The organism is Candidatus Bandiella woodruffii, from assembly GCF_034359465.1.
GTDB lineage: Bacteria > Pseudomonadota > Alphaproteobacteria > Rickettsiales > Midichloriaceae > NDG2.
On the sequence record NZ_CP110820.1, the window covers coordinates 562,484 to 607,500 of the forward strand.

The window sequence follows — 45,017 nt, forward strand, 5'->3', positions numbered from 1 at the left end:
ACATATAACGTTTCAAGAGATGGAACCGTTGACCAATTTAGCAATCATCATAGCGATTACAGGCGCTGAAAAACCACAACATCTTGATGAATTAAGGCAAAGCATATTGCTCTCAAACAAAGAATACAAAGAGTTGGTGTGTTTATCTGCTTTTGATCATACCCAGAAATTTCGTGATTTTCACCACTATAAATATTGGTATGAGTATGGGCAAGAATTATACTTGAAGTTTTTATTTGTGGTAAACAACATAAAAGAATTACCCAACTACATGCTGTACCGTGATGAGGTACTAAACGAAAAAATAGAGAAATTTCCACTCACTGGAACGGACTTAAAAAAGTTGGGTTATAGTGGTGAAAAAATAGGAGAATTGCTAAATATTGCGAAAATATATTGGCACGAACATAAAAATAAAGTGACCAAAAACGATCTGTTAGATCATATAGTCAAAACAATATAATTTAATATCTTGGGAGTGTTGCCATAAGATAGATAAGATGCTAAAATGAATATAGCGAGCAACAAAGAAAATAGAAATATGAATACAGAGTGTAAAAAATGCAGTAGCAGTAAATACGTTAAGAATGGTAATATTAGGGGTATGCAAAGGTATAAATGCAAAGAGTGTGGATGTAATTTTACAAGCACTAAATTAAGAGGCTGTTCGCCAGAGATGAAGGCTCTGGCAGTGTTATTGTACAGCATGGGAAAAAGTAGCTTTAGATGGCTAGGGAAATTATTTAAAGTAGCTCATACTAGCGTATATAAGTGGATAATACTGTATGCTAAAAAGATACCAAGACCAACAGTGCCGGAAGAATTGAGAGAAGTTGAAATAGATGAGATGTGGCATTTTGTAGATTCAAAAAAAACAAATTATGGATATGGAAAGCCTATAGTAGGGAGCTCAAGAGAGTTGTTGCCTGGGTGGTTGGTAAGCGTAACGTTACAACCTTTAGAAAATTGTGGAAAATCATAAGTAGAGATAATTGCACTTATTACACAGACGATTGGTCTGTTTATTCAGAGGTTATACCTCGCCATCAACATGTTGTTGGCAAACAACATACACTCTCAATTGAGTCCAATAACTCAAACACAAGGCACAGAATTGCAAGAATGACCAGAAAAACAAAGGTAGTTTCAAAATCTGAAGAAGTTGTCGATCTTACGATTAAGCTCTGGGTACATTTTGAGGATAACAATAATTTCCTAAGTGAGCAGGGCAATTTTATATCTATCTTTGGCTAACACTCTGGAGAAGAAAAACTAACGCTTAAAACAAGGGGTTGACCTTCATCAATACCTTGCCTCACATATAAGAAAATGGGAGTGTTGCCATAAGATAGATAAGATGCTAAAATGAATATAGCGAGCAACAAAGAAAATAGAAATATGAATACAGTAAAAAGATACCAAGACCAACAGTGCCGGAAGAATTGAGAGAAGTTGAAATAGATGAGATGTGGCATTTTGTAGATTCAAAAAAAACAAATTATGGATATGGAAAGCCTATAGTAGGGAGCTCAAGAGAGTTGTTGCCTGGGTGGTTGGTAAGCGTAACGTTACAACCTTTAGAAAATTGTGGAAAATCATAAGTAGAGATAATTGCACTTATTACACAGACGATTGGTCTGTTTATTCAGAGGTTATACCTCGCCATCAACATGTTGTTGGCAAACAACATACACTCTCAATTGAGTCCAATAACTCAAACACAAGGCACAGAATTGCAAGAATGACCAGAAAAACAAAGGTAGTTTCAAAATCTGAAGAAGTTGTCGATCTTACGATTAAGCTCTGGCTACATTTTGAGGATAACAATAATTTCCTAGATAGTGTCGTCATGAGATTTGTGGTATAATATGAAAGAAAAGATAAATCAGGAGTAAAAATGGATTTAGGGCTACATAGGCATGATATAACAGATAATATGTGGGATTTGATAAAGGATCATTTGCCAGGAAGGGAAGGTACGTGGGGAGGTTTGGCACATAATAACAGAAGATTCATTAACGCAGTATTTTGGATATTAAGAACAGGTTCTCCCTGGAGAGATTTGCCTTCAGAATATGGAGGATGGAAAAATACACATAAAAGATTTTGCAGATGGAGAGACAAAAGGATATGGGAGGCTTTATTGGAGATATTTGTGAAAGAACCTGATATGGAATGGTTAATGATAGACGCAAGTCATAGTAAAGTGCATCCACATGCTTCAGGTGCAAAAGGCGGCAATCAAGATATGAGTCGTACAAAAGGGGGCTCAATACAAAGATTCACCTTGCCGTGGATTCACATGGTATGCCACTCAAAGTTATGGGAGTGTTGCCATAAGATAGATAAGATGCTAAAATGAATATAGCGAGCAACAAAGAAAATAGAAATATGAATACAGAGTGTAAAAAATGCAGTAGCAGTAAATACGTTAAGAATGGTAACATTAGGGGTATGCAAAGGTATAAATGCAAAGAGTGTGGATGTAATTTTACAAGCACTAAATTAAGAGGCTGTTCGCCAGAGATGAAGGCTCTGGCAGTGTTATTGTACAGCATGGGAAAAAGTAGCTTTAGATGGCTAGGGAAATTATTTAAAGTAGCTCATACTAGCGTATATAAGTGGATAATACTGTATGCTAAAAAGATACCAAGACCAACAGTGCCGGAAGAATTGAGAGAAGTTGAAATAGATGAGATGTGGCATTTTGTAGATTCAAAAAAAACAAATTATGGATATGGAAAGCCTATAGTAGGGAGCTCAAGAGAGTTGTTGCCTGGGTGGTTGGTAAGCGTAACGTTACAACCTTTAGAAAATTGTGGAAAATCATAAGTAGAGATAATTGCAGTTATTACACAGACGATTGGTCTGTTTATTCAGAGGTTATACCTCGCCATCAACATGTTGTTGGCAAACAACATACACTCTCAATTGAGTCCAATAACTCAAACACAAGGCACAGAATTGCAAGAATGACCAGAAAAACAAAGGTAGTTTCAAAATCTGAAGAAGTTGTCGATCTTACGATTAAGCTCTGGCTACATTTTGAGGATAACAATAATTTCCTAAGTGAGCAGGGCAATTTTATATCTATCTTTGGCTAACACTCTGAAAGTTATTATCACAAAAGGCTCAGAAGCTGATTGCAAGCAGGCTGTTAATCTTATTGAAGAGATGAAAGCTGAGTACTTACTAGCCGACAGAGGGTACGATGTTAATTACATAATTGACCATGCCCAAGAATTGGGCATGAGAGTTGTTATTCCTCCTAAAAAGAACAGAATCACCCAGAGAAAATACGATAAAGATTTATACAAAATAAGGCATATTGTAGAAAACACCTTTCTTCATCTTAAAAGATGGAGGGGAATTGCAACCAGATATGCTAAAAATTCAGCTTCTTTCCTTGCCGCAATTCAGATTAGATGTTTATCTCTTTGGCTTAAAATCTCATGACGACATTATCTAAGTGAGCAGGGCAATTTTATATCTATCTTTGGCTAACACTCTGAAGAAAATTATACTTCGCTAACTTCAAAAATTTGTGTCGCCATATTTTTGACTTCGCATTTTGTCATGTATTTTGCACGATTATTATTCTTATCGCTAAACTTCTCGCTCTTTTTAAAATTAACTCTAGACTTCGATTTCTATGAGTAGATTGCCACTCATCACTGTTTCCCCTTCTTTTATATTGATGCTTTTTACAACACCCTCTACTGGGCTTATTAAAATGTTTTCCATTTTCATAGCTTCCAACACCACTAGCGATTGAGATTTGGTAACTTTTTCTCCAATAGACACTTTGATCTCTTTTATCAACCCAGTGATACTGGCTACCAAGTTGTTTTGTTGAACGTTCACCTTTGTTTTTTTCATGAACTTATATAATTCAGCGATTCTTGGCGAAAGCAACCTAGTTGTTATCGTGGAGCCCATGAACTGGATGTCGTAAGCATCTCTTACCCTTTCAACCTGCAAGCTATACTGTTTTTCGTTGATTGCGCATTGGAAAAGCCTCCTTCCAGCCTCCCAGTTGCTGCTGATATAAAACTTCCTATTCTCAAATGTGATTTTATAGCCATTGTCGAGAGTTCTAACAGTAACTGGGTAACTAACTTCATCCAATTTTGCTACCCATCTTGTTCCAATAGCTCTTGACATTCCTCTGTGTTGGCCAGTAACATTCGCCATTCTCTTTATATTCTTTAAAAAAATGAATATTGTGGCACATAAAATTACAGAACTTTTCTCGTTGTTTAACTCAGCCCCAGAAAATCCTTCTTTATACTCTTCTTCAATAAAGTTGGTTGAAATATTACCTTCGGCAAATTTATCGTTACTTAGGATGGCTTGCAAAAAGCTTATGTTATGCGATACCCCACGTATTATATATTCTCCTAAAGCATTCTTCATCAACTCAATAGTCTTCCCTCTGCTTTGTGAATGAGTGCATAATTTTGCTATCATCGCATCGTAAAACATGCTGACTTCACCTCCTTCGTATATACCGGAGTCCAACCGTATATCTGCCCCACTTTTTGGCTCTTTGTAGCCGATAATCCTTCCAGTAGACGGCAGGAATCCACAAGTTGCGTCTTCTGCATAAATGCGCGACTCCATAGCCCAACCGTTTAGTACTATGTCTTTTTGTTTGAAGGGCAATTTACCACCCTCTGCTATACGAATCATCTGCTCAACTATATCAATCCCAGTAATTAGCTCAGTTACAGCATGTTCAACTTGCAACCTTGTGTTCATTTCCAGAAAATAAAACTTACCGTCTTGATCCACTATGTATTCCATTGTTCCCGCAGAAAAATACTTTACCTTTTTAGCAAGCGCAATAGACTGTGCATACATTTTTTTTCTGATGCTTGGCGTTATGAAAGGACTTGGTGCTTCTTCAATCACCTTTTGGTTATGCCTTTGTATGGAACATTCTCTTTCTCCTAAACATACGTAATTACCATGTTTATCGGCGATAACTTGTATTTCAATATGTCTTGGTTTGATAATTAATTTTTCGATAAAAGTCCTGGGGTCGGAAAAATTATTTTGTGCTTCGTTTTTGGTTGAGCGATACGCTTGCTGCATTTCTTCATCACCTCGCACAACTCTCATCCCCTTTCCTCCGCCACCTGCAGCGGCCTTCAGCATTATTGGATAGCCTATACTTTTTGCAATTTTGATGGCATGTTTTTCTGCTGTTATCGCTCCTATATAACCAGGTATAACATTTACTCCGGCAGATTGAGCAATTTTTTTCGCCTCTATTTTATCCCCCATTTTTTTTATCGCACTTGCGGATGGACCAATAAAATTTATCCCAGATTTATCCATGAGCTGTGCGAATTCATAGTTCTCAGATAAAAACCCATACCCTGGGTGAACTGCGTCAGCTCCTGATATTTTAATTGCGTTTAAAATGGCATTAACGTTTAAGTAACTTTGAGTAGCAGGTGATGAGCCAATATAAACAGCTTCATCCGCATGTTTTATGTGAAGAGAGTTATTGTCAGCATCTGAGTATACTGCAACTGTTTTGATCCCCATTTTCTTCGCAGTTTTGATAATTCTGCAAGCTATTTCACTACGGTTGGCAATGAGGATCTTTCTTATTTTATTCACTAGATAATCTATATAGGTTTCAAGTTCACTGGCGAGAAAATATCATAATTGAAATGAAAAATCAATTTTATGCATCAATATTTCAAAACTATTAGATAAATAATAGTACTTCACTAACTTTAAGAATTGGCATTGTCATATTTCTGGTTTCGCATTTTGCAACGTACTTCTTTTTACGCTTCTGATCTTAATTTGACTTAAGGTACAAAACGGCGTAGCACACCTTTTTACATATCTTCATAAAGGATATGATTGCTAAGGACGTCGTTAACCTTGCTGCCAACTCCATTTTCATTAAGTTCATTAGATAATGTCGTCATGAGATTTTAAGCCAAAGAGATAAACATCTAATCTGAATTGCGGCAAGGAAAGAAGCTGAATTTTTAGCATATCTGGTTGCAATTCCCCTCCATCTTTTAAGATGAAGAAAGGTGTTTTCTACAATATGCCTTATTTTATATAAATCTTTATTGTATTTTCTCTGGGTGATTCTGTTCTTTTTAGGAGGAATAACAACTCTCATGCCCAATTCTTGGGCATGGTCAATTATGTAATTAACATCGTACCCTCTGTCGGCTAGTAAGTACTCAGCTTTCATCTCTTCAATAAGATTAACAGCCTGCTTGCAATCAGCTTCTGAGCCTTTTGTGATAATAACTTTGAGTGGCATACCATGTGAATCCAAGGCAAGGTGAATCTTTGTATTGAGCCCCCTTTTGTACGACTCATATCTTGATTGCCGCCTTTTGCACCTGAAGCATGTGGATGCACTTTACTATGACTTGCGTCTATCATTAACCATTCCATATCAGGTTCTTTCACAAATATCTCCAATAAAGCCTCCCATATCCTTTTGTCTCTCCATCTGCAAAATCTTTTATGTGTATTTTTCCATCCTCCATATTCTGAAGGCAAATCTCTCCAGGGAGAACCTGTTCTTAATATCCAAAATACTGCGTTAATGAATCTTCTGTTATTATGTGCCAAACCTCCCCACGTACCCTCCCTTCCTGGCAAATGATCCTTTATCAAATCCCACATATTATCTGTTATATCATGCCTATGTAGCCCTAAATCCATTTTTACTCCTGATTTATCTTTTCTTTCATATTATACCACAAATCTCATGACGACATTATCTAACGAATTTTGAAAAAATATCTGCAATTTGTTCATTGCCAACATTAAGATCAAGCTTATGAAAGATGTATTCGGCATGAAAGACACCGTAGAACTTCTCTAAAGCACCTTTAATGATTTTTATGTTATCAGCTTGTCCAGATGTGTCGTTCTCATGAGAAAGCCCAGTGACATTATCAATTCCAGTATATCCATTGTAAAGATCAACAAGGGCTGGAACATACTTGTTTATGTGCGCCGGGCATGAGGTAAGAGCAAAGGGTTCAAGTCCCTTATGGGCTGAGATAGAGCGGTCCATTAGCTGAGGCAAGGTTAACTTCGTGAGGAGTTGGCTGAAGGAAGCTGACGGCAAAGTAAGGCTGAAACGAACAGAAACTTGGTAGTAGGCCGTTATAACTGGGCAACCTAGCATTAACTGGAATAGCCCGCCTCTATGCGGAAGTGTATAGCGGTAAACCAAGTTCAGCCTTATGGAGGTCTTGCATCTTACCCCGGGAGGCCTTTTATCTAGCTTGAGTATAAGCTACTTTGCTAGCAATAGTAGAGGACAGGATAAAAGGAGTCAGCAGAAGGCATAGTACTTAAGAGAATCGGTACCTCTCTTGAGGAAGGCCTGAATTAGATTTGTTAGGTACTGGAATTTTAATTTTGGAGTTATATGGTAGCAAAAGATAGCAATACCATCCACGGATCAAATAGTGAAGGCAGTACTGGAGCTGTTGATCATGAGGCGCATAGAGTAACTTCAGCAATTAGAATACCCCAGGACCTTGCAAAAGATGTAATTGGGGATGTAGTTAAAACTGCAAATCTCAAAAGTGCCTTTAAAGCAGTAAAACGCAATAAAGGTGCACCTGGTATCGATAAAAGAACTATCAATGAAGTACAAGAGTCCTTAGATGAGATTATCCAAGAGCTCCAATCTTCAGTTATCAACGGTAAATATACTCCTTCCTGTGTTAGAGGAGTACAAATACCCAAGCCTAATGGTAAAACCCGTTTGCTTGGCATACCTACAGTAATTGATAGAATGGTGCAGCAAGCTATAGTTCAAGTTTTATCACCTTTGTTTGATCCACACTTTTCGGACAATAGCTATGGATTTAGACCTAAGCGTTCTGCGCAAGGCGCTATGTCCAAAGCTAAAGAATTTGTAAAGTCTGGTAAATCATGGGTGGTGGATATGGACATAGAAGCTTTCTTTGATAACGTCAATCATGACATTTTAATGTCTCTAATTGCACGCTCTATCTCTGATAAGAAGCTCTTAAAGCTGATTAGATCGTTCTTAAACGCAGGCATGATGCAAAATGGCTTAATGAGCAAGAGAGACCTAGGGACCCCACAGGGTGGACCGCTCTCCCCTCTTCTAAGCAATATCTTGCTTCATGAACTTGATAGAGAGCTTCATTTACGTAAGCACTCTTTCGTCAGATACGCTGATGATTGTAACATTTATGTTACTTCTAAGAATGCTGCACAGAGAGTACTTACATCTATAACGAAGTTTCTTAACAGTAAGCTCAAACTTAAAGTTAATCTTACTAAAAGTGCTACTAGCTCTGTTCAAGACCGTAAATTCCTTGGATTTACATTGTTAACAGATGGCTCTGCTATTATTGCTAGAGAATCTATATCTCTCTTCAAAGATAAGGTTCGCCTTATCACCAAAAGAAGTAGAGGTGTTAAATTTGATACAATAATCAGAGAGTTAAATCAAGCTACGAGAGGCTGGTTTCACTATTTTAAGTGTTCCGACTTTCCAAAGCCTCTGTGGCATCTGGACGGTTGGATTAGAAGGCGTCTTCGTTCTTACAGGATAAAACAGCGTAAAAGAAAATTCTCGATCAAAACTTTTCTAACTGCTCATGGTGTATCTCAGCGATCTAGCTGGTCACTTGCTTGCTCTAGAAAAGGTTGGTGGAGAAAATCTCTATCTCATGCTGCTCACCAGGCTCTCAATTTAAAGTATTTTGAGAGGAACAACCTATTTTCCATGTATACATCTTTTGTTAAACACAAATCTGAAACCGCCGTATGCGACATCGCTTGTACGGTGGTGTGAGAGGGAGATTCAGCAATGGATCTCTCTACTCGATTTCAAAATCTGAAGAAGTTGTCGATCTTACGATTAAGCTCTGGCTACATTTTGAGGATAACAATAATTTCCTAAGTGAGCAGGGCAATTTTATATCTATCTTTGGCTAACACTCTGCACTCTGAAAGAGATTTGGTTTTTTGACTACATCCAGACAATAAAAACATAAAGAACACAAGGACAAATGTCAGAACTTTTTTTTGCATATTTTTTTTAAAAAACATTTTTCTGGATTATATAAAACATAAAGAAAAAATAAAAGCACTTTATTATAGTGAAGTATGTTTTTAATTGGATATTGTTATTCTGTACGCTCCTTTATTCTCATCTCATTGCTTGGGACTGCAGTCCTTGGTTGAGGTTTGCTTTTTAAGTATAGTGTGTCCCTTTTATCTATTTTAATCGGCTAAATTCAGAGTTCTTTTCAATAATATTTGCGAATCTAAACATGTTGGCTTCATCATAATGTTTATTGATCAACTGTAGTCCAAGCGGTAGTTGATTTTTTGAAGAGCCAACGGGAATGGATATGCATGGCAGGCCAGCTAAACTTGCTGGTATTGTAAACAGATCATTATAGTACATATCAATCGGGTTAGATTTTTCATGGATACCAAAAGCCGGGTTGGCAGAGATTGGGGTCAATATCGCATCAACTTTGGAAAAAGCTTGGAGGAAATCATTTGCTATCAATCTTCGTACTTTTTGTGCCTTTTGATAATACGCAGCAAAATTATCCGAAGACAGAACGTAGGTACCAGAAATAATCCTTCTTTTCACCTCTTTGCCAAAGTATTGACTCCGCGTTCTTTCTATCATTTCTTGGAAATTATCACCACCTTCTTCAGCTCTCAACCCATACCTCACACCATCGTAACGGGCTAAATTTGAAGAGGCTTCAGCAGGGTTTATTATATAATATGTTGGAAGAGCGTAATCTGTATGTGGTAAAGATATGCTTATCACATAAGCCCCAGCTTCTAAAAACCATTCTTTAGCCTTTTCCCAATATTTTGTTATACAAGGATTAATCCCATCTTTCTCATATTCCTTAGGGATTCCAATCTTCATACCTTTCACATCCTTTCCTATATGACTTAGGATGTCTGGGGAGGGTAAATTTTTTGAAGTTGAGTCTTTTGCATCAAAGCCACAAATAGCTTCAAGCAATAAGGCAGCATCAGATATATCATTGGCAAAGACTCCAGCTTGGTCCAAAGAACTTGCTAACGCTATAATACCATATCTTGAACATCTACCATATGTTGGCTTAACACCGACTGTCCCCGTAAAAGCTGCTGGCAATCTGACTGATCCTCCTGTGTCACTTCCTATGGCACCCAAACACATTTTTGCTGCGACTGCCGCAGCCGAGCCTCCGGAAGAACCACCTGCAACAAAATCCTCTTCTGAATCTAGTGCTTTATAGGGATTGATTACGCTGCCAAAATAACTATTTGTATTAGAAGAGCCCATGGCGAATTCGTCCATATTTGTCTTCCCTATCATGACCCCACCTTCTTTGAATAATCTGTCGGTAACGGTTGATTCATAAGTTGGTATAAAGTTCTCAAGCATTTTGGAGCAAGCTGTAGTTAGAACACCTTTTGTACAATAGTTATCCTTAACACCTATAGGCATGCACTCAATTTTCCCCATTAAACCAGCATTGATTCTTTCTTGAGATGCAGCGGCTTGTTTCTTGGCATACTCCTCAGTAATTTCACGGTATGCATTGTATTTACTATTGCACCGGTTAGCAGATTCCAAAAAAACATTTGTCAATTCAATTGTAGATAATTTTTTGTTAGCTAATAATTCTTTTAATTTGCGGTATGACAAACCCAAAAGCTCATGCATTTTGCGTACAGATAAATTTTTTCTTATTATATATGTGGCGAAAGTTTATCGATTTGTCGAGTTTTTTCTTCTAATTTTGTCGAAAAATAGTAATTAAAGAGGAATACTCATGCATAATAGAAAGAAAAAGTGGAAAAGAAGAAGAGAGCATGCTAGTAAAGACTTCCGTTTGGCATGTCATATGATAATAAGCCTGAGTTATTACCACCACTATACTCCAAACATAATACCTCTCGCACTTCCGAAGTATTTTGAGGCCAATTTTCCAAGTTATCGGAGTATACCTCTAGTAAATCAAGGGTTGGCGAATTTATAGACGACAGAGAACTTGGAAAAGAGCGAGGAATACGAGTGATGAGCATGAGGAGCGTACAAAAGTACGTGACGAAATACGAAGTCCGAAGCATGACGACGCCAATTTTTCAAGTTATCGGAGTACACTACATGATATCTAAAATAAACCTGGCTTCTTCACTCATCATGGATTTATCCCAATGTGGCTCCCACACCATATGAACATCAATCGATTTGAGTCCAATGATTACTTGCCTTATTTTTTGCTCGACTTCTTTGGGTAATATGCCAGCAACTGGGCAAGTTGGTGAGGTTAAAGTCATCTCTATGATAACTTTTTCATCCTTGACGTCCACAGAATAAATCAACCCTAAATCCCAAATATTAACTGGAATTTCTGGATCATATATTAATTTTAACACAGCAATTATTTGATCTTTTGTGCTTTTTATCTCTCTTATTATGTTGACTTGTTCTGCAGTGAGTTTTTTAAAGGGAGAGTTATCTGCGCTTACTTGTTGTATAAAATCTTTTAATTCCATCGCTTTTATTTATGTAAACATCTTATCAACTGTTTTTAATCCCATAATCAGCCTATCGGCATCATCCATATTGTTATATATACCTAATGAAATTCTTGCAGTTCCAGACACACCTAAAAAAGTCATCAATGGCTCTGCACAGTGATGCCCAGTCCTAATTGCAACCCCGCATTGGTCTAATACATCACCTATATCTGAATGGTGTGCACTTAGATGAACAACTGATATTATAGTGCTTTGGTCGCAATTACCTAATATTTTATAGTTTCCAAGTTCTGCAATTTTTGTTCTGATGTATTGAGCAAGCGTTACTTCTTCGTTCCAAAGGGCGGTTAAATCTATTGACTCTAAGTAGTCCAACACTGCTTTAAATGCGATTACCTCAGCGATTGCTGGGGTGCCTGCCTCGAATTTATTTGGGGGTTCTAAAAAAGTGCTCCGCTCAAATGCTACATGTTTGATCATGGAGCCACCTGTTTGATAAGGAGGAATTTTCTTAAGTAAGTCACTTTTACCATAGAGTATTCCAACGCCGTTTGGGCCATATAGCTTATGCGCCGAAAACACTAAAAAATCACAATCAAGATCAGCAACATCCACCTTCATATGCGCAATGGACTGACAGGCGTCAACAAGGACCCTTGCCCCCACTTTTTTTGCTAGTTGCACAATCTTTTTTATATCAACCACTGAACCAAGCACGTTTGACATCTGTGTAATTGCGATCAGTTTTGTTTTACTGGAAAGCAAATCATCTAATGCATTGAATAGTACTTCTCCGTCTTTTGTGATTGGAATGATCTTTAGCACGGCTTTCTTCTTTTGGCATACCTGCTGCCAAGGCACAATGTTGGCATGGTGCTCCATTGCGGATATCAAAATCTCATCGTTCTCATCAATAAATTCATTGCCGAAAGAGTGGGCGGCTAAATTAATTGCCTCCGTAGCATTTTTTGTAAAAATTATGGTTTTTGCGGAGTCTGCGTTGATAAATTTTGCAACACTTTTTCTGGTTTCTTCAAAATCTTCAGTTGCTCTGGCACTCAAACCATAAATCCCCCTATGAATATTGGCATATCCATGTGAGTAAAAATGATTAAGTGCATCAATCATTTGCTTGGGTTTTTGTGCGCTTGCTGCTGAATCAAAAAAAACTAATCCATCATTTTGGTTGAAAATGGGGAAATCTTTACGTACTGTACTCATAATTCAATTCTTTACGTCCAGATAGGTGTTCACTATAATTCTTAAAACACATAAAGCATACAGTATATATATCAGGCAATCAAACATTGTCAAAGAGTCATTTTTTTACTAGTATGTGTGCAAAACTTGATTATTCATAAACATAAAACATTATGCAACAGAAAAAAATAGATGAACAAATCAATAAAAAGATACAAGAAATAAGCTTAGGTGGTGGCCAAGACAAGGTGGATAGGCAGCATGGATTGGGCAAATTAACTGCCAGAGAGAGAATAGAAATATTAATGGACCCAGACTCTTTTGAAGAAATGGATGCATTCGTTGAACACAGATGTCAGAATTTTGGAATGCAAAAAAAGGTTTTTCCTGGCGACGGTCTGATAGTTGGGCATGGAACCATTAATGGGAGGCTGGTCTTTGTATATAGTCAAGATTTCACAATTATTGGTGGTTCTTTAGGAGAGATGCATGCACAAAAAATTAATAAAGTACAGGACTTGGCATTAAAATTAAAGGCGCCCATTATAGGTATTAACGACTCAGGAGGGGCGAGAATTCAGGAGGGTGTTGACTCTCTTAAGGGGTATGGTGAGATTTTTCAAAGAAATGTAGATGCATCAGGAGTGATCCCACAAATCACCGTGATTATGGGACCATGCGCTGGAGGCGCTGTTTATTCTCCGGCATTAACAGATTTTATCTTTATGGTTGACCAAACATCATATATGTATTTGACGGGTCCAGATGTTGTAAAAACTGCTACGCATGAAGACGTTACTCATGAACAACTTGGAGGAGCTCAAACCCACATGACCAAAAGTGGAGTCAGTGACTATGTTGCAGAAAATGACATAGAATGCTTACAAATGGTAAGAAAGCTTTTTGATTTTCTTCCATCTTCTAATGTTGCTGGGTTACCAATTTATAAAACACACGACCCGGCTGATAGAATAGAAATGTCATTAGAAACTCTTGTGCCAGAAGACAAGGCAAAGCCGTACGATATGAAGCAGCTAATTGAGAAGGTGGTAGATGAAGGCGACTTTTTTGAAATAAAAGAAGGGTTTGCAAAAAACATAATTGTTGGATTTGCAAGATTTGAAGGGCGTCCGGTCGGTGTTGTTGCTAACCAACCACTGAATATCGCAGGATGTTTGGATATAGATTCGTCAGTCAAGGCTGCGAGATTCATCAGGTTTTGTGATGCATTTGGCATTCCTATAGTGACATTTATTGATGTGCCTGGATTTTTACCTGGAACAGATCAAGAACATAAAGGAATCATAAAGCATGGTGCAAAATTACTATACGCATATGCTGAAGCTACTGTGCCAAAAATTAGTTTAATCGTAAGAAAAGCTTATGGTGGAGCTTATATTGTGATGAATTCTAAGCATCTGAGAGGAGATGTAAATCTATCATGGTCCAATACCGAAATTGCTGTAATGGGTGCCAAAGGTGCGGCACAAATCCTGTATAAGGGTCATGATGCATCTGCAGGTGGAAAAGATGAATGGATTGGTGAGTATGAGGAGAAGTTCGCCACACCTTTAGTTGCAGCCTCTAGGGGATATTTAGATGACATTATCAAACCGCACAGAACAAGATGGAGAATATGTAAGTACCTTTCTATGCTCGAGAATAAAAAGATAGATAAGCCTTGGAAAAAACACGATAACCTTCCTTTATAACATAATTTGGTTCAAAGGTTTGCGATATGATGGAAGATGATGAGACAAGATATGGACACAGACAAAGACTAAATGAAAGGTTCCTCAAATCTCCAATAAGGACTGTGCCAGACTATGAAGTGTTGGAAATGTTGTTATTTTATGTGATCCCGATTAAGGATACCAAGTCCATAGCTAAAAACTTGTTGAGGAAATTTGGCAGTTTGATAGAAGTGTTGGATGCTGATCAGACGCAACTCATAGAAATTAAGGGTGTTGGGCAATCAGTTATTATTTATTTTAAGTTATTGAAAGATTTGTTCAGCCGTTTGCACATTCCAAGTGATTTAGAAAAAAAGTTCTACATATTGAATAACTGGGGGTCGGTAATCAACTACTGCAATTTGACCATGGGGTTTCAAAAAACAGAAAGTTTTAAAATACTGTACTTAAATGCAAAAAACATATTGATTCATGAAGAGGTGATTGATTACGGTACAGTTGACAGAATTGCGATTCATCCGAGGGAAATAGTCAAGAGCGCGTTAACAGTAGGAGCTTCTGCGTTAATTTTAGTGCATAACCACCCAAGCGGTGATGTTTCACCTTCTAAACAAGATATTGAACTTACTAACACAATAGCAACAGCATTAAGGTCCATAAATGTTACAATACATGACCATATAATAGTCTCGCGCAACGATTATTATTCTTTTAAAACCAATAACTTAATTAAAACCTGATGAAACTATTAGTTGGGCTGGGCAATCCTGGCGTTAAATATCAAGATAATAGACATAATATTGGTTTCAAAGCAATTGAGGCTATTGCAAATCGATATGGTAATCCTAACTTTCAAGATAAGTTTGATGGGCAGGTGGCTAAAATTCGAATAGAAAACAAACAAAAGACGATGCCTTTTAATGGGCAGGTGATATTGTTTATGCCCATGACTTATATGAATAACTCTGGCATTCCTCTGAGCAAAGTAGTGAATTTTTACAAAATTCTTATCAATGATATTTATGTAATACATGATGATCTGGACCTTGAAGTGGGGCGCATTAAGATCAAACAAGGAGGGGGTAACTCAGGCCATAACGGGCTGTTTTCAATCGATAGTTATGTTGGCAAAATGTATAACAAGGTGAGGGTTGGGATAGGACGTCCAGAAATTAAAGCCATGGTATCCAATTATGTTCTGAGCGACTTCACAAACCATGAGTCCGAAGAAATGCAGGTGGTACTGAATTTTATCGCCGATAAATTGCCGGAGTTGCTAAACGGAGAGTTTGTAAATTTAATGAACCTTTTCGCACTACACATGCATAAGTTATGAATCTAACTAGGAGTTGAGAGCATTCTTAATTTATCAGAGGCACACTTGAAGAACAATCTGGAGAAATTATAGTTAAACTCCGCTCCAAAAATAAAAATTATGCTACAAAAGTAAAAATACAATAAAGATATAATAACGCCAACTATACTCCCATATATTACATTCAATTGTGAGAAGGTTCTTAAATAATACTTAAACAAGTAAGTGAATGCAATCCAGGCCAAAATAACACATATGGTACCAGGGATGGTATGGGAGAATTTTTGTTTTTTATTTGGTAGAAAAAAGTATAGGAATGAGATGAAAAAGCAACCGTAAAAAATAATTACAGCATCTCGGAAAAACCTCGTCTCGTTTTCAAAGACAATGTAGCAAGAGGAGTTTTTTAAACCAACGTATGTGGCAAAGTCTGATATTAATGATGGGAAAACACCAAACACAAACATCACGGATATGCTCATAAAAATAATGAGCATAAATTCTATTATACTTATAAACCTTCTAAACAAGTAAGATGGCGGCTTTGCAACCCTGTTGGCCTTGTTTAATATGGTGCGTATGGCTTCGAATATGGAAGAGGCAGTCCAAATCGCGCTTACAATAGCGAATGTTAGTAAACTATTAGGAGGTGCGTTGGTGATCTCTTTGATTCTTGGCTTTAAAACGGCAACTAAATCGTCAATTGTATTATCGAGTATAAAATCAATTATATATTCAAATAAATTCGTTGGACCAAATAGCGTTACAATAGCCATAAGAAAAAATAAGAATGGAAATACTGCAAGCATCAATAAAAATGCAAGATATCCTGCGTGTTCCGCACCATCATGCTCTGCAGTGTCTGCAATTGATTTATATATGCAAAGACAAAATTTCTTATAGCACTTCATTTGCAATCCAACTTAAGTCCAAGTTGTTTTGAAGATAACATAGTTTTAATGCATTTAACATCAAATTGGCAACAGTCAGGGGACCAATTCCTCCCGGGACTGGTGTGATGTGTGAAGATTTGGTCTTTACATTCTCAAAATCAACATCACCAGTTAGCTTGTCATCATACCTATTGATCCCAACATCCACAACAAAACAACCTTCCTTGATCCAATCTGTTTTAACTAATAATGGTACTCCGACTGCGGCTATTAATATATCTGCAGTTTGGCATTCTTGCTTTAAATTCACGGTTTTTGAATGGGTGAGTGTGACAGTACAACTTTCTTTGATTAAAATTGATGCCATGGGTCTGCCTACAATGACAGAGCGTCCTATAATTACCGCTTTTTTACCAGATAAATCGTTCCCCAGATATTTTTTGAGGACATGTAATATCCCCTGAGGGGTGCAGGGCAATATATTGGTATTCCAATGGTTTAGCAGACCTGTATTATAGATACCAAAGCCATCTATGTCTTTTTTGTAATCTATAAGTTCGAATACAATATTTGGGTTCAACCCAGTGGGTAGTGGCAATTGTACAAGAATTCCTGTGACTTCTTTGTCCTGATTCAAGCCTTTTATCACCGTGGATAACTCTTGATTGCTAATTTCATGCCTCAGTCGTATAAGTTGAGCACCTATGCCAACACGTTCTGCAGCTTCTAGCTTTGCTCTAACATAGATTTCACTTGCGGTGTTGTTGCCAACTAATACCGTGGCAATGTTTGGTTGGATGTTTAAATTGGTTTTGAGTTCCAGTACTTTGCTTTCAACTTTTTGCAAAATTTCTTTCGCTATCGTTTTTCCGTCTATTATATACGGCATATTTTTATTTACCTCCTGGCAACCCTTTAGTTGTGGAATGCTCGAAGTGCAGAGGAACTTCAGGTCTAATGATTGTATATGCACTATGGCATGCCCTGGCCCCTTCTGCAAAGCCAGTTAATATTAATTTTAGCTTACCTGGATAGTTGCATATATCTCCCACAGCGAATACCCCAGTTAGATTGGTTTGCATAGTTGATGGGTCCACCTCTATGTATTTGTTCTTAATCGACAAACCCCAATTGTTGATGCATCCGATGTTCATTGACATGCCAAAAAATGCCAGTAAGTATTCAGATTTAAGCGAGATTAACTCGTTATCCAAGTTCTTTACTATAATAGAGCTAAGCCTGCCATTTGCACCTTCAAGGGTTTCTAGCTGGTATGGTGTGATGATTTCTATTTTCTTTAAATCACGTAATTCGTTCATTTCTGCAACGGTTTTTGGAGCTGCTCTAAAATCTGGTCTTCTGTGTATTATATAGACTTTTTTGGCTATACCTTTCGCCAACACAATTGCCCAATCCAATGCAGAATCTCCACCTCCTGCGATGGTAACAACTTTGTCTTTAAAAAGATCGGTGTTTGCCACATGATAAAACACAGTGGTGTTCTCGTATTGATCTATGTTTTTTAATGGTGGCTTTCTCACATCAAAGGAGCCACCTCCAGCAGCTATAATTATAACTTTTGCACGGATTGTATTCTTATGTGACGTTAACAACCAATGCTCAGCCTCTTTTTTGATATCTAAGCATTGTTCATCTAAAAAATATTGAGGATTGAATGGGGCAGCTTGCTTCTTTAAGTTATCAACCAGTTCTTGTGCGTTAATGTTATGGAATCCCGGAATATCATATATGGGTTTTTGTGGGTATAAAGCGCTACATTGCCCGCCAACAAAACCTAAAGTTTCAACCACGCACACCTTCAAACCAAGCATCCCTGCCTGAAAAACAGTGAATAAACCTACAGGTCCAGCTCCTATAATCGCAATATCGTATATGTTCAAAATGCAAGAAGTGATTTGATAAAGTTAGCTACGAATATCATGGTTAAAGCACTTTTTCAATTAATTAATTAATTATAGTTGCGGGAGAACGTGGCTATAAAAAACCACCCAACTTAGAGTTAAAAATATTTCCAAATATTTCTAAAAAGTATTTGACATGATGAGAAATATCAATATCACTCGCACTATAATTTGTGTGTGTGAAATAATTATGACTGATTTTAATGTTACCTCTATATCTGCTAATTCAACAACATATGTTAATCCCATCTTAGTTGATGATGTTGTTTTGCCTCCTAAAAAAGATGATTCTGTAGATACTGCAGAAGTAAGTAAGTTGTATAACCTACCTTTTGTTGAACGTTTTTTTAAAGCTAATCAAAGTTACAATGAGTTAGTGGCAAAAGTGTCCAGAGGTGAATCAATCGAGAAAAAAGAGTTGTCCGCAATTGCTGGAGATCAGAATTTTTTTGATCATCTATTGCTTAAAGCAGCCTTTGCTCATAATGCAAATCTAGGAAATCTGGATGTGTTTTTAAATGCTAAGCAAAATAACGGAGGTTTTGCGGTTTTTGCAAAATATGGATTGTATTTACTAAGGGAGCTTGTGGGTAATTTTTACTCTCACTTTGAGCATGACCATTCTGCAGTTGATGCTGTCGCTGTAAAGGCGTGTGGGGTGCCAAAATTAATATTCCCTTATTGGGAGTGTTGCCATAAGATAGATAAGATGCTAAAATGAATATAGCGAGCAACAAAGAAAATAGAAATATGAATACAGAGTGTAAAAAATGCAGTAGCAGTAAATACGTTAAGAATGGTAATATTAGGGGTATGCAAAGGTATAAATGCAAAGAGTGTGGATGTAATTTTACAAGCACTAAATTAAGAGGCTGTTCGCCAGAGATGAAGGCTCTGGCAGTGTTATTGTACAGCATGGGAAAAAGTAGCTTTAGATGGCTAGGGAAATTATTTAAAGTAGCTCATACTAGCGTATATAAGTGGATAATACTGTATGCTAAAAAGATACCAAGACCAACAGTGCCGGAAGAATTGAGAGAAGTTGAAATAGATGAGATGTGGCATTTTGTAGATTCAAAAAAAACAAATTATGGATATGGAAAGCCTATAGTAGGGAGCTCAAGAGAGTTGTTGCCTGGGTGGTTGGTAAGCGTAACGTTACAACCTTTAGAAAATTGTGGAAAATCATAAGTAGAGATAATTGCACTTATTACACAGACGATTGGTCTGTTTATTCAGAGGTTATACCTCGCCATCAACATGTTGTTGGCAAACAACATACACTCTCAATTGAGTCCAATAACTCAAACACAAGGCACAGAATTGCAAGAATGACCAGAAAAACAAAGGTAGTTTCAAAATCTGAAGAAGTTGTCGATCTTACGATTAAGCTCTGGGTACATTTTGAGGATAACAATAATTTCCTAAGTGAGCAGGGCAATTTTATATCTATCTTTGGCTAACACTCTGTGCGATTTAACCCTTAATCTTTTTGAAAAATTTAAAAATAAGATTTTCGATATAGTTTTGGTTAAAATGAATCGCCCCGAAGATTTCCCAAATGGATTTGATGTATGGTCTGAACCACTCAAATGGGTTGGTGATGTCAACCTATTATCTTCTAATAAACCGATACCGCTAGTTCTCTCTCCACAACCTTGTGTTTATCGTAGAGCCGCTATAGATGCTCTTGAAAAAGCTGGACGTTCTTGGCGTTTAGTTTTTTCAAGTACAAGTTATACAAGTAGTGTTGCTGCTGTAAAAGCTGGTATGGGTATTACAGTCATGCCAAGCACTATGATTTCAGATGAGCTTATGGAGATAGAATCAAAATACATGCCTAATCTTCCTGATACGCATGTTTCTTTACTAAAACAAAAAGCAGATAATAACATCATTAATACATTAGAAGGTTTTATACTAAAAAAATTACGACACCTCACAGCTAAATAATTCGCCCTGTTCATGCCAGAGGCTGGGGATGTTTTGCATGGGGTCTGCGAGTTTCATATTGTGTGGTTAATGCCCTAAAAAATCTCTTTTTCAAGTTATCGGAGTATACGTAACGAAATGCCAAATCCGAAGTATGACGACGCCAATTTTTCAAGTTATTGGAGTATATATGATATCCTATAGAAGCAAAAAGTGAATATTATTCAAGAGGAACCATCATGTTATAGCTTTTTATTGACCTCAGCAAAATTTAAAGAACGTATAAAGTCCCTAAGTTCTTGCCTTGCAGTTACAACAGAGGGGTTCATTTGGATTTTACTGTTGCTCTTTTTAGTATCAAGCAACGTCAAACCGTGCAAGAACAATTCTTTAAATATCACCCTATCACCAAAGCCCGGAGCTATAGAAAATCCAAGTCTTTTGCCAAGATGAGTGATGGCGGTTTCTACATTTCTTTTGTTAATAACATCTATGGAGGAAAGTCTATTTCTTACTACAATCCAATTTATTTCTTCTTTCTTTCTTAAAGCCCTATGTTTTTTTTGTTCCCAAACCATTGCGCTATATATTCCAGGAATGGCATTTGCATAATTTTTAGGGTCAACTTTACCCAACAAATCAACATCAACAAAGCTATCATTAATTGGTGTGATAATTGTATTAGCTAAGTAATGAGCATGTCTGTTTAAAATATTGTCATTGCCCGGAGTGTCAATAACGATAAAATCGTATTCGGTATTGATTTTTGTTATCAAATTTTCCAATTCCTCTATATCTTTCTGGGTATACTCAATGCTATTATTTATATTATAGTCCTCGGCTATTTTAAAGTGCGCGGATTGCAACAGTGTTAGTTTCTCATTTTCAATGGTTTTCTTCCTATTGTCTATATACCTAGTAAGAGAAGCCTGTCGTAAATCTATGTCCAGTGTTGCCACTTTGAAGCCTAAATCCAAAAGTGCCACTATCAAATGCATTGCGGTAGTGGTTTTGCCAGACCCCCCTTTTTCATTTCCAAATAAAACAATATGTGCCATTTTTATTGATTAATGTTTTTTAAACGTTGAGTCAGATAAAACTTATTCACCACAACTTCCTCTCCACTTTGCATATCTTTGAGGATAAAGTTTTGATTCTGTAGCTCATTTTCCCCGTATATAACGCAATATTTTACACCCAACTTATCCGCTCTTTGCATTTTCTTCTTTAGTGCCATACTGTAATCCAGTTGGAGGTTAAATCCGTCTTTTCGTAGCTCATGAGATAATTTAAGGCTGTAATCTTCAGCAGCTTCCCCTATTGGAACTAAGTATACCAAATCTTTTTCTGCTATTTTTTTATCGGTATATTTTAACAACTCCATAATTCTTTCTATCCCACCTGCAAAACCAGCAGCAGGAGTTGGCAAACCACCCATTTGAGAAATTAGCCCGTCATATCTGCCACCTGCAATAACAGTTCCTTGGCTTCCAAGATTGCTTGTCGTAAATTCAAAAACAAAATCAGAATAATAGTCAAGCCCTCTCACCAATCTGTTAGAATGCTCAAATGTTATGCTTGATGCATTAAGGTGTGATAAGATTTGTTCAAACCGAAGTTTTGAGTCGTTTGCTATAAAATCGTAAAGTACAGGGGCTCCTCGTATAATATCTTGCTCTTTTTCATCTTTTGTATCCAAGATCCGTAGCGGATTAGTATCGAGCCTTTGTTGGCTAATTTCTGACAAATCTTGTTTATATTTTAACAAGTATTCTCTTAATGCAGTTTTGTAACTGTTTCTACATTCAACAGTACCAAGGGTATTAACAATCAGTGTTGTGCTATTACTGAGTTCAAGGCTTTCTAATATATCGTGCGCTAGCATAATTAATTCCACATCAACATTTAAATGAGATGACCCTATATATTCAAAGTTTATTTGATGGAACTGTCTCAACCTGCACTTTTGAGGACGTTCATGCCTAAATAACGGCCCGTAACTAAACAAACGTAAGGGTAATGACTGAAGCATTCCATTAGAGATGACGGCCCTAACAACCGCTGCAGTAAATTCAGGTCTTAGGGTGATGCTGCTCTTATCCCTATCTAAGAAAGTGTACGTCTCCTTGTTTACTATGTCAGACATCTCTCCTAAAGTACGATGGAACACCTCGCTATCTTCCATGATGGGAGTGGATATTTCTTTAAAAGAGTATATAACCGCAAACTTTTGTGCTAAAGAGGTAATGAAACGGAATAATTCCACATCCTGCCCGTATAAGTCTGCAGTTCCTCTAATTCTTTGTAACTTCATACCCCCAAATCTTACGGCTCTTTAAATGCTTTATGGAAACTATCTTTTATAGGAGAGTATAAATACTCAGCAAAGCTCCTAACCCCTTTCACTATAAACACTGTGACTGGCATCCCTGGTAGCAATTTTATTTGAGTGTTAACTTTATCAAGTTCCTCAGGAGACACCTCAATTCTTGCTTTATAATAACCAACCGGCATAAACCTTGGCTGTCCAGGCATCATCCCCACTTCCTTATCAAACTTATCTGCCGACACATATATCACCTTGCCCTCAATTCTCGGCACCAACCTTGCTTTATATGCGTTTAACTGTATTCTTGCTATACTTCCTACTTGAATACTCTCAACTTCATGAGCTGGAATGTATGCTTCAATGACCAAAGTATCGTCCTGTGGGATGATTTCCAATAGCATCTGGGTTTGTTGGATTGCAGCCCCAACGGTGTGTACCTGCAAATTTGTCACTACACCTGCGTATGGTGCGTTAACAACGCTTCTTTCGTGTGTGTCTTTTGTTTGCAAATACCGTGCTTCCATCTGAATCAATTCACCATGATTCCTCTTGTATTCTTCAGATAACCTGACGTTTTGATCATCCATAAACTGTGCTTCCTTCGCACTTGCCTCAGCAATTTTATGTTCCAGACTTGCAAGCCTTCCTCTCTGTTCTTGTAGCTGCATTTTTGTATGCGAGAACCTTTCTGATGTTTCCAGCTGCTTTTCATACAGTTCTTTTTTCTTAGCATATTCTTTCTCTAGCGTTCTTATATTTTCCTGCGTAGATTTTATTTCAGATTGGATTTGATTCAGTTGTGCTGTGCTACTCTTGATTTGATTTTCTATAAAGGCTTTGTAAGAGTTATAAGCATTTTTCTGCGCATTTATAAGAGTAGCAACTTTTTGATCTGATTGGTCTATGTATTTACTGTCAAAACTAAATTCCACTTCTGGTGCCTGCTCCAGACTTGAGTCATGAGATTGATTTTTATTCTGGTAGTGCGAAATAAGATTTAAAGAACCTACCAGCCTTTTATCAACTATTATAGCATGCCTTAATTGCCACAACACCTGCTCTAAATCAGCCTTGCTTCTAAATTGGTTGAATACTATCAGTGGCTGCCCCTTTTTAACTTGGTCCCCATCTTTTACTAATATTTGATCTACAATCCCCCCCTCAAGGTGCTGAATCTTTTTTCTATTCTCACTAAGTATAATAAACCCCTCAGCAATCGAAGCACTATCAAGAGGAGCAAGCCCACTCCAAACTCCGAAAAACCCTAAAGCTACTGCAACAGATATCAGACCAAATTTAATAGGGCGTGAAATCTGCTTAGATATATCTTTTTCATTCTCTTCGATATAGTTGGATTTTTCTAAGGTTATACCAAACAAAAAATCTTTTGCTTCGGTCAAAAACTTCTTGAACTCCTGAATGTCTATGATTTTATAGTTCTTATATTTTTCTAATAAGTTTTCTTCAAAATCAATAGGTTTTGCTTGTTTTGTATTTTCTATAAAATCGTTGTTTGCATCACCAACAGGCTTTTTTTTATCTGCCTTTTTATTCTCTGCAATCACTTCGATAGCATCTTTGTTGATCACTCTGGCATCGTTGTTTTGATTTTCTGTCATATATTTACTCTTTTTTAATTTATAGCTAAGTACTTCATATGTTAAGAGGCTGAGCTTTTTTTAATGCATCCATCACTTCCTTCTTAGGACCAAAAGACGCAACCATACCATCTTTCATCACCAATACTTTATCAACAATGCTTAGTACTGATGTTTTGTGAGATATAATAATTGTTGTAATTTCCTTTTCTTTTGCAACAGCAAGGGCTGTCATAAGTGCTTCTTCTCCTTGCGTATCCAAACTTGAATTAGGTTCGTCCAAAACTATGAACTTAGGGTCACCATAAAATGTCCTTGCAAGTCCGACTCTTTGTTTTTGTCCTCCAGATAACATGGAACCATCAATCCCTATATTGCTATCATATCCTAGAGGAAGCTGTAAAATCATATCATGCACCCCACTAAGCTGCGCTGCTATTACAACATCTTCAGCATTGGGTGATAATTCCATCCTAGCTATATTTTCTTTTACAGTTCCTGAAAAGAGCTCAACATCCTGTGGTAAATACCCTATATGTGGACCTAACTCTTCTTTTTTCCAGTCTGTTAAGCTTGCACCATCTATTCTGACTGCACCTATGCTGGGATTAAATATCCCAACCAGCAGTTTGGCCAAAGTTGTTTTTCCTGAACCACTTGGACCGATAATCGCTAATACTTCTCCTTTATTCAAAGAAAAGTTCACGCCTTTTAGTATATGTTTTGCTGCACCTTGAGGAGCAAAATACATATTTTCCACCTCAATCCTGCCCTCAGGTTCTGGTAGTGACATCCTTGTACTTTCATCACTATACCTACCGAATGATTTTTCAAGTCGTTCATAGGCTTTGCGACAAGTCACAAAACCTTTCCAAGATGTTATTGCAGCTTCAAATGGCGCTAGTGCTCTACCAACCAGAGAAGAACTAGCGATAATAGTACCAGATGTAATTTGTCCTTGGATTACCAGATATGCCCCAAGAGCTGTTACTGATATTTGTATCACCAACCTAAAGAACTTGGTTATTTCCATAAAGGTAGCTTGCCTTTTTGTCACCAAATTTTGCGTTTTTTGCACTTCTTGGTTCATTACTTGCCATGAGGCAATAACATTCTTCCTCATACCCATAACTTCAATAACCTCGGCATTCCTTGTTGCTTGGTCAACGTGTCGCATACTTTTGATGAAATTTTCATTATTCATTTCCATCATGGGTTTTGTCGCTCTATCTGCTATCAACCCAAAAACAACTAATACAGCACCAGCTATAACTGCTAAGAAGCCAATAGCTGTGTGTAAAATAAATAGTACGATAATGAAAATAATTGCCCACGGCATGTCCATAATGGAAATTAAACCGGGGCTGGTTAAAAACGTTTTTATTGTTTGTAAATCTCTTAACTGCTGGCTATTAGCCATAGCTTTTGATTCTAATGAAAGCCTGATGGAATTTGAAAATACTTTTTCTGAGAGCCTATCCTCCAACCAGCTCCCCATTTTATTCATTGCGAATGACCTTGCAGCTTGGATTAAACCAAGCAACGCCAGTGCTAAAACAATCACCAAAGTTAACATTAAAAGTGTGTCGGTATTCTGACTGGAAAGAACCCTATCCAATACTTGCATTGAATAAAGTGGCGTCGAGAGCATTAATAAATTTATTAAGCACCCAAAAATAAGCACAAATTTGACCATGACTTTGCATGAAAGTAAAGCATCTTTCAGCCGACTATTTTGAGTTTGTATGTTGCCCAGTTGTTTCATATTAAATATATCTTTTTGAGTGTTATTTTCAAATATAGTTCAAAAAATTGCTTATACAAGTTTTTAGATGGATGAAAATCTTTCACATACACAATCAAAGACATTTACTCCTTGATTTTTTCAGTTGTTACTATGCCATCTGAATTTTTTACGATCTTTTCAATTTTTAATTTAGCACTATTTAACCTGCTTTCGCAATGTTCTTGAAGAATTATGCCTTCCTCATATAGTTCTATCGCACTTTCCAACGCAACATTTCCGTTTTCCAAATTTTTAATTATTTCTTCCAATCTTTTCATTGCATCTTCAAAACTTAGTTTCCCCACATTTTTAGTCATGACTTGAATAGTTATACATTTAGTTATAGTATCGTAACATGATAAACTGATTTTGATGTTTAGAAAAGTTAAAATGACAGTGAAAATATATGAAAATTACAAATTGCCTACTCAATCTGCCAATATCTGCAGTAACATCTGGGTAATTGAGTTTATACCACAGGAAGTTCGGTTTCAAGAGCAAGTCATGGGATGGACAGGCGCCACAGATATGTCAACAACTCAGGTAAAACTACGTTTCCAAAGCAAAGAAGCGGCGATTAAATTCGCTTGTGATCGCAAGCTTGAGTATCGCGTGCAGGAAAAAAAGAAAAAGGAATGTGTTGTTCAGTCGTACACAGATAACTATAAAACATAATTACCTTTGGTAAACTAAGAGAGTCACTTAAAGCGGTAGATAACCTCAAAAAGAGCTAGGCCTATGAGCGATAAGTATGAGGAGGGCACTTCTTTGTACACTCCTCATACTCTAAATATATAGATTAGTTTTTCGGTGGGTATAGGTTATCGTCTTGCGAGTTTTTTCTACTTTGTATTACTTTATCTACAAATTTATAGTTGATATCTATTTCTGATTGTTTGACCTTTGTCTCATGTATATCATTGTTGGCATAAATATTAGCATGTTCTTCCCTTATTTTTTTGACATCGCTGTTTTTGACTTTAGAATTACCAGTGGAGTTGAGCAGGTTCTCTACAGTAAGTGGACCACATTCATGCACGTTATTTTGCTTTATTGCAGTGTTTGAGATTTTATAGGTTATGTTATCGGCTTCAGAGTGTTAGCCAAAGATAGATATAAAATTGCCCTGCTCACTTAGGAAATTATTGTTATCCTCAAAATGTACCCAGAGCTTAATCGTAAGATCGACAACTTCTTCAGATTTTGAAACTACCTTTGTTTTTCTGGTCATTCTTGCAATTCTGTGCCTTGTGTTTGAGTTATTGGACTCAATTGAGAGTGTATGTTGTTTGCCAACAACATGTTGATGGCGAGGTATAACCTCTGAATAAACAGACCAATCGTCTGTGTAATAACTGCAATTATCTCTACTTATGATTTTCCACAATTTTCTAAAGGTTGTAACGTTACGCTTACCAACCACCCAGGCAACAACTCTCTTGAGCTCCCTACTATAGGCTTTCCATATCCATAATTTGTTTTTTTGAATCTACAAAATGCCACATCTCATCTATTTCAACTTCTCTCAATTCTTCCGGCACTATTGGTCTTGGTATCTTTTTAGCATACAGTATTATCCACTTATATACGCTAGTATGAGCTACTTTAAATAATTTCCCTAGCCATCTAAAGCTACTTGGGAGTGTTGCCATAAGATAGATAAGATGCTAAAATGAATATAGCGAGCAACAAAGAAAATAGAAATATGAATACAGAGTGTAAAAAATGCAGTAGCAGTAAATACGTTAAGAATGGTAATATTAGGGGTATGCAAAGGTATAAATGCAAAGAGTGTGGATGTAATTTTACAAACACTAAATTAAGAGGCTGTTCGCCAGAGATGAAGGCTCTGGCAGTGTTATTGTACAGCATGGGAAAAAGTAGCTTTAGATGGCTAGGGAAATTATTTAAAGTAGCTCATACTAGCGTATATAAGTGGATAATACTGTATGCTAAAAAGATACCAAGACCAACAGTGCCGGAAGAATTGAGAGAAGTTGAAATAGATGAGATGTGGCATTTTGTAGATTCAAAAAAACAAATTATGGATATGGAAAGCCTATAGTAGGGAGCTCAAGAGAGTTGTTGCCTGGGTGGTTGGTAAGCGTAACGTTACAACCTTTAGAAAATTGTGGAAAATCATAAGTAGAGATAATTGCACTTATTACACAGACGATTGGTCTGTTTATTCAGAGGTTATACCTCGCCATCAACATGTTGTTGGCAAACAACATACACTCTCAATTGAGTCCAATAACTCAAACACAAGGCACAGAATTGCAAGAATGACCAGAAAAACAAAGGTAGTTTCAAAATCTGAAGAAGTTGTCGATCTTACGATTAAGCTCTGGGTACATTTTGAGGATAACAATAATTTCCTAAGTGAGCAGGGCAATTTTATATCTATCTTTGGCTAACACTCTGCTTTGTTTTAGCATCTTATCTATCTTATGGCAACACTCCCTTAATTCAACCATAAATTTACTTCATTATTCAAAAATCATACGTAGCCCTGGTAAAAAACTTAGCTAACTTCAAAAATTGGGGGCGTCCTATTTTGGATTCGCATTTGTTGCGCGCTTTTATACGCCCCTCATACTTATCGCTCAATTCCATTTCAAATTCTTCTTTGAATATACCTTTCGTAAATAAAGAGTTGATGAAATTTATAGACGACAGAGAACTTGGAAAAGAGCGAGGAATACGACTGATGAGCATGAGGAGCGTACAAAAGTACGTGACGAAATGCGAAGTCCGAAGTATTTTGACGCCAATTTTTCAAGTTATCGGAGTATATAATTCTTGAAACTATTTCACGTAGGTGAGCTCCTCGTCTGTATAACTATATAGAGTTCCTTTTTCAATCAGGGTTCTTAATTGCTTCATCAGATTTTGGTAATATGCAATATTATGCCACGTCATAAGCACGGCCCCTAATATCTCATTACTTTTGATAAGATGGTTTAAATAAGCTTTGCTAAAGTTGTTGCATGTATAACAATTGCATAATTCATCAAGAGGTGAGCCATCTAGAATATATTTTTGATTTCTTATATTTATAACCCCGCCGCTTACAAATGCCTGGCCATTTCTTCCGGACCTGGTTGGAAGTACGCAATCAAACATATCAACCCCTCTTTTTACTGAAGCAATAATGTCGATTGGCTTACCAACCCCCATTAAATATCTTGGTTTATCAGACGTGATGTTTGGTATTGTAAAGTGCAGTACTTCCAGCATCTTCTCATGCCCCTCACCAACCGCAAGCCCACCTATCGCATATCCATCAAACCCGATTTCTTGAAGAGCTTCTGCACTGATCTTTCTTAAATCCTCAAATGTACTTCCCTGTATAATGCCAAATATCCCATAACCGTCTCTGTCATGAAAAGCTTTTTTTGACTCTTTCGCCCAGATAAGCGAAAGCCGCATGGATTTTTCTGCATATAAATGATCAATTGGGTAAGGAGTGCACTCATCAAATATCATCGTGATATTGCTGTTCAATTTATGCTGAATATCAATAGATTTTTCAGGAGTTAAAAAGTATTTTTGCCCGTCTAAGTGAGAATTGAACTCTACACCATCTGGGGTGATTTTTCTTAACGATGATAAGGACATCACCTGAAACCCACCGGAATCTGTTAGAATAGGCTTGTTCCAGTTCATAAATTTATGTAGTCCACCGAGGTTGGCAATAACGTCTTCACCTGGTCGTAACATCAGATGATAGGTATTACCGAGGATTATCTCCGCCCCAGTTGCAATCACAGACTCCGGCAGCATGGCCTTAACTGTGGCAGCTGTCCCAACGGGCATAAAAGCTGGGGTATTTATCTGGCCATGCGCTGTTGAGATCACCCCCCTTCTTGCTTTGCCGCATGAACTCTTAATCTCAAAAAAAATCGACATTTAAGTTTCTATTACTTTCCTTTTTCTATCCCTTCTTATTTTTTTAGGAGAAGTTGTTCTGATAACTCTAGGTTTTATAAACTGGTCAATTACATCGATTAATTTTTCTTTGTGTTTTGTGAAAAAATGATCAGCTCCTTCGATTAAAACGTATTCTATCTGCGAATTTCTTTGCTTAGCCAATTTCTCATAAAGCGCATAAGCATCTTCCTCCTTTGAAATTTCATCATTAGTCCCTTGGACAATCAATCCTGGTTTTGGGCATGGTGAGATAAAATTATAATCGTGAGATGTAGCTGAAGGTGCTATCACAACAAACCCATCGATCTCTGGTCTGCGCATTAATAGCTGCATGGTGATCCAAGCTCCAAAAGAAAACCCTGCAATCCAATAACTAGAAGCTTCTGGATTTTTAGCTTGCAACCAATCTAGTGCGGTTGCAGCGTCTATTAACTCTCCCTGACCATGATCAAAAGTCCCCAAAGATTTCCCAACCCCCCTGAAGTTAAATCTTAATACGGAAAAGTGATTTTCCACAAAAGTGTAGAAGGTATTATACACAACTTTATTATTCATGGTTCCTCCATGAAGTGGGTGTGGGTGCAGAACAAGAGCCGCTGGCGCGGTTCTGTCGTCGGCTTGATAGTACCTACCTTCTAGCCTGCCCATTTCTCCATTGAAAATTACTTCTTTTATCATTTTGTATAATATACTATTTAGTTACCTATAACTAAGTTAAATACTTATAAAAATCAAAGCAAAATTTTAATATGGAAAGAATTTATTTTGACCATAATGCTACCTCTCCTCTACATCAGAGGGTTAAGGAAGCCATGATTGGACTGATGGGGTTGCCTCTTAATCCATCTTCCGTACACCATTATGGTAGAGAAGCAAGAAAACTCTTGGAAGAATCCAGAGAGAAAATCAGGCAAGTTTTGGGTGTTAATCATACTCATAACTTAGTTTTTACAAGCTCTTGCACTGAAGCAAATAACCTAGTTCTTAATAATTTTCCTGAGTATCGAAAAGTTTGCAGCGCTATTGAACATCCATCCGTCATTAACGTAATTGGAGAAGGAATGATACCAGTAGATACGAACGGGATAATAGATTTGGATTACCTCAAGTCCTATTTAGAAAGTTATCAGGGTACTAAGTTTGTGATTTCTGTTATGTATGCAAATAATGAAGTTGGAACTATCCAGCCCATTAAAGCAATCAAAGAAATAGCTTTGAAACATGGTTGTTTATTGCATTGTGATATTACCCAAGCTATAGGAAGGATTGAAGCTGATGTTGGAGGGATTGATATAATGACATTTAGCTCTCATAAGTTTGGTGGACCAATAGGTGCTGGAGGTTTGATCTATAGAAAAGAACTTAAAATAAATCCAACCATATTAGGTGGGGGACAGGAATCGCGTATTCGATCTGGGACTCAAAACTTAGTTGCCATACATGGAATGGCAGTTGCATTTGGTTTAATTAAAGAAATACAGGAAGATTATAAGCAGATTAAAAAGTTAAGAGACACTATGGAAAGAAAGTTGGCTATAATATCGGATGATGTTGTGATCCTTGGTCTCAACGCGGACAGGTTGCCCAATACTTCTTCGCTATGTATGCCAAAAGTAAGCGCAGAGACCCAACTAATACATTTTGATTTGAATGGAATCTCGCTAAGCGCTGGCTCTGCTTGTTCTTCTGGCAAGATAGATATACCAAGAATTCAACTATCCATGGGGTTAAATGAAGAATTGGCAAAAACAGCTATTAGAGTTAGTTTAGGGCCTAATAATAACATCTTTGAAGTTGATAAATTTGTCAATTTATGGCGAGAATTATTCGATGCTTCCCGTTGAGATACTATATACCTCTGGTAAATCAAGGGTTGGCAAATTTATAGACGACAGAGAACTTGGAAAGCGAAATCCGAAGTATGACGACGCCAACTTTTAAAAGACGCGGAGTATACATAGCTAAAGCAATATAAAAGAGTTATAAGATATGGAGTTTGAAAAGGTCAAAAATGTCGCAATCTAATTATTCATAAGAATTTATGGAGAATTAAAGGATGGTTTCTAGGCCTACCTTTAACGTCAAAGATTTTCTGAATTGCGGTTTCATTTGTGGTGTCTGCAGTCAGCCCATAAACTATTTCAGTTGATAAGGTAATTAACTCGCCACTTTTTAGTAAGCATACCGGCTTAATCTATTTGATCAGATTTAATTATTATGTTTGTGTTATAGTACATACTAAGAATTGCAATATTGGCAGTTTACTGGGTCTGCTTCTTTTTTACCGTCTGCACGTTTTCTATTTTCTTCATAAGCACACTTAACACAACCAAAAATTTCTGATTTTACTAATTCTGTTTCTAAACCACAGCATCCACAGATCAGGCCTTTTTCATATTTGACTTCACCCCAACCAGGGTTATTACAACATGGACACTTTGTTTTTAGTCTATCCGAAAGCTTAGTAGCAAGTTCGCCTATTACATGCATACGCGAAGGCAGAGTGTTAGCCAAAGATAGATATAAAATTGCCCTGCTCACTTAGGAAATCAGAGTGTTAGCCAAAGATAGATATAAAATTGCCCTGCTCACTTAGGAAATTATTGTTATCCTCAAAATGTACCCAGAGCTTAATCGTAAGATCGACAACTTCTTCAGATTTTGAAACTACCTTTGTTTTTCTGGTCATTCTTGCAATTCTGTGCCTTGTGTTTGAGTTATTGGACTCAATTGAGAGTGTATGTTGTTTGCCAACAACATGTTGATGGCGAGGTATAACCTCTGAATAAACAGACCAATCGTCTGTGTAATAACTGCAATTATCTCTACTTATGATTTTCCACAATTTTCTAAAGGTTGTAACGTTACGCTTACCAACCACCCAGGCAACAACTCTCTTGAGCTCCCTACTATAGGCTTTCCATATCCATAATTTGTTTTTTTGAATCTACAAAATGCCACATCTCATCTATTTCAACTTCTCTCTCAATTCTTCCGGCACTGTTGGTCTTGGTATCTTTTTAGCATACAGTATTATCCACTTATATACGCTAGTATGAGCTACTTTAAATAATTTCCCTAGCCATCTAAAGCTACTTTTTTCCCATGCTGTACAATAACACTGCCAGAGCCTTCATCTCTGGCGAACAGCCTCTTAATTTAGTGCTTGTAAAATTACATACACTCTTTGCATTTATACCTTTGCATACCCATAATATTACCATTCTTAACGTATTTACTGCTACTGCATTTTTTACACTCTGTATTCATATTTCTATTTTCTTTGTTGCTCGCTATATTCATTTTAGCATCTTATCTATCTTATGGCAACACTCCCGTTTTCTTTATTCTTGTTGCAGTCAACAATATTTATGTTCTCTATCCCCAAATTAAGTACGATATCCTCTATTTTATATAAATATTTCCCTGTAGAAAAGCGGTTTACTTATATGGCTTTGGCATTTGGTTGTGCGAATCCTGTCTCTAAGGTATTGACTGCTTTTAGCTTAATCCCACTGACTGAATTTTTTTGGCTACTATGGTCTTTGGTTTTTGATTGTGCCGGTATTGATCAGTTATTTTTGGGCGATATTATATCTAAGAAAACTGGAGATAGAAAATGGAAGGTACCATAACTATCCAAACGAAGATGGCATCCCGGATACTGCGTTGATGGAAGAAGTTGAGGATGCTGACTTTGCTGAAGATAAAGAGGCGTATATGGCTTACAGTACAGATTGCGAACATCAACAAAAGTTGATCAATATTATACTGGACAAAGCCCAGCAAGAGAGAAAAAAAACTGAATGTGCTGATGATAAAAAGGCCATTACGTTTGCTAAAAATGGCATGCTGGGCAAACCCCTCGAGATAATGGAGAGCCATTTTATTCACATCCGTTTGCGGTTGCTGAAATTATTACGGAATTTTATCTAAAAACCGATGTAATCATAGCTGCAATACTTCATGATGTTGTGGAGGACAGTGACTGCACAGTTGAGTTGATAGAAAAAGAGTTTAATCCGCGTGTTGCCCAAATTGTTGGCAGATTAACTAATAAAAGGCAGGTTAAAAATGGTAAAACAATTGAAAAGCTGAGTTTACAAGAAGTGGTGGACAAACTGCATGAAGCCGCAGATCATGGGAGTGTTGCAAGATGGAATAAAGAAAGGTATAGTGGAGTGGATTACAGAATAAAAGAAGAGAAAAATGTCATCAGCGCATCAAATAATAATGGTATGTTTGGATCAATTGGTTGGTAGTGAGCATCAATATCGCAAATTTAAGGAGCTGTTTTAATTTTGGGGCAGTAGAGCAAGAGCTGAAGGGGAATTGAATCTCCTGCTAATTATAAGGGATATGGTGTTTTACGTTTATTTAAATGCTTGTTGTTACAGTTTATGGAAGATTTGTCAGATCGTGAACTAGAAAGATATTTGAGTGACAGTGTTGCAGCCAAGTGGTTTTGTGATTTTGATTTAACCGAAGCCACACCTGATTATAGCGTTTTTAGTAGAATCCGCTCAAAGATAGGAACAAATTTGTTATCAAAAATCTTTGCCATTTTTAGAGATCAACTAAAATCTCAAGGATATATGAGCGAGGTATTTACTTTTGTTGATGCAAGTCACTTGATCTCCAAAGCTAATTTATGGGAAGAGCGGGATGAAGCCAGAAAACAAAAATATGAAAAACTTAACAACGAAGTCTTGCCTAGATAATGTCGTCATGAGATTTTAAGCCAAAGAGATAAGCATCTAATCTGAATTGCGGCAAGAAAAGAAGCTGAATTTTTAGCATATCTGGTTGCAATTTCCCTCCATCTTTTAAGATGAAGAAAGGTGTTTTCTACAATATGCCTTATTTTGTATAAATCTTTATCGTATTTTCTCTGGGTGATTCTGTTCTTTTTTAGGAGGAATAATAACGCTCATGCCCAATTCTTGGGCATGGTCAATTATGTAATTAGCATCGTACCCTCTGTCGGCTAGTAAGTACTCAGCTTTCATCTCTTCAATAAGATTAACAGCCTGCTTGCAATCAGCTTCTGAGCCTTTTGTGATAATAACTTTGAGTGGCATACCATGTGAATCCAAGGCAAGGTGAATCTTTGTATTGAGCCCCCCTTTGTACGACTCATATCTTGATTGCCGCCTTTTGCACCTGAAGCATGTGGATGCACTTTACTATGACTTGCGTCTATCATTAACCATTCCATATCAGGTTCTTTCACAAATATCTCCAATAAAGCCTCCCATATCCTTTTGTCTCTCCATCTGCAAAATCTTTTATGTGTATTTTTCCATCCTCCATATTCTGAAGGCAAATCTCTCCAGGGAGAACCTGTTCTTAATATCCAAAATACTGCGTTAATGAATCTTCTGTTATTATGTGCCAAACCTCCCCACGTACCTTCCCTTCCTGGCAAATGATCCTTTATCAAATCCCACATATTATCTGTTATATCATGCCTATGTAGCCCTAAATCCATTTTTACTCCTGATTTATCTTTTCTTTCATATTATACCACAAATCTCATGACGACATTATCTAAAGTCGCACATGATAAACAAGCCAAAATAGGGTGCAAGGGTGGTAGTAAATTTTGGTATGGCTATAAGAAAACATGTAAGCGTAGATATTCAATCCGGAATGATCAACAAGGTTGCTATAACGCCTGCTAATGTTACCGATGCAAAGGGAGTTGCGCATGTTTTACCAAATAGTGGAGCAGTTTATGCTGACAAAGGGTATTGTGTTGCACCAGCAAAGAATGCAGCTAAAAGCAGAGGTATTCATTTTTGCGCCATCAAGAAAAACAATATGAAGCAAAAGAATTTTGACCTTGATCGATACTATACTTCCATAAGGGCTCCGTTTGAGAGGGTGTTTTCTCAAGATAATAAACGATTGCGATACATAGGAATTGCCAAAAATCAGTTTGCTGAATTTATGAATGCTATCTGCTTTAATTTTAAAACGTTTAACGGTCTTACTGCGTAAGCTCATAAAATCACGCTTCGCAGAATCAATAAAAAGCTAAAAATTACCATATCCCACCTCAAAAAAAAAATCTTTTGAATTCTTGGGGAGACCAATTTTTTGTTAATTTTTAGACCATGGCCCAAACTTCCTTAAATCAAACCATCACATTTATCCTTATTTTATCTTTCAACGCTCCCTTCATGAAGCTTTACTGATCAAAGAAATTGATAGGTTACACAATTTGGAAACCATTGGGGCAAGGTCGAAGTACAAGCAAGTAAAAGAAGCTAAAAACACCCAAGAATCTTTAGTCCCAGCAATTGCACATGTTGGAGATGAGCTGAACATCCCTCACATCGTTAAATTGGAAAATAGGCTTTTTAAAATTGCCGTGATATTCTGCGCAGGCGATCATAAATAAACCAGTACCGATTTAAATATATGTGCGCCGGGCATGAGGTAAGAGCAAAGGGTTCAAGTCCCTTATGGGCTGAGATAGAGCGGTCCATTAGCTGAGGCAAGGTTAACTTCGTGAGGAGTTGGCTGAAGGAAGCTGACGGCAAAGTAAGGCTGAAACGAACAGAAACTTGGTAGTAGGCCGTTATAACTGGGCAACCTAGCATTAACTGGAATAGCCCGCCTCTATGCGGAAGTGTATAGCGGTAAACCAAGTTCAGCCTTATGGAGGTCTTGCATCTTACCCCGGGAGGCCTTTTATCTAGCTTGAGTATAAGCTACTTTGCTAGCAATAGTAGAGGACAGGATAAAAGGAGTCAGCAGAAGGCATAGTACTTAAGAGAATCGGTACCTCTCTTGAGGAAGGCCTGAATTAGATTTGTTAGGTACTGGAATTTTAATTTTGGAGTTATATGGTAGCAAAAGATAGCAATACCATCCACGGATCAAATAGTGAAGGCAGTACTGGAGCTGTTGATCATGAGGCGCATAGAGTAACTTCAGCAATTAGAATACCCCAGGACCTTGCAAAAGATGTAATTGGGGATGTAGTTAAAACTGCAAATCTCAAAAGTGCCTTTAAAGCAGTAAAACGCAATAAAGGTGCACCTGGTATCGATAAAAGAACTATCAATGAAGTACAAGAGTCCTTAGATGAGATTATCCAAGAGCTCCAATCTTCAGTTATCAACGGTAAATATACTCCTTCCTGTGTTAGAGGAGTACAAATACCCAAGCCTAATGGTAAAACCCGTTTGCTTGGCATACCTACAGTAATTGATAGAATGGTGCAGCAAGCTATAGTTCAAGTTTTATCACCTTTGTTTGATCCACACTTTTCGGACAATAGCTATGGATTTAGACCTAAGCGTTCTGCGCAAGGCGCTATGTCCAAAGCTAAAGAATTTGTAAAGTCTGGTAAATCATGGGTGGTGGATATGGACATAGAAGCTTTCTTTGATAACGTCAATCATGACATTTTAATGTCTCTAATTGCACGCTCTATCTCTGATAAGAAGCTCTTAAAGCTGATTAGATCGTTCTTAAACGCAGGCATGATGCAAAATGGCTTAATGAGCAAGAGAGACCTAGGGACCCCACAGGGTGGACCGCTCTCCCCTCTTCTAAGCAATATCTTGCTTCATGAACTTGATAGAGAGCTTCATTTACGTAAGCACTCTTTCGTCAGATACGCTGATGATTGTAACATTTATGTTACTTCTAAGAATGCTGCACAGAGAGTACTTACATCTATAACGAAGTTTCTTAACAGTAAGCTCAAACTTAAAGTTAATCTTACTAAAAGTGCTACTAGCTCTGTTCAAGACCGTAAATTCCTTGGATTTACATTGTTAACAGATGGCTCTGCTATTATTGCTAGAGAATCTATATCTCTCTTCAAAGATAAGGTTCGCCTTATCACCAAAAGAAGTAGAGGTGTTAAATTTGATACAATAATCAGAGAGTTAAATCAAGCTACGAGAGGCTGGTTTCACTATTTTAAGTGTTCCGACTTTCCAAAGCCTCTGTGGCATCTGGACGGTTGGATTAGAAGGCGTCTTCGTTCTTACAGGATAAAACAGCGTAAAAGAAAATTCTCGATCAAAACTTTTCTAACTGCTCATGGTGTATCTCAGCGATCTAGCTGGTCACTTGCTTGCTCTAGAAGGTTGGTGGAGAAAATCTCTATCTCATGCTGCTCACCAGGCTCTCAATTTAAAGTATTTTGAGAGGAACAACCTATTTTCCATGTATACATCTTTTGTTAAACACAAATCTGAAACCGCCGTATGCGACATCGCTTGTACGGTGGTGTGTGAGAGGGAGATTCAGCAATGGATCTCTCTACTCGATTACTCCAATAACTTGAAAATCTGGCCTCAAATATATCTTACTTGGGCATTTCGTTGCGCACTATTGTACGCTCCTCATGCTCCGCACTCAATTCCTTGCCAATTCTTAAAATACTTTGAGTATAATACTCTCGTAAATCAAGAGTTGATGAAATTTATAGACGACAGAGAACTTAGAAAAGAGCGAGGAATACGAGTGATGAGCATGAGGAGCGTACAAAAGTACGTGACGAAATGCGAAGTCCGAAGTATTTTGACGCCAATTTTTCAAGTTATCGGAGTATAATAACATTGAGTTACAACAAGTGAAAATAACACACCATATGGCAAGTTCTTGATCGCAAATCTACATGTTATGACCAAGGCACATGGACATCATTAGTTGAGTGTTACAATTCTTTATTGCGACATTATCTTGCAAGATTCAATCGCAGAACTAGACGATGTTCCAAATCCATCGATATGATTAAAGCATCGATTATTCTACTTTTTAATAATTTAGGCAGAGCCATACTGTCATCTATATTTATTTAGGGATCCCTTTTATCTACTTATTCCCTCGTTTTTCCATACTTTAACCTATTTTGACGGATGGACTAGACATACAGCTTCTATTTAAGCGCCTTTTCTGCCGAGCCAATCTTTTTCCATATTTCTTCTAAATCATACTTCCTACGTGTCTCTTCCTGAAATATGTTTATTATAACGCTACCAGCATCTATTAATATCCATTCAGCAGCCTGATATCCCTCGCTCTTTGTAAAAATAGAGTACTCTTCTTTGAGAAGGTCGCATAACTTGTCCGCCAAAGTTGCAACATGGCGCGAGGAGCTACCCGTCGCTATTAATGCCTTATCAAATAACCATTTGTTTTTTTCAAACTCTATGACGGAAATATCTTCCGCTTTTAGTTCTTCTAATCTATCAATAAGCGATTTGACCACACTATCTGTCTGGGCTTGTTGGCTATCGTACTTCATAAAATTTCAATGTTTTTGTGTACTTCCATATTGGGCTTCGCTTAGGATTGGTTCCTTAGACGTCACCTTAGGAATAATTTTAACTGGGGTTTCAAGCGCATGCCATACCACCTCGTCGAATGATGCGACCGGCATTATCTCTATGTTATTCTTCACCTCTTCTGGCATTTCTTCAATGTCTTTCCAATTATCCTTTGGAATCATCACTTTTTTTACACCTGCTCTTAGAGCAGCTAATAATTTTTCTTTCAACCCCCCAATTTCAAGCACATTCCCTCTTAAGGTTATCTCTCCAGTCATTGCCACATCTTTTTGAACTGGTATTCCGGTTAGAACTGAAACTATAGAGGTAGAAATTGCTATCCCCGCAGAAGGACCATCTTTTGGGGTCGCTCCTTCTGGAAAATGCACGTGAATGTCATATTTCTGAAACATTTCCTCACCAATGCCATACTCTTTTGCTTTGGAATGAATATAACTGTGAGCCGCCTGAACAGACTCTTTCATAACATCACCAAGTTTGCCCGTTATTTTAACGTTTCCTTTGCCCTTATATTTGACAGCCTCAATGGCTAATAAATCTCCACCAACTGTTGTATAGGCAAGTCCGTTAGTCACACCAACTTGGTTTTGCTTGTCTATCTCTCCATAATTGAACTTATGGGGACCAAGAAATTCTTGCAAATTATCGCTACATACAGATACCTTATCTACTTCTTTTAAAAGAACCTTTCTTACAGCCTTTCTAAATATCTTTTCTATCTCTCTGTTAAGGTTTCTAACACCTGCTTCTCTGGTGTAATATCTGATGATATCTGTAATCGCAGAATCGTCTATATCCAATTCTGCCTCACTCATAGAGTGGGACTCTCTAACTTTAGGGACCAAGTGCTTTTTCGCTATCAAAAGTTTGTCGCTCTCCGTATATCCAGACAGCCTTAACAACTCCATCCTGTCCATTAAAGGACCTGGTATGTTTGTGGTATTTGCTGTCGCAACAAACATCACCTTTGACAAATCAAAATCAACTTCAAGATAATGGTCATTAAAATTTTTGTTTTGAGATGTATCTAGGATTTCCAACAGAGCTGACGCTGGGTCCCCTCTATAATCGCTGCCCAACTTGTCAATCTCATCCAAAAGTATCAAAGGATTCGAGCTTTGTGCTTTTTTCATAGCCTGTATTATCTTGCCTGGCATTGAACCAATATAGGTCCTTCTATGCCCTTTGATCTCCGCCTCATCTCTAAGACCACCCAATGTAATCTTGGCAAAATTACGCCCTGTTGCCTTTGCTATGGATTTTGCCAAAGAGGTTTTCCCAACCCCAGGAGGGCCAACCAGACAAATAATACTGCCTCCAAGTTTTTTGGACTTCACATTAACAGCCAAGTACTCTAAAATCCTCTCCTTAATTTTGTTTAATGCGTAGTGATCTTCATCCAGTGCCTCTTGAGCTTTTGCCAAATCTTTGTTATTAGCGGTGAACTTTTGCCACGGTAAATTTACAATCCAATCCAAATAATTTCTTATGACAGTAGCTTCAGAAGACATAGGGTTCATCATTTTAAGCTTTTTAAGCTCCGCGTTTGCCTTTTCTTTTGCTTCCTTGGTGAGCTTTAATTTGTCTATAGTGCTTTTTAATTCACTGAATTCTTCTTTTAAATCTTCTTCTCCCAATTCTTTGTGGATTGCCTTCAACTGCTCTTGCAAATAATAATCTTTCTGATTCTTCTCTATTTGTGTTTTGACCCTGGTCTTTATTTTGTTCTCCGCTTTGAGTAACTCAATTTCTGAGTTGATGAATATCATCAACTTCTCCAACTTTTTATTAACATCGTTAAGCTCAAGCAACTGTTGTTTTTTTTCCACAGACAAGTAAATTTGGGAGCATAAGGCATTGCTAAAACTTACTATGTCTTTTATCTGAACTATGTTAGAGAAAGACTCTTGTGATGCTTTCTTACTAATACCTAAGTACTCTTCGAATAGGTCTATAACTGCGTTCCTTAATACTATGCTTTCTTGTTCATTGGAGCATATATCTTGTATAGGGTTGATGTATGCTTGGATATGAGCCCCGGTATTTAAAAACTTAACTGTCTTTGCTTTAGTTACACCCTCAACTAAAATCTTCACAGAAGAATCCTGCAGCTTAATGATCTGCATAACTTTTGACAGCACACCAACCTTATATAACTCTCCAATTTTTGGTGCGTCTTTTCCGCCATCTTTTTGAGATACTAGGAATATAGTATTACCAGTCGCCAAGTTCTGTAGTGCGTTTATAGACTTATCCCTACCAACAAAAAGAGGGATAATCATTTTGGGAAACATCACCACATCTCTTAATGGCAAAACCGGATAACAAATTAGTCCTTCTGTATGTTCCATTTTATAGCAGCTTTATCTTTTACTATTTCTACCTTATATATATACCTGAATACTTTTTTAACAAGCTGATTTAATATTTTTATATGAAATTATCAATTAAACTCAAAGCTAACTTGTTCATCATCTTTGTGATATTAGCTCAATCTACGCCATTTTCATTCAACGTTATGCCTGGTCATTTACCAGAGTTGCTGTCGCTTGTTATATACATAACTTACTCTTTAAATAAGGAAGCGCTAGGCTACTTTAACTTAGTTCTAATATCCTTACTCAATGATATGATAAAACTAAATTATATAGGCACCTCTGTTATGCAGTATTTTGTATATGCCTTTTATATAGACAAACTGAAAAGAATTTATATACACGAAAACTTGTTAATTGAATGGGTAGGATTTGCATTGCTAAATATAGTTTTATTGCCGTGCAAATACAGTTTACTGAACTTTATTCGAGGTAGTGATGTAATTTTTACAGTGATAGCTTTTGAAAAAACGTTGATAACTATAGCTTGCTTCCCTGCTATATATTATTTTATCAATAAACTTGTTAAATAATCTCAAGCCAAGAAGTGATGCGAGATAAAAGAGAGAAATATAAAATATTTACAAGAAGAGCATTGATAACCGGGGCTGTAAAAGCAACTTTGCTCAGCTGTTTGATTGGTAGATTTTACTACCTTCAAATACTCACTTCTGATGAGTATAAAACGCTTTCAAACAAAAATAGACTGAGGATTTTTTTAACTCAGCCTAAAAGGGGACAAATATTAGATGGTAATGGCGTTGCTCTTGCGGAAAACATAAAAACATATGCACTACTTTTGAAAAGAGAGTATAAAACCCAAATAAAAACGGTAGTGGCCAAAATAAACGACATTATGGTTGACCAAAAGGTAAATATTTCATTAATCCCCAGCAAAAACAAAGGTATTTCTCATATTCAACCAATCAAACTTTTCGAAAACTTATCTCTGCAGAATGCCATTTTACTTGATGCCAACCCAGAATTAATAGAAACTGAAATAAAAGAAAGTTTTATCAGATATTATCCATTAAAAGAGAAAGCTTTTCACATTACCGGATATTTAGGCAGTACAAATAAAACCGATGTAAAAGAAGGTGATGTTAAAAAGCAATACGATTTCGCAGTGGGAAAAGATGGGGTAGAAAAACAATTTAACGAAGACTTGACAGGTCAACCCGGTATGGAAAAAATAGAGGTGGACGCAAAAGGGAATTTTATAAGGAGTGTGGACTTCTCTTCTTCCGTTCCTGGGAATGATATAAAATTGTCAATCAACAATAATGTGCAGAACATACTGTGCAATCATATGCATGGCTATACAGGAGCGATTGTAGTTATGGACCTTACCATCCAAAAGATTATTGGTTTGGTATCAAGCCCAACAATTAATCCCAATATCTTTATCGAAGGACTGTCTCATGATGATTGGAAAACGATAAAAACAAATAAGCAAAATCCTTTGATTAACAAGTGCATTTCAGCCAAGTACCCCCCTGGATCAATTTTTAAGTTGGTTATGTTTTTGGCAATTTTAAAGCAGGGACTTGATCCAGAACATAGAATTTTTTGCCCTGGATATCATAAGGTAGGTAATACAGTGTATGGATGTTGGAAGAAATCTGGGCATGGTTATATGAACCTTGAAAATGCCTTGGCTCAATCTTGCAATGTGTATTTTTTCGAACAGTCATTAAAGGTGGGGATTAATAGAATCTACGAAATAGCTAATCTATTAGGACTGTCTCAAAAAACCAATATCGAGCTTCCTTTTGAAATGACCGGGTTGATACCCACCAAAGAGTGGAAAAAAAGGAGGTACAAATTAAATTGGTACCCAGGGGATACAATCAACACATCAATAGGGCAAGGATATGTAGAAACCACGCCAATTCAGTTGTTGCAAATGACAGCCAGAATTGCGGCAAAGAAAAATTTATCCTCATCAATAATCACTTCGAAGTTAGATGAAGCCATGGTCGATAACTTGAATGTCAACCACCAGCATTTGGTAAAATTGAGGGCAGCCTTACTAAAAGTTTTTTATGACCCTAACGGTACAGGCTACAATGAAAGAATAGAAGATCCGGAATATCAAATTGCCGGCAAAAGTGGTACTTCACAAGTGGTCGGAACAAAGCACAATAGTAAAAACGCCTTATATCAAGACAACAGTTTATTTGTAGGATTTGCACCATTTCATAACCCAAGATTTGTAATTTCAACGGTGATTGAAAATGGGGGATGGGGTTCTAAAACTGCCACTCCTATCTCCAAGAACATATTGTTAGACATCAAAGCCCTCAATCTACCTGTAATAAATTAGGAATTAGAAAATTTATAGACAACAAATAACTTCAAAATGCAAGAAGTTGATTGACTAAGTACTGTTACAGTAGCTATAGTTAAGCACCTTCGCAATTTGGCACGCACTACAACTCTGATAAGTTAAGCGTTAAAAATTCGAGAAGAGCGAGAGATATAAGCGTAAGGAGCACACAAAAAGAACATTCAATGGAGCGTTAATATGCAGATAGAGTTAAAAGAAAATAATTTAGCACCAAATTTTAAATTACCATCTTCTGATGGGAAAGAAGTCTCTTTAAAAGATTTTTATGGGAAAAATTTGGTTTTATATTTTTATCCAAAAGACTCCACCCCGGGATGCACTATACAAGGCAATGATTTTTCAAGTAAACTCGAAGAGTTCAAAAAGATAAACACTATCATTGTTGGTGTATCTAAGGATAATGCAAAAAGCCATAAAAATTTCATTACAAAGCAGTGCATAAAGTTTGACTTACTGTCTGATGTAGACGGAACAATATGCAATCTATATGGGGTTTGGAAGGAGAAAAGTATGTTTGGAAAAAAATACATGGGTATAGAAAGAAGTACATTTCTCATAGATAAAGATGGAGTATTGAGAAAAATTTGGCACAAAGTAAATGTCAATGGACATGCAAATAATGTGCTTATGGAAGCAAAAAAACTAAATTCACTTCTAGTAACCTAAACTCTGGATTAGAAAAGTGAGATAAAGTAGAGTTACTCTAAGGTAAGAGATACGTTATAGACCAATACATTTAACCTGAGTTTTGGATAAGGAGTAGTAAAAAAGAAGGCAATAGGCTAACTTAAGATTGAAAAAACAAAAAAAGGAAGCATATTAT

Annotated in this window: 55 protein-coding genes and 4 pseudogenes (1 of these 59 cut by a window edge); 32 read left to right on the forward strand and 27 right to left on the reverse strand. The window is 37.0% G+C overall.

Annotated elements, in window-relative coordinates; genetic code table 11:
• The 8 genes and pseudogenes from Bandiella_RS03450 to Bandiella_RS03485 all read left to right on the forward strand — a co-directional run.
• A protein-coding gene (locus Bandiella_RS03450) for a CCA tRNA nucleotidyltransferase (protein WP_323733366.1) crosses the window boundary here: on the forward strand, nucleotides 1-463 show its final stretch. The gene continues 731 nt to the left of window position 1, outside the view; 463 of the gene's 1,194 nt are visible here — the last part of the coding sequence; the start codon falls outside the window, past its left edge; it ends in the stop codon at nucleotides 461-463.
• A 45-nt stretch (nucleotides 464-508) separates the two neighbouring features.
• Nucleotides 509-982 carry an IS1/IS1595 family N-terminal zinc-binding domain-containing protein gene (locus Bandiella_RS03455; RefSeq protein ID WP_323732418.1) on the forward strand — a complete coding sequence of 158 codons (474 nt, stop codon included), beginning with the start codon at nucleotides 509-511 and terminating at the stop codon, nucleotides 980-982.
• A complete protein-coding gene (locus Bandiella_RS03460) occupies nucleotides 886-1,254 on the forward strand; it encodes an IS1 family transposase (RefSeq protein ID WP_323733371.1) in 369 nt (122 codons plus the stop codon). Before Bandiella_RS03455 ends, Bandiella_RS03460 begins: the two co-directional genes overlap by 97 nt.
• 214 nt (nucleotides 1,255-1,468) lie before the next feature.
• The gene (locus tag Bandiella_RS03465) at nucleotides 1,469-1,867 is read left to right on the forward strand and encodes an IS1 family transposase (protein WP_323733272.1); all 399 of its coding nucleotides are present in this window, start codon (nucleotides 1,469-1,471) and stop codon (nucleotides 1,865-1,867) included.
• A 30-nt stretch (nucleotides 1,868-1,897) separates the two neighbouring features.
• Nucleotides 1,898-2,325 (forward strand): annotated as a pseudogene (locus tag Bandiella_RS03470) (IS5 family transposase); the annotation flags it as partial.
• Nucleotides 2,326-2,358: 33 nt separating this feature from the next.
• On the forward strand, nucleotides 2,359-2,832 hold the full coding sequence (locus Bandiella_RS03475; RefSeq protein ID WP_323732418.1) for an IS1/IS1595 family N-terminal zinc-binding domain-containing protein: 474 nt from the start codon (nucleotides 2,359-2,361) through the stop codon (nucleotides 2,830-2,832).
• On the forward strand, nucleotides 2,736-3,104 hold the full coding sequence (locus Bandiella_RS03480) for an IS1 family transposase (protein ID WP_323733386.1): 369 nt from the start codon (nucleotides 2,736-2,738) through the stop codon (nucleotides 3,102-3,104). The genes Bandiella_RS03475 and Bandiella_RS03480 overlap by 97 nt, the downstream gene beginning before the upstream one ends.
• A gap of 4 nt (nucleotides 3,105-3,108) precedes the next feature.
• Nucleotides 3,109-3,456: pseudogene (locus Bandiella_RS03485) on the forward strand (transposase); the annotation flags it as partial.
• Between the two features lie 180 nt (nucleotides 3,457-3,636).
• Here the strand turns inward: Bandiella_RS03485 and Bandiella_RS03490 are convergent.
• The 3 genes from Bandiella_RS03490 to Bandiella_RS03500 all read right to left on the reverse strand — a co-directional run bounded on the left by Bandiella_RS03490 (nucleotide 3,637) and on the right by Bandiella_RS03500 (nucleotide 7,183).
• Nucleotides 3,637-5,631 carry an acetyl/propionyl/methylcrotonyl-CoA carboxylase subunit alpha gene (locus tag Bandiella_RS03490; RefSeq protein ID WP_323732403.1) on the reverse strand — a complete coding sequence of 665 codons (1,995 nt, stop codon included), beginning with the start codon at nucleotides 5,629-5,631 and terminating at the stop codon, nucleotides 3,637-3,639.
• Nucleotides 5,632-5,947: 316 nt separating this feature from the next.
• A protein-coding gene (locus Bandiella_RS03495) for an IS5 family transposase (protein WP_323732404.1) occupies nucleotides 5,948-6,711 on the reverse strand; the annotation gives its coding sequence in 2 pieces (ribosomal slippage) (nucleotides 5,948-6,339 and nucleotides 6,339-6,711; 765 coding nt in all).
• 55 nt (nucleotides 6,712-6,766) lie between these two features.
• On the reverse strand, nucleotides 6,767-7,183 hold the full coding sequence (locus Bandiella_RS03500; protein ID WP_323732405.1) for a hypothetical protein: 417 nt from the start codon (nucleotides 7,181-7,183) through the stop codon (nucleotides 6,767-6,769).
• Nucleotides 7,184-7,429: 246 nt separating this feature from the next.
• On the opposite strand from Bandiella_RS03500, the gene ltrA (Bandiella_RS03505) reads away from it, so the two are divergent.
• Entirely contained in the window at nucleotides 7,430-8,836 is a 1,407-nt protein-coding gene (gene ltrA / locus Bandiella_RS03505) for a group II intron reverse transcriptase/maturase (RefSeq protein WP_323732406.1), read from the forward strand.
• The gene (locus Bandiella_RS03510; protein WP_323732407.1) at nucleotides 8,809-8,979 is read left to right on the forward strand and encodes a hypothetical protein; all 171 of its coding nucleotides are present in this window, start codon (nucleotides 8,809-8,811) and stop codon (nucleotides 8,977-8,979) included. Before ltrA (Bandiella_RS03505) ends, Bandiella_RS03510 begins: the two co-directional genes overlap by 28 nt.
• 283 nt (nucleotides 8,980-9,262) lie before the next feature.
• Here Bandiella_RS03510 and gatA read toward each other — a convergent pair whose 3' ends face one another.
• The 3 genes from gatA to Bandiella_RS03525 form a co-directional block, all read right to left on the reverse strand.
• Entirely contained in the window at nucleotides 9,263-10,729 is a 1,467-nt protein-coding gene (gene gatA, locus Bandiella_RS03515) for an Asp-tRNA(Asn)/Glu-tRNA(Gln) amidotransferase subunit GatA (RefSeq protein WP_323732408.1), read from the reverse strand.
• Between the two features lie 440 nt (nucleotides 10,730-11,169).
• Nucleotides 11,170-11,565 carry an iron-sulfur cluster assembly protein gene (locus Bandiella_RS03520; RefSeq protein WP_323732409.1) on the reverse strand — a complete coding sequence of 132 codons (396 nt, stop codon included), beginning with the start codon at nucleotides 11,563-11,565 and terminating at the stop codon, nucleotides 11,170-11,172.
• Between the two features lie 9 nt (nucleotides 11,566-11,574).
• On the reverse strand, nucleotides 11,575-12,771 hold the full coding sequence (locus tag Bandiella_RS03525; protein WP_323732410.1) for an aminotransferase class V-fold PLP-dependent enzyme: 1,197 nt from the start codon (nucleotides 12,769-12,771) through the stop codon (nucleotides 11,575-11,577).
• 152 nt (nucleotides 12,772-12,923) lie between these two features.
• Between Bandiella_RS03525 and Bandiella_RS03530 the strand changes: the two genes are divergently transcribed.
• Genes Bandiella_RS03530 through pth form a run of 3 tightly spaced genes read left to right on the forward strand, consistent with a single transcriptional unit; the run spans nucleotide 12,924 to nucleotide 15,780 of the window.
• Nucleotides 12,924-14,462: an acyl-CoA carboxylase subunit beta gene (locus tag Bandiella_RS03530; protein ID WP_323732411.1), complete on the forward strand. Its 1,539-nt coding sequence runs from the start codon at nucleotides 12,924-12,926 to the stop codon at nucleotides 14,460-14,462.
• A 29-nt stretch (nucleotides 14,463-14,491) separates the two neighbouring features.
• Nucleotides 14,492-15,184 carry a RadC family protein gene (gene radC / locus Bandiella_RS03535; RefSeq protein WP_323732412.1) on the forward strand — a complete coding sequence of 231 codons (693 nt, stop codon included), beginning with the start codon at nucleotides 14,492-14,494 and terminating at the stop codon, nucleotides 15,182-15,184.
• Nucleotides 15,184-15,780, forward strand: coding sequence for an aminoacyl-tRNA hydrolase (pth, locus tag Bandiella_RS03540; protein ID WP_323732413.1), 597 nt, complete (start codon nucleotides 15,184-15,186; stop codon nucleotides 15,778-15,780). Before radC ends, pth begins: the two co-directional genes overlap by 1 nt.
• Nucleotides 15,781-15,782: 2 nt before the next feature.
• On the opposite strand, the gene Bandiella_RS03545 is transcribed toward pth, so the two are convergent.
• From Bandiella_RS03545 to Bandiella_RS03555, 3 genes are read right to left on the reverse strand one after another with little or no spacing between them, the layout of a single operon-like run.
• Nucleotides 15,783-16,670: a YihY/virulence factor BrkB family protein gene (locus Bandiella_RS03545; RefSeq protein WP_323732414.1), complete on the reverse strand. Its 888-nt coding sequence runs from the start codon at nucleotides 16,668-16,670 to the stop codon at nucleotides 15,783-15,785.
• Complete coding sequence (locus tag Bandiella_RS03550; RefSeq protein WP_323732415.1) at nucleotides 16,657-17,541, reverse strand: bifunctional 5,10-methylenetetrahydrofolate dehydrogenase/5,10-methenyltetrahydrofolate cyclohydrolase; 885 nt, start codon at nucleotides 17,539-17,541, stop codon at nucleotides 16,657-16,659. Before Bandiella_RS03550 ends, Bandiella_RS03545 begins: the two co-directional genes overlap by 14 nt.
• Before the next feature lie 4 nt (nucleotides 17,542-17,545).
• Entirely contained in the window at nucleotides 17,546-18,553 is a 1,008-nt protein-coding gene (locus Bandiella_RS03555; RefSeq protein WP_323732416.1) for an NAD(P)/FAD-dependent oxidoreductase, read from the reverse strand.
• Between the two features lie 211 nt (nucleotides 18,554-18,764).
• Between Bandiella_RS03555 and Bandiella_RS03560 the strand changes: the two genes are divergently transcribed.
• The 4 genes from Bandiella_RS03560 to Bandiella_RS03575 are packed head-to-tail and all read left to right on the forward strand — an operon-like array spanning nucleotide 18,765 to nucleotide 20,527.
• Entirely contained in the window at nucleotides 18,765-19,295 is a 531-nt protein-coding gene (locus Bandiella_RS03560; protein WP_323732417.1) for a hypothetical protein, read from the forward strand.
• Nucleotides 19,292-19,765 (forward strand): IS1/IS1595 family N-terminal zinc-binding domain-containing protein, encoded by a 474-nt coding sequence (locus tag Bandiella_RS03565; protein WP_323732418.1) that lies wholly within the window; start codon nucleotides 19,292-19,294, stop codon nucleotides 19,763-19,765. The genes Bandiella_RS03560 and Bandiella_RS03565 overlap by 4 nt, the downstream gene beginning before the upstream one ends.
• On the forward strand, nucleotides 19,669-20,037 hold the full coding sequence (locus Bandiella_RS03570) for an IS1 family transposase (protein ID WP_323733371.1): 369 nt from the start codon (nucleotides 19,669-19,671) through the stop codon (nucleotides 20,035-20,037). The genes Bandiella_RS03565 and Bandiella_RS03570 overlap by 97 nt, the downstream gene beginning before the upstream one ends.
• Nucleotides 20,003-20,527, forward strand: coding sequence for a LysR substrate-binding domain-containing protein (locus Bandiella_RS03575; RefSeq protein ID WP_323732419.1), 525 nt, complete (start codon nucleotides 20,003-20,005; stop codon nucleotides 20,525-20,527). Before Bandiella_RS03570 ends, Bandiella_RS03575 begins: the two co-directional genes overlap by 35 nt.
• A 221-nt stretch (nucleotides 20,528-20,748) precedes the next feature.
• On the opposite strand, the gene Bandiella_RS03580 is transcribed toward Bandiella_RS03575, so the two are convergent.
• From Bandiella_RS03580 to Bandiella_RS03600, 5 genes are all read right to left on the reverse strand, one after another.
• Entirely contained in the window at nucleotides 20,749-21,564 is an 816-nt protein-coding gene (locus Bandiella_RS03580) for a division plane positioning ATPase MipZ (protein ID WP_323732420.1), read from the reverse strand.
• 2 nt (nucleotides 21,565-21,566) lie between these two features.
• Complete coding sequence (gene hisS / locus Bandiella_RS03585; protein WP_323732421.1) at nucleotides 21,567-22,820, reverse strand: histidine--tRNA ligase; 1,254 nt, start codon at nucleotides 22,818-22,820, stop codon at nucleotides 21,567-21,569.
• A gap of 11 nt (nucleotides 22,821-22,831) precedes the next feature.
• Nucleotides 22,832-24,454: an HlyD family type I secretion periplasmic adaptor subunit gene (locus Bandiella_RS03590; protein WP_323732422.1), complete on the reverse strand. Its 1,623-nt coding sequence runs from the start codon at nucleotides 24,452-24,454 to the stop codon at nucleotides 22,832-22,834.
• 34 nt (nucleotides 24,455-24,488) lie between these two features.
• Entirely contained in the window at nucleotides 24,489-26,129 is a 1,641-nt protein-coding gene (locus Bandiella_RS03595) for a type I secretion system permease/ATPase (RefSeq protein ID WP_323732423.1), read from the reverse strand.
• A 173-nt stretch (nucleotides 26,130-26,302) separates the two neighbouring features.
• Nucleotides 26,303-26,536, reverse strand: a complete 234-nt coding sequence (locus Bandiella_RS03600) for an exodeoxyribonuclease VII small subunit (protein WP_323732424.1) — start codon at nucleotides 26,534-26,536, stop codon at nucleotides 26,303-26,305.
• A 73-nt stretch (nucleotides 26,537-26,609) separates the two neighbouring features.
• Between Bandiella_RS03600 and Bandiella_RS03605 the strand changes: the two genes are divergently transcribed.
• On the forward strand, nucleotides 26,610-26,894 hold the full coding sequence (locus Bandiella_RS03605) for an NADH dehydrogenase ubiquinone Fe-S protein 4 (RefSeq protein WP_323732425.1): 285 nt from the start codon (nucleotides 26,610-26,612) through the stop codon (nucleotides 26,892-26,894).
• A gap of 124 nt (nucleotides 26,895-27,018) precedes the next feature.
• On the opposite strand, the gene Bandiella_RS03610 is transcribed toward Bandiella_RS03605, so the two are convergent.
• The 3 genes from Bandiella_RS03610 to Bandiella_RS03620 are packed head-to-tail and all read right to left on the reverse strand — an operon-like array spanning nucleotide 27,019 to nucleotide 27,871.
• Nucleotides 27,019-27,258 carry a hypothetical protein gene (locus Bandiella_RS03610; protein ID WP_323732426.1) on the reverse strand — a complete coding sequence of 80 codons (240 nt, stop codon included), beginning with the start codon at nucleotides 27,256-27,258 and terminating at the stop codon, nucleotides 27,019-27,021.
• A gap of 60 nt (nucleotides 27,259-27,318) precedes the next feature.
• The gene (locus Bandiella_RS03615) at nucleotides 27,319-27,708 is read right to left on the reverse strand and encodes an IS1 family transposase (protein ID WP_323733392.1); all 390 of its coding nucleotides are present in this window, start codon (nucleotides 27,706-27,708) and stop codon (nucleotides 27,319-27,321) included.
• Entirely contained in the window at nucleotides 27,671-27,871 is a 201-nt protein-coding gene (locus tag Bandiella_RS03620; protein WP_323732427.1) for a hypothetical protein, read from the reverse strand. The genes Bandiella_RS03615 and Bandiella_RS03620 overlap by 38 nt, the downstream gene beginning before the upstream one ends.
• A gap of 20 nt (nucleotides 27,872-27,891) precedes the next feature.
• On the opposite strand from Bandiella_RS03620, the gene Bandiella_RS03625 reads away from it, so the two are divergent.
• Nucleotides 27,892-28,284, forward strand: coding sequence for a transposase-like zinc-binding domain-containing protein (locus tag Bandiella_RS03625; RefSeq protein WP_323732428.1), 393 nt, complete (start codon nucleotides 27,892-27,894; stop codon nucleotides 28,282-28,284).
• Nucleotides 28,268-28,636, forward strand: coding sequence for an IS1 family transposase (locus Bandiella_RS03630; RefSeq protein ID WP_323733371.1), 369 nt, complete (start codon nucleotides 28,268-28,270; stop codon nucleotides 28,634-28,636). The genes Bandiella_RS03625 and Bandiella_RS03630 overlap by 17 nt, the downstream gene beginning before the upstream one ends.
• 391 nt (nucleotides 28,637-29,027) lie before the next feature.
• Here the strand turns inward: Bandiella_RS03630 and tgt are convergent, their stop codons facing one another.
• Together tgt and Bandiella_RS03640 are read right to left on the reverse strand one after the other, a co-directional pair.
• Nucleotides 29,028-30,131, reverse strand: coding sequence for a tRNA guanosine(34) transglycosylase Tgt (gene tgt / locus Bandiella_RS03635; RefSeq protein ID WP_323732429.1), 1,104 nt, complete (start codon nucleotides 30,129-30,131; stop codon nucleotides 29,028-29,030).
• Nucleotides 30,132-30,830 carry an alpha/beta hydrolase gene (locus Bandiella_RS03640; RefSeq protein WP_323732430.1) on the reverse strand — a complete coding sequence of 233 codons (699 nt, stop codon included), beginning with the start codon at nucleotides 30,828-30,830 and terminating at the stop codon, nucleotides 30,132-30,134.
• Between the two features lie 71 nt (nucleotides 30,831-30,901).
• On the opposite strand from Bandiella_RS03640, the gene Bandiella_RS03645 reads away from it, so the two are divergent.
• Nucleotides 30,902-31,996 carry a cysteine desulfurase family protein gene (locus Bandiella_RS03645; RefSeq protein ID WP_323732431.1) on the forward strand — a complete coding sequence of 365 codons (1,095 nt, stop codon included), beginning with the start codon at nucleotides 30,902-30,904 and terminating at the stop codon, nucleotides 31,994-31,996.
• Between the two features lie 185 nt (nucleotides 31,997-32,181).
• On the opposite strand, the gene Bandiella_RS03650 is transcribed toward Bandiella_RS03645, so the two are convergent.
• The 5 genes from Bandiella_RS03650 to Bandiella_RS03670 form a co-directional block, all read right to left on the reverse strand.
• Entirely contained in the window at nucleotides 32,182-32,346 is a 165-nt protein-coding gene (locus Bandiella_RS03650) for an L-threonylcarbamoyladenylate synthase (RefSeq protein WP_323733397.1), read from the reverse strand.
• 44 nt (nucleotides 32,347-32,390) lie between these two features.
• Nucleotides 32,391-32,693, reverse strand: coding sequence for a DUF6671 family protein (locus tag Bandiella_RS03655; protein WP_323732432.1), 303 nt, complete (start codon nucleotides 32,691-32,693; stop codon nucleotides 32,391-32,393).
• Between the two features lie 16 nt (nucleotides 32,694-32,709).
• On the reverse strand, nucleotides 32,710-33,099 hold the full coding sequence (locus tag Bandiella_RS03660) for an IS1 family transposase (RefSeq protein WP_323733392.1): 390 nt from the start codon (nucleotides 33,097-33,099) through the stop codon (nucleotides 32,710-32,712).
• 145 nt (nucleotides 33,100-33,244) lie between these two features.
• Nucleotides 33,245-33,376 (reverse strand): hypothetical protein, encoded by a 132-nt coding sequence (locus tag Bandiella_RS03665; RefSeq protein WP_323732433.1) that lies wholly within the window; start codon nucleotides 33,374-33,376, stop codon nucleotides 33,245-33,247.
• Nucleotides 33,327-33,455: a transposase-like zinc-binding domain-containing protein gene (locus Bandiella_RS03670; RefSeq protein WP_323732434.1), complete on the reverse strand. Its 129-nt coding sequence runs from the start codon at nucleotides 33,453-33,455 to the stop codon at nucleotides 33,327-33,329. Before Bandiella_RS03670 ends, Bandiella_RS03665 begins: the two co-directional genes overlap by 50 nt.
• Before the next feature lie 20 nt (nucleotides 33,456-33,475).
• Between Bandiella_RS03670 and Bandiella_RS03675 the strand changes: the two genes are divergently transcribed.
• The 4 genes and pseudogenes from Bandiella_RS03675 (at nucleotide 33,476) to Bandiella_RS03690 (ending at nucleotide 34,873) form a co-directional block, all read left to right on the forward strand.
• Nucleotides 33,476-33,787 (forward strand): hypothetical protein, encoded by a 312-nt coding sequence (locus Bandiella_RS03675; RefSeq protein WP_323732435.1) that lies wholly within the window; start codon nucleotides 33,476-33,478, stop codon nucleotides 33,785-33,787.
• Between the two features lie 37 nt (nucleotides 33,788-33,824).
• Complete coding sequence (locus tag Bandiella_RS03680; RefSeq protein ID WP_323732436.1) at nucleotides 33,825-34,088, forward strand: hypothetical protein; 264 nt, start codon at nucleotides 33,825-33,827, stop codon at nucleotides 34,086-34,088.
• A pseudogene (locus tag Bandiella_RS03685) lies at nucleotides 34,061-34,414 on the forward strand (HD domain-containing protein); the annotation flags it as partial. The gene Bandiella_RS03680 and the pseudogene Bandiella_RS03685, both read left to right, overlap by 28 nt.
• A 69-nt stretch (nucleotides 34,415-34,483) precedes the next feature.
• Nucleotides 34,484-34,873: a transposase gene (locus tag Bandiella_RS03690; RefSeq protein ID WP_323733398.1), complete on the forward strand. Its 390-nt coding sequence runs from the start codon at nucleotides 34,484-34,486 to the stop codon at nucleotides 34,871-34,873.
• A 5-nt stretch (nucleotides 34,874-34,878) separates the two neighbouring features.
• Here Bandiella_RS03690 and Bandiella_RS03695 read toward each other — a convergent pair.
• Nucleotides 34,879-35,643 (reverse strand): annotated as a pseudogene (locus Bandiella_RS03695) (IS5 family transposase).
• Nucleotides 35,644-35,689: 46 nt separating this feature from the next.
• Between Bandiella_RS03695 and Bandiella_RS03700 the strand changes: the two are divergent.
• From Bandiella_RS03700 to ltrA (Bandiella_RS03715), 4 genes are all read left to right on the forward strand, one after another.
• Nucleotides 35,690-35,836 (forward strand): hypothetical protein, encoded by a 147-nt coding sequence (locus Bandiella_RS03700; RefSeq protein ID WP_323732437.1) that lies wholly within the window; start codon nucleotides 35,690-35,692, stop codon nucleotides 35,834-35,836.
• The gene (locus Bandiella_RS03705; RefSeq protein ID WP_323732438.1) at nucleotides 35,805-36,155 is read left to right on the forward strand and encodes a transposase; all 351 of its coding nucleotides are present in this window, start codon (nucleotides 35,805-35,807) and stop codon (nucleotides 36,153-36,155) included. The genes Bandiella_RS03700 and Bandiella_RS03705 overlap by 32 nt, the downstream gene beginning before the upstream one ends.
• Nucleotides 36,156-36,378: 223 nt before the next feature.
• Entirely contained in the window at nucleotides 36,379-36,558 is a 180-nt protein-coding gene (locus Bandiella_RS03710) for a hypothetical protein (protein ID WP_323732439.1), read from the forward strand.
• Between the two features lie 448 nt (nucleotides 36,559-37,006).
• Entirely contained in the window at nucleotides 37,007-38,323 is a 1,317-nt protein-coding gene (ltrA, locus tag Bandiella_RS03715) for a group II intron reverse transcriptase/maturase (protein WP_323732440.1), read from the forward strand.
• A gap of 734 nt (nucleotides 38,324-39,057) precedes the next feature.
• On the opposite strand, the gene rsfS is transcribed toward ltrA (Bandiella_RS03715), so the two are convergent.
• Together rsfS and lon are read right to left on the reverse strand one after the other, a co-directional pair.
• Nucleotides 39,058-39,426 (reverse strand): ribosome silencing factor, encoded by a 369-nt coding sequence (gene rsfS / locus Bandiella_RS03720; RefSeq protein WP_323732441.1) that lies wholly within the window; start codon nucleotides 39,424-39,426, stop codon nucleotides 39,058-39,060.
• Nucleotides 39,427-39,432: 6 nt separating this feature from the next.
• A complete protein-coding gene (lon, locus tag Bandiella_RS03725) occupies nucleotides 39,433-41,820 on the reverse strand; it encodes an endopeptidase La (protein WP_323732442.1) in 2,388 nt (795 codons plus the stop codon).
• 83 nt (nucleotides 41,821-41,903) lie between these two features.
• Between lon and Bandiella_RS03730 the strand changes: the two genes are divergently transcribed.
• The 3 genes from Bandiella_RS03730 (at nucleotide 41,904) to bcp (ending at nucleotide 44,860) form a co-directional block, all read left to right on the forward strand.
• Nucleotides 41,904-42,377 (forward strand): hypothetical protein, encoded by a 474-nt coding sequence (locus Bandiella_RS03730; RefSeq protein WP_323732443.1) that lies wholly within the window; start codon nucleotides 41,904-41,906, stop codon nucleotides 42,375-42,377.
• A gap of 17 nt (nucleotides 42,378-42,394) precedes the next feature.
• Entirely contained in the window at nucleotides 42,395-44,170 is a 1,776-nt protein-coding gene (gene mrdA, locus Bandiella_RS03735; RefSeq protein ID WP_323732444.1) for a penicillin-binding protein 2, read from the forward strand.
• A gap of 207 nt (nucleotides 44,171-44,377) precedes the next feature.
• A complete protein-coding gene (bcp, locus tag Bandiella_RS03740) occupies nucleotides 44,378-44,860 on the forward strand; it encodes a thioredoxin-dependent thiol peroxidase (protein ID WP_323733399.1) in 483 nt (160 codons plus the stop codon).
• Nucleotides 44,861-45,017 lie beyond the last annotated feature (157 nt).

Excerpts from the sequence above, each read along its gene's own strand:
- Bandiella_RS03455 (WP_323732418.1), top strand. The coding sequence starts at position 509 with ATGAATATAGCGAGCAACAAAGAAAATAGAAATATGAATACAGAGTGT.
- Bandiella_RS03475 (WP_323732418.1), top strand. The coding sequence starts at position 2,359 with ATGAATATAGCGAGCAACAAAGAAAATAGAAATATGAATACAGAGTGT.
- Bandiella_RS03500 (WP_323732405.1), bottom strand. The coding sequence starts at position 7,183 with ATGCTAGGTTGCCCAGTTATAACGGCCTACTACCAAGTTTCTGTTCGT.
- ltrA (WP_323732406.1), top strand. The coding sequence starts at position 7,430 with ATGGTAGCAAAAGATAGCAATACCATCCACGGATCAAATAGTGAAGGC.
- Bandiella_RS03510 (WP_323732407.1), top strand. The coding sequence starts at position 8,809 with ATGCGACATCGCTTGTACGGTGGTGTGAGAGGGAGATTCAGCAATGGA.
- gatA (WP_323732408.1), bottom strand. The coding sequence starts at position 10,729 with ATGCATGAGCTTTTGGGTTTGTCATACCGCAAATTAAAAGAATTATTA.
- Bandiella_RS03520 (WP_323732409.1), bottom strand. The coding sequence starts at position 11,565 with ATGGAATTAAAAGATTTTATACAACAAGTAAGCGCAGATAACTCTCCC.
- Bandiella_RS03525 (WP_323732410.1), bottom strand. The coding sequence starts at position 12,771 with ATGAGTACAGTACGTAAAGATTTCCCCATTTTCAACCAAAATGATGGA.
- Bandiella_RS03530 (WP_323732411.1), top strand. The coding sequence starts at position 12,924 with ATGCAACAGAAAAAAATAGATGAACAAATCAATAAAAAGATACAAGAA.
- radC (WP_323732412.1), top strand. The coding sequence starts at position 14,492 with ATGGAAGATGATGAGACAAGATATGGACACAGACAAAGACTAAATGAA.
- pth (WP_323732413.1), top strand. The coding sequence starts at position 15,184 with ATGAAACTATTAGTTGGGCTGGGCAATCCTGGCGTTAAATATCAAGAT.
- Bandiella_RS03545 (WP_323732414.1), bottom strand. The coding sequence starts at position 16,670 with ATGAAGTGCTATAAGAAATTTTGTCTTTGCATATATAAATCAATTGCA.
- Bandiella_RS03550 (WP_323732415.1), bottom strand. The coding sequence starts at position 17,541 with ATGCCGTATATAATAGACGGAAAAACGATAGCGAAAGAAATTTTGCAA.
- Bandiella_RS03560 (WP_323732417.1), top strand. The coding sequence starts at position 18,765 with ATGACTGATTTTAATGTTACCTCTATATCTGCTAATTCAACAACATAT.
- Bandiella_RS03565 (WP_323732418.1), top strand. The coding sequence starts at position 19,292 with ATGAATATAGCGAGCAACAAAGAAAATAGAAATATGAATACAGAGTGT.
- Bandiella_RS03580 (WP_323732420.1), bottom strand. The coding sequence starts at position 21,564 with ATGGCACATATTGTTTTATTTGGAAATGAAAAAGGGGGGTCTGGCAAA.
- hisS (WP_323732421.1), bottom strand. The coding sequence starts at position 22,820 with ATGAAGTTACAAAGAATTAGAGGAACTGCAGACTTATACGGGCAGGAT.
- Bandiella_RS03590 (WP_323732422.1), bottom strand. The coding sequence starts at position 24,454 with ATGACAGAAAATCAAAACAACGATGCCAGAGTGATCAACAAAGATGCT.
- Bandiella_RS03595 (WP_323732423.1), bottom strand. The coding sequence starts at position 26,129 with ATGGTCAAATTTGTGCTTATTTTTGGGTGCTTAATAAATTTATTAATG.
- Bandiella_RS03600 (WP_323732424.1), bottom strand. The coding sequence starts at position 26,536 with ATGACTAAAAATGTGGGGAAACTAAGTTTTGAAGATGCAATGAAAAGA.
- Bandiella_RS03605 (WP_323732425.1), top strand. The coding sequence starts at position 26,610 with ATGACAGTGAAAATATATGAAAATTACAAATTGCCTACTCAATCTGCC.
- Bandiella_RS03620 (WP_323732427.1), bottom strand. The coding sequence starts at position 27,871 with ATGGCAACACTCCCAAGTAGCTTTAGATGGCTAGGGAAATTATTTAAA.
- Bandiella_RS03625 (WP_323732428.1), top strand. The coding sequence starts at position 27,892 with ATGAATATAGCGAGCAACAAAGAAAATAGAAATATGAATACAGAGTGT.
- tgt (WP_323732429.1), bottom strand. The coding sequence starts at position 30,131 with ATGTCGATTTTTTTTGAGATTAAGAGTTCATGCGGCAAAGCAAGAAGG.
- Bandiella_RS03640 (WP_323732430.1), bottom strand. The coding sequence starts at position 30,830 with ATGATAAAAGAAGTAATTTTCAATGGAGAAATGGGCAGGCTAGAAGGT.
- Bandiella_RS03645 (WP_323732431.1), top strand. The coding sequence starts at position 30,902 with ATGGAAAGAATTTATTTTGACCATAATGCTACCTCTCCTCTACATCAG.
- Bandiella_RS03665 (WP_323732433.1), bottom strand. The coding sequence starts at position 33,376 with ATGGTAATATTATGGGTATGCAAAGGTATAAATGCAAAGAGTGTATGT.
- Bandiella_RS03670 (WP_323732434.1), bottom strand. The coding sequence starts at position 33,455 with ATGAATATAGCGAGCAACAAAGAAAATAGAAATATGAATACAGAGTGT.
- Bandiella_RS03675 (WP_323732435.1), top strand. The coding sequence starts at position 33,476 with ATGGCAACACTCCCGTTTTCTTTATTCTTGTTGCAGTCAACAATATTT.
- Bandiella_RS03680 (WP_323732436.1), top strand. The coding sequence starts at position 33,825 with ATGGAAGAAGTTGAGGATGCTGACTTTGCTGAAGATAAAGAGGCGTAT.
- Bandiella_RS03700 (WP_323732437.1), top strand. The coding sequence starts at position 35,690 with ATGACGACATTATCTAAAGTCGCACATGATAAACAAGCCAAAATAGGG.
- Bandiella_RS03705 (WP_323732438.1), top strand. The coding sequence starts at position 35,805 with ATGATCAACAAGGTTGCTATAACGCCTGCTAATGTTACCGATGCAAAG.
- ltrA (WP_323732440.1), top strand. The coding sequence starts at position 37,007 with ATGGTAGCAAAAGATAGCAATACCATCCACGGATCAAATAGTGAAGGC.
- rsfS (WP_323732441.1), bottom strand. The coding sequence starts at position 39,426 with ATGAAGTACGATAGCCAACAAGCCCAGACAGATAGTGTGGTCAAATCG.
- lon (WP_323732442.1), bottom strand. The coding sequence starts at position 41,820 with ATGGAACATACAGAAGGACTAATTTGTTATCCGGTTTTGCCATTAAGA.
- Bandiella_RS03730 (WP_323732443.1), top strand. The coding sequence starts at position 41,904 with ATGAAATTATCAATTAAACTCAAAGCTAACTTGTTCATCATCTTTGTG.
- mrdA (WP_323732444.1), top strand. The coding sequence starts at position 42,395 with ATGCGAGATAAAAGAGAGAAATATAAAATATTTACAAGAAGAGCATTG.